Consider the following 54,527-nt stretch of genomic DNA (forward strand, 5'->3'; position numbering starts at 1 on the left):
CGATGTTCTTCTTGTACTGCACCGCTTTCTTGAAGAACTCGGCGTAGTTGCGCTGGCCGCGGATCTCCAGCAGCTCGCGGTCCTGCTCGCTGACCGCCGCGGTGCTTTCCAGGATCTGCTGGAAGAACCCGTCGTCCTGGTACTGCTGCAGGGTCTTGTTGTGCTTGGACGGCAGGCGGATCGTGATCGACACCTTGCCGGCGTCGCAGGCCGGCGGAATCACGAACTGGGCACGCTGGCCGGTCGGGAAGGTCAACGAGACCACCGGATCGGCATCGGTGATGCGCTGGCCGGTATTGCTCTCGTTGACCACCGCGGTGCAGAACTGCCGGGCCCGATCGAACGTCAGGCTCGGCACCTCCAGGCGTTGCCAACCGGCGCGGGTTTCCAGGTACAGCTCGCCCGGGCGGTTGATGCAGATTTCCGTGACGTCCGGCGAACTCATGTACTCGAGGATGCCGAGCACCTGGTACTGGTAGTCCAGGAAGTCGTTGGAAACCTGCGCGATCGGTGAATTATCCGAATCCATTGCCTGTGTTCGTTCTGCTGTGCGTCGCGCTGCGGATCAACGCAGGACCGAGGAGAAGTCCACGTCCTTGGCGACGTAGATGTTCACGATGGTGCCCTGGTTGATGGTGATCGTCGCCGGACGGTTGACGCTCTTGTCCAGGGCCTGGTTGGCGAGACGCTCCATGGCCTTGGCGGTGTTGCTCTCGTACGGCTGGGTGATCACGGTGCCGCCCGGGGTCGCGGTGGTGCTTTCCGGACCGTTCTTCGCGCCGGCGTACTTGAACGCGTCGCTGATCAGGCTGATCAGCAGCGCCGAGGCGATGCGGCTGCCCCAGTGTGCGTCGTACTGGCCGGGGATGCCGGCGCCGCCGAGGTTGTCCACGCCCGGGCTGGCCATGTTGACGTCCAGGCCGGTCGGGGTGGTGATGCGATCCCAGACCACCGCCACGCGCTTGATGTCGCCGTTGTTGTTCTGGTAACGACCGGAGACCTTCGAGCCCTTCGGCAGCAGCAGGCGGCGGCCGTTGACCGAGTAGATCGGCTCGGTGACCACGCAGGAGGTGAAGCCCGGCACGTCGGTGACGATGCGGGTCTCCATCACGCAGCGGATGTAGGTGCCGCGCAGCAACAGGGTGTCGGGGTTGTACAGCGGCTGGGCCGAGGTCGCCTGCTCGCGTTCGGGACGGGCCGGAGCCTGGCCGCCGTTCTGCTGCTGGGTCAGCGCCTGCAGGTACTGCTGGTCGGCCGGGGTCATGCCGTCGGAGGCGCCATTGCCGCCGCCGGACGAACCGTCGCCCGCCATCCGGCGCTCGATCAGGCTCGGGCCGCGATCGCGCATGTCGGCTTCGCCTTCGGCGCGCTGCTGCTGTTGCGGCTGCTGCGGCGCGACCGGGATCGGCTCGACCGGCACCGGCTCCTGCGGCAGCGGCGGCAACGGCGCCGGCGGCTGCTGGGTGGTGACCGGCGCGTCCGGCACGCTGATGACTTCCTCGTCGACCTTCTTCGGCTTGTCGTCGCTGCCGGTGGCGCTCTTGAGCAGGAAGAACGCGACCACCAGCAACAGCAGCACGATGCCGCCGAGGAACAGCAGCGCCTTGCGGTTCAGCCGCTGCACGTCGGTGCTCTTGAGCAGCGGCGCGTTGGCGTCGAGGTTCGGCGCGGCGGCTTCGCCGCCCTGCTGCTGGCCGTAGTAGGGGTTGGCGCCGGCGTAGCCGTAGCTGCCGCCATCCTGGGGATTGCCGTTGTCGGGCTGGCCTGGCTGATTGGGAGGCATGTTCTGGCTCATTTCTGCTTCTTCCTGCGCAGACCGACGACGTTGTTGCCGTGACGGATGATCAAATAGGGATACGTGCCGTGCACGATGATGGTATTGCCCTCGACCGTGGTGTTGACCACGAAGTCCTCGCTGCCTTCGCGCTCGCGCCCGAACACTGCGGGGAAATTGCCGGTCGGCAGATCCTTCAACGCGTTGATCTTGATATAGGTGAACTGACCGTCGTCGTAGACGTTGGTCGGCACCAGCCAGGACTGCTTCTTGCGGCTGGAGAACTGGTAGTCGAAGTTGTACAGCCGGTTCTTGTCCAGCGTGGTGTTCAGCTCGGTCGCCGTCTGCTCGGCGCTTTCCTTGGCGGCGGAGAACTCGGTGCCGTTGGGATACACGAACTTGATCTTGTACTGCACGCCGGCCTGCTTGGCCTGCTCGAGCACGCGCCAGTCGGTCGCGACCACCTTCAGTTCCAGGATGTACGAGTGCGTCGTCGTCCGGATCATCATGTTGGTGTCGACGTCGACGTTCTTCGGCTTCAGATAGAAGATGTTGTCGCGACGGCTGAGATCCCAGCCGCTGCTGAAGCCGGTGCTGTAGTCGAGGATGTTCTCGCTCGGGCTCAACTCGATCTGGGTGGTGATGCCCAGGCCGGTGCGCACCTGGTAGATGCGATTGGCTTCGTATTCGTATTCCTGCACCACCTGCGCCGAGGCAGGCAGGGCCAGACCGGAGATCGCCAGCAGCAACAGGGCGATCAGGCTTTGTTTACGCAAGCAGTTCATCGGGTGCTGACTCCATTCGCAGTACCGGTCGGTGCAGGTGCAGGTGCCGCCGGCGCGCCGGCCGGATAGGCGGGATTCGGGACGCCGGGCTGCGGCGCGACGCCAGGCTGTTGCTGCGGCACCGTTCCCGGCTGCGGCGGCACGGTACCGGGCGGATAGGCGGCCGGCGCCGGAACGGGCTGGCCGGTGGCCGGGTCGATCACCATCGGCGCGGGCGCGGGCGCGGCGGCGGGCGCTGCGGCGTTGGTGCTGGTGGCGCCGACCGGGTAGTCCGGCGGCGGCGGCGGCGCCGGCGCGTAGTCGTTGTCGACGCGGTAGCCGCTGACCTGGAAGCCCAACGGATTGAGGACGCGGCTGGCGTCGTCCATCTTCAGGTTGGACTTGTAGGTGTATTCGATGGCCGCGATCTTGCTGTCCATCAGCTGCTGGCCGCCGTTTTCCTTGTTGAACAGCGAGCGCTGGAAGCGCACGGTCGCGTTCTTGACCTTGGAATCCGGATCGCTGTGCAGCTGGATGCTGAGGATGCGCACGCGGATCGTCTTGGTCTTGCCGAACAAGGTGATCGGGTTCTGCGGGTTGGTCTGCGAGTAGATCGCCTCGTAGGCCTTGTTGACCCCTTCGGCGCCCATCGCGTGCACCGTCGCCCAGTCGCGGTCGCCGATCTGCGAATAGTCGTAGGACTCGCGCGCCATCACGAAGTGCGAGAGGTTGCTCTTGTTGATGGCTTCGTTGGCCGTGATGCTGTTCTTGCTGAAGTCGTCGCGCAGGCGCGCGATGGTCGCCTGGCCGGTGTAGGCGTCGGCCATCACCAGATACGGCACCTTCTCTTTCAACGGCAGGAAGTAGAAGTAACCGCCGGCGAGGATCAGCGCCATGACGATGGACGCGAAGGCGACCATCCACGCGCGTTTCTCGCTGCGGCGCGCGAGGTCGGCGACGGTGACCTCGTAGTTGACCGCCTTGGCGACCGCGTTCTCCACTTGCGGAGTAACGTTCTTGTTCTTTCCGAACATCTGTGCTGCATCCCCTGGGTTTGCGCTATGCGGGAGCCGGAGCGACGCTCCGTCTCCCGCCATGGCCACGATGCGCGGTTACGGCGAGGCCGGAGCCGGCGCGCCCGACGAGCGCACCACGATCTGCTCGCCTTCGCGGCTGATCGACACACCATGGCCCGAGTACGCGCTGTTGAGCTGCGAAATCGCGTCCGGCAGGCTGGTGGTGTTGATCTGGGACACGCCCTGGAACAGGGTGAAATCCGAATAGTGCTGGTAATCCAGCTTCAGATTCGCGTCCTTGGACCAGCGGGTGAGCATGTTCTTCAGCGTACCGTCCATCGGCGACGGGTAGTACACGTAGGACTTGTGCAGCGGAATCTCGTCGGGGACTTCCGCATAGCGGTTCACCGGCTTCCAGCGGCCGCCGAAGTCGGGCGCCGGACGAGTGGCGCAGCCCGCCAGGGCGACCGTCAAGGCGATCGCAGTCCACAGACGCGGGCTGGTTGCAATTGAATTTCTCACGCTATCCCCTGCCATAGGTTGATCTTGTACGCGCACTCGTCCGGTCGGAGCCGCGCCGCTGGCCATTCGGCCATACGCGCGTGGCACCCTCGTTGCGGTTAACGCAATTGCGGCGGCCAGGCCAAGGCCGACCAAACTGAGACATAGGACACACCCTGCAAACAAGGGCGCGCAAGTCGCGCCCCCTTATCGCAAGGCAGCGACTGCATGACCGCGCCGGACGCGCAGCTCACGTAGATCGTTCTGTCCATGAACTCCCCGATAGAAACGAACGGCACTCTTCCGAACACCCTTAACGGCGCTCGTCCTCAAAGAGTAGACCGAACCTGAAGCTTACGACAAGAGCGGGTGAGATATCCATCTCAAGAATGCAATTAAAGTGAGACAAGGCGCTTGATTGCCGCATCCAGAGTGGCCTGGTTCTTGGCGAAGCACAGCCGGGCCAGACGCTGCCCGGCCGGCGGCGACTCGTAGAACGGCGACAGCGGGATCGCCGCGACGCCCTTCTCGACGGTCAGCCAGCGGCAGAACGCGGCATCGTCGAGGTCGCTGACCGCCGAGTAGTCCACCAGCTGGAAGTAGCCGCCCGGCACCGGCAGCGGCTTGAGCTTGGTGGTCGACAGTTGCTCGCGGAAACCATCGCGCTTGTCCTGGTAGAACGCGCCGAGCTGGCGGTAGTGCTCCGGCTCGGCCTGGATCATCTCGGCGAACGCCCACTGGGCCGGGGCGAAGCTGCAGAAGCTGTTGTACTGGTGGACCTTGCGCAATTCGGCCGACAGCGCCGGCGGCGCGATGCAGTAGCCGATCTTCCAGCCGGTGCAGTGGTAGGTCTTGCCGAAGCTCGACACCACGAAGGCGCGCTCGCGCAGCTGCGGGTAGCGCAGCACCGATTCGTGGCGGCGGCCGTCGAAGACGATGTGCTCGTAGACCTCGTCCGACAGCAGCCACACCCCGGTGGACTCGACGATTTCGCTGAGCCGGGCGATGTCGTCGGCGTCGAACATGGCGCCGGACGGGTTGTGCGGCGAGTTGACCATCAGCAGGCGGGTGTTGGGGCCGATCGCCGCGCGCACGCGGTCCCAGTCGACGGCGAAGGTGGCCGGATCCAGCGGCACGTGCACGGCGCGGCCGCCGGCCAGGTCGATCGCCGGCTCGTAGCTGTCGTAGCACGGGTCGAGCACCACCACTTCCTCGCCCGGCCGCACCACCGCCTGGACCGCGTCGAAGATCGCCTCGCTGGCGCCGGAGACCACGGTGATTTCGGCGTCGGCGTCGGGACGGTAGCCGTAGCAGGCTTCGGTCTTGTCGGCGATGGCCTGGCGCAGCGCCGGCACGCCGGTCATCGGCGCGTACTGGTTCTTGCCTTCGGCCATGGCCCGGGCCAGCGCGTCGACCAGGCGCTGGGGCACGTCGAAGTCGGGGAAGCCCTGGCCGAGGTTGACCGCCTGGTGCTCGAGCGCGAGCTGCGACATCACGGTGAAGATGGTGGTGCCGACTTTCGGCAGCTTGGTGGCGAGCGTCATGGGCGCGGCGGGATGGCGTGGAAAGCGCCGAGTGTACGGAAACCGCGTTGCGCTCGGTGAGACAGGGTGAGGCGAAGGCGATGACGCGCCGGCATATGGCTATCGCCGCGCACGACTGGACAGGTCTGCCGCCCAGGCCGCAGGGCCGCGCCGGCGCGGACCGCGGCGGCCTCCGCCCGTCGGTTGGATTTGCGCGCCGCGCGGCGCCCCGCGACACTGCCGGCATGCGCGAACTGCAGGTCGTCAACGCCGCCGAACTGGCGCTCGCCTATGCCGCCGCCGAATACGCGGTGGCGCTGGACGGCGACGCCCTGCCCTTGCGCGTGGGCCGGCCCGCGGACGACCTGGAAGCGTACTGGCCGGCCGCGCGCTATCTGTTCGTGAGCGCGTGGAACCCGGCCTCGCAGCCGCATTCCGACAGCGCCAACCAGGCCGCCGACGAGCGCCTGGTCGCGCGGATCCAGGCCGCCGGGGTGCAGCGCCATGCGGCCTGGGCCCAGGACAGCGCCGGCCAATGGCGCGAGCCGGGCTGGCTGCTGGCCGACCTCGACGACGGAGCCGCCGACGCCCTGGCCCGCGAGTTCGGCCAGGCCGGCGTGCTGGTCTGGCGCCGCGGCGAGCCGGTGCGGCTGCGGATGCTGATCGCGCGGCCGCAGGATGCCGTGGCCAGCGAGCACACCGACTGGGCGGACGGCTGATCGCAGCGGCCGATCGCGGCGCAGCGCCCCGGGCGGGGGCGCGCGCCCATGCTCACTGAACGGGGCGACTCGCATAAACTCCCGGATCCGCGGCCGACCGGCCGTCGGGCCTCCGCCTCCGCCCCGAACCGCCCGGTGACCGCCCTGCCCTCCGCCGCCCCACCGCTACTGCAAGCCCGCGGCCTGCGCTTCGCCCGCAACGACGAGCCCGTGTTCGGGCCGCTGGCGTTCGCGGTCGAGGCCGGCGAGGCCCTGTTGGTGCAGGGCGACAACGGCGCCGGCAAGACCACCTTATTAAGAGTGCTGGCCGGGCTGCTGCGCGCCGACCACGGCGAAGTGGAACTGCAAGGGCAGCCGGCCGACCCGGCCCGGCGCGCCCGCGCGATCGCCTACCTGGGCCACCTGCCCGGGCTCAAGGCCGACCTCAGCGCGCTGGAGAACCTCGATTTCCTGTGCGGCCTGCACGGCCGCCGGCCGAGCCAGGACGCCGCCGGCGCCCTGGCGACCGTCGGCCTGGCCGGGTACGAGGACGCGCTCGCCCGCCAGCTCTCGGCCGGGCAGAAGAAACGCCTGTCGCTGGCGCGGCTGTGGATGTCGCCGGCGCCGCTGTGGCTGCTCGACGAGCCCTACGCCAACCTCGACCTGGAAGGCATCGAATTGGTCAACCGCATGGTCCAGGCGCACCTGCGCGAAGGCGGCGCGGCGCTGGTGACCACCCACGGCGCCTATGCCGCGCCGCCGGTGCGGACCCGCTTGCTGGTCATGGAGAAAGCCGCGTGACCGCCCGCGCCCGCCCGTGGACCGGGGCGCGCAACGCCCGCGCCGCCGCCCGCCTGCGCGCGCGCGCGGCAACCCGCTGCCCGGGCGCAGGCCCGTCGGCCGCGACCCGCGCCGACGAGGCCGCCGCGCCCGCCCGCGCCCGCCGGCCCGCCGCGGAGACGGCCGCATGAGCGGCGCCGCCGACACCGCCGTCGCCCCCGGCCTGCTCGGCGCGGCCCGCGCCCTGGTCGCGCGCGACCTGCGCCTGCTCTGGCGCCGCCGCGGCGACGCGCTGCAGCCGGCGCTGTTCGCCCTGTTGACTGTGATGCTGTTCGCACTGGCGCTGGGCGGCGAGCGCGCGGCGCTGGCCAAGGTCGCCGCCGGGGTGCTGTGGCTGGCCTGCCTGCTGGCCGGGCTGCTGGCGCTGGACAGCCTGTTCCGCGGCGATGCCGAGGACGGCTCGCTGGAGCAATGGATGCTGGCGCCGGTGCCACTGGGCTGGCTGGTCGCGGTGCGCACCCTGGTGCACTGGGCCACCACCTCGCTGCCGCTGCTGCTGGCCGCGCCGGTGCTGGGCGAACTGCTGTACCTGCCGCGCGAACAATTGCCGGTGCTGCTGGCCTCGCTGGCGCTGGGCACGCCGGTGCTGAGCCTGCTCGGCGCGGTGGTCGCCGCGCTGACGGTCGGGATGCGGCGCTCTGGTATCCTCGTGGCCTTGCTGGCCTTGCCGCTGTACGTGCCGGTGCTGGTGTTCGGCGCCGGCAGCGTCGCGCGGGCGTCCCAGGGACTGGACCCGGTCGGCGGCTTGCTGCTGCTGGCCGCGATGCTGGCGGTGGCCCTGCTGTTGGCGCCGCTGGCGGCCGCTGCGGCAATCCGCATCGCGTTGAACTGACGGCGCGGCGGCATAGTCGGAACTCTCGTCCTTAGCCGGCGCGCCGCCCAGCGCGCTCCAACCGTCCAGGCCGCCCCCGCGACCCAGACGCCAGATCGCGAACGAACCGCCGCATGAATCCGCTCGTCCTGTGGTTCCACAAACTCGGCTCGCCGCCCACCTTCGACCGCTTCGCCGCGCGCTGGGCGCGCTGGGGCTACGGATTGGGCCTGCTGGTCATGGCCTGGGGCATCTATGCCGCGCTGTTCGTGGCGCCGCCGCACCGCGAGCAGCTCGACGGCTTCCGCATCTTCTACATCCACGTGCCCAGCGCCTGGATGAGCCTGGCGGTGTTCGCGCTGATGGCGGTCTATGCGGCCATCGCCCTGGTCTGGCGGATCAAGCTGTGCGAGATCCTGGCCATGGCCTGCGCGCCGATCGGCGCCGGCTTCACCCTGATCACCCTGGCCACCGGCTCGATCTGGGGCAAGCCGATGTGGGGCACGTGGTGGGAATGGGACCCGCGCCTGACCACCGAGCTGATCCTGCTGTTCCTGTACCTGGGCGTGATCGGGCTGTACCACGCCATCGACGACCGCCGCGCCGCGGCGCGCGCCGCCGGCCTGCTGGCCATCGTCGGCGTGGCCCTGCTGCCGGTGATCCGCTACTCGGTGGTGTGGTGGAACTCGCTGCACCAGGGCTCGACCATCAACATGTTCGGCCCGTCGCACATGGACCCGAGCATGCTGCCGCCGCTGATCTGGATGCTGGTCGGCACCAAGCTGTGGTTCGTCGGCGCGCTGCTCTCCCGCGCGCGCGCCGACAACCTTCGCCGCGAATCGGGCAAGGCCTGGGTGAGCGAACTCGCGCAAGGCGCGCCGTCCGCGGGAGAACGCGCATGACCCACGTGCCCTACCTGATCGGCGCCTACGCTGTGTTCGTTGTCGTGCTGGGCTGGGACTACGTCTCCAGCGCGCTGCAGATCCGCCGCGAACTGCGCCTGGCCCGCCAGCGCGCCGCGCGCGCGGCCGCCCGCCCCGCCCCTCGCGAGGCCTCCTCCGAGTTGAGCCGATGAATCCGACCCGCCGCCGCCGTCTGTTGTGGGTGCTGGGCCTGGTCGCCGCCGCCGGCGTGGCCACCGCCCTGGTCGCCACCGCCCTGCAGCGCAACATCGCCTACCTGTACACCCCCAGCGAAGTGCTGCGCGGCGAGGCCGGCGGGCACGCCCGCTTCCGCCTCGGCGGCATGGTCGCCGGCGGTTCGTTCCAGCGCGCGCCCGGCTCGCTCGACGCCCATTTCCAGGTCACCGACGGCGACGCGCTGATGCCGGTCAAGTACACCGGGATCCTGCCGGACCTGTTCCGCGAGAAGCAGGCGGTGGTCGCCACCGGCCGGATGCAGGGCGACACCTTCGTGGCCGAGGAGATCCTGGCCAAGCACGACGAGAGCTACATGCCCAAGGAAGTCGCCGACAAGATGGGCCAGGCGCACAAGAAACACGATGTGGCGGCGCCGGGCGGCACGGAGCCGGCGCGTTGATCGCGACGCACGCAGCGACGCACCGCCGCCCCTGCCGCACGCCCCGCCTCCGCGGCGGCGACGGCGCGAATCCGATGGCCCGCACCGCGGCGCGGCTTCGCGCCCGCCATGCGCACCGCGGCTGCGCGCCGTGCCGGCGGCGCGCGTTCGCCGGCCACCCTCCGCATCCCACCAAGGCGCCGTCCCATGCTGCCTGAACTCGGCCAGATCGCCCTCATCCTCGCCCTGCTGATCTCGGCGCTGCAGGCGAGCCTGCCGCTGATCGGCGCGCAGCGCGGCATCGATGCGTGGATGGCGCTGGCGCGGCCGGCCGCGTACTCGCAACTGGTGCTGGTCGCGTTCGCCTTCGCGATCCTCACCGAGGCCTTCGTCACCCAGGACTTCTCGCTGCGCTACGTCGCCGAGAACAGCAACACCCTGCTGCCGATGGCCTACCGCTATTCGGCCGTGTGGGGCGCACACGAAGGCTCGCTGCTGCTGTGGGCGCTGGTGCTGGCGCTGTGGACCGGCGCGGTGGCGCGCTTCTCGCAGGCGCTGCCGGCGCCGGTGATCGCGCGCGTGCTGGCGGTGATGGGCATCGTCAGCGTCGGCTTCCTGGCGTTTTTGATCTTCACCAGCAATCCGTTCGCGCGCCTGCTGCCGGCGGTGGAACAGGGCCGCGACCTCAATCCGCTGCTGCAGGACCCGGGCCTGATCATCCACCCGCCGATGCTGTACATCGGCTACGTCGGCTTCAGCGTGCCGTTCGCCTTCGCCATCGCCGCGCTGCTGGACGGCAAGATCGACGCGCGCTGGCTGCGCTGGACCCGGCCGTGGACCAACGTCGCCTGGGCCTTCCTGACGCTCGGCATCGCCTTGGGCTCGTGGTGGGCGTACTACGAACTGGGCTGGGGCGGCTGGTGGTTCTGGGACCCGGTCGAGAACGCCAGCTTCATGCCGTGGCTGGCCGGCGCGGCGCTGCTGCACTCGCAGGCGGCGACCGAGAAGCGCGGCAGCTTCCGCGGCTGGACCCTGCTGCTGGCGATCGCCGCGTTCTCGCTGTCGCTGCTGGGCACCTTCCTGGTCCGCTCCGGCGTGCTGACCAGCGTGCACGCCTTCGCCGCCGATCCTTCGCGCGGCCTGTTCGTGCTGATCTTCCTCGGCATCGTGATCGGCGGCTCGCTGCTGCTGTACGCGCTGCGCGCGCCGTCGGCGCAGGACGACCCGGGCAAGCCGTTCGAACTGTCCTCGCGCGAAACCCTGCTGCTGGCCAACAACCTGCTGCTGACCACCGCCTGCGCGATGGTGCTGCTGGGCACGCTGTACCCGCTGCTCGCCGATTCGCTGAACCTGGGCAAGATCTCGGTCGGGCCGCCGTACTTCGCGCTGATGTTCGTGCTGCTGATGACGCCGCTGGTGCTGCTGCTGCCGTTCGGCCCGCTGTTCCGCTGGCAGCGCGAGCAGGCCTCGCGGCCGCTGGCGATGCTGGTGCCGTGGGCCGGCGTGGCGGCCGGCGCGGCGATCGCCGCGTTCTTCCTGGCGCCGCAGGGCCCGCTCAAGGTCGCCGCCGGCGTCGGCGGCGCGCTGTGGGTCGCGGGCGGCACCGCGCGCTTCGTGTGGACGCGCCTGCGCGGCGACGGCGCGCGGCCGGGCGCCAAGCGCTTCACCGCCGAGATGCTCGGCATGACCCTGGCCCACTTCGGCGTCGCCGTGTTCCTGGTCGGCGCGCTGCTGGTCGAAGGCCTGAGCGTGCAGCGCGAAGTCGCGCTGGCGCCGGGCAAGAGCCTGGACCTGGGCCGTTATTCGTTCCGCTTCGACAGCGTCCAGCACAGCGTCGGGCCGAACTACGAAGCCGACTACGGCACCGTCACCGTGTTCGACGGCGACAAACAGCTGACCGTGCTGCATCCGGAAAAGCGCGCCTACGTCAGCGGCGGCCAGGTCATGACCGAAGCGGCGATTTCGCGCGGGGCGACCCGCGATCTTTACGTCGCCCTCGGCGAGCCGCTCGGCGACGGCGCCTGGGCGGTGCGCGTGCACATCAAGCCGTTCGTGCGCTGGGTCTGGGCCGGGGCGCTGCTGATGATGCTCGGCGGCTTCATCGCCGCGGCCGACCGGCGCTTCCGGGTTAAGGCCGACGCGCGCGCCGGCGCCGCGCCGCCGCCGCGCGCCGCCGCCGAGCCGCTGCCCGCCGTACGCACCATCGCAGGAGAGCCACAGGCATGAACACCCCCGATTCGCGCTCCGGGTCCGCGCCCGGCGCCAGGCGCGGCGCCACCCGCTGGCTGCCGCTGGCGGTGTTCGCCGCGCTCGCGGTGCTGCTCGCCGCCGGCGTCTGGCTCAGCCGCAATCCCGACCGCGAGAAGCTGCCCTCGCCGCTGATCGGCAAGCCGGCGCCGCAGTTCTCGCTGCCGGTGCTGCACGAAGCCGGGCACCTGATCTCGACCCAGGACCTGCGCGGCGCGCCGTACCTGCTCAACGTCTGGGGCAGCTGGTGCCCGGCCTGCCGCGACGAGCACCCGGTGCTGACCCGCTTCGCCGAGACCAAGCGCGTGCGCGTGGTCGGCTTCAACTGGAAGGACGAACACGCCGACGCCCTGCGCTGGCTGGAGCAGTACGGCAATCCGTACTTCGTCGTCGCCGTCGACTACGAAGGCAAGGCGGCGATCGACTGGGGCATCTACGGCGCGCCGGAAACCTTTCTGGTCGACGCCCAGGGCATCGTGCGCTGGAAGTTCGTCGGCCCGCTGACCGACGCGGTGATCCGCGACCAGTTGATTCCCGAGCTCGACCGGATCGGCGCCAAGGCCGGCGCGCCCGCCGCGGGCGCCTCGCTCGCAGGCGCAGGCGCGCGATGAGCGGCGCCGGCCCGCGCGCCGCCGCGCCCGGCGGCGCCCGCCGCATCGCCGCCGCGCTGCGCACCGCGGCCTGCGCCGCGCTGCTGGCGGCGAGCGCGTGCGCGATCCTGTCGGCGCCGCTGTCGGCGCAGCCGGCCAGCGATCCCGAACCGCTGCGCTACCGCGACCCGGCCGAGGAACGCCGCTTCCACGACCTGGTCGCCGAACTGCGCTGCGTGATGTGCCAGAACCAGTCGCTGGCCGATTCCAACGCCCAGATCGCCCACGACCTGCGCCGCGAAGTGCTGGAGCTGATGCGCCAGGGCAAAAGCGATACCCAGATCAAGGATTTCCTGGTCGCGCGCTATGGCGAGTTCGTGCTCTACCGTCCTCGTGTTGAATCCACCACCTGGCTGCTGTGGTTCGGCCCGGCGCTGGTGCTGTTGGCCGGCGGCTACCTGGTGGCGCGGGTGATCCGCGCGCGCGCCGACGGTACCGGCGCGAACGACGGCACGGCCACCGACCTCGGGCGCGCATCGCGCAGCGGCGAAGACGAACAGGAGTGGTGATGGCGGTGACGATGGGCTCGGGTTCCACCCTCGCGTTCGCCGCGGCGGGCGCGGTACTGGTGCTGTTGGTGCTGGGCTACGCCCTGCATCCGCTGTGGCGCGCGCGGCCGCGCCTGGGCATCGGCCTGGCCGCCTCGCTGGCGCTGGCGACGGCGGCGCTGTATCTGGGCCTGGGCACGCCGCGCGCGCTCAAGCCCGAGCAACGCCGCGCGCCGCAGACCCTGGCCGAGGCGGTGACCCAACTGGAAGCCGAACTCCAGCGCGATCCGAACCAGATCGAAGGCTGGCGCCTGCTGGCCAGCGCCTACACCGCGCAGGGCATGGCGGTGCAGGCGCGCGACGCCTACGCGCGCGCGCTGAAGCTCGCGCCGGACAACCCCGACCTGCTCGCCGAAGCCGCCGAAGCGCGCGCGCTGGCCACGCGCGAACGCCGCTTCGACGAGGAAGCGATGCGGATGCTCGAGCACGCCCTGGAACAACAGCCGATGCACCAGCGCGCGCGCTGGTTCCTCGGCATCGCCCAGCGCCAGGGCGAGCGCCCGGCCGACGCGGCCAAGACTTGGGAGCCGCTGCTGGCCGTGGTCCAGCCCGGCACCGCGGCGGGTTTGCTCGAACAGATCAACGGTGCGCGCAAGGACGCCGGGCTGGAACCGCTGTCGCCGCCGGCGCCTGCCGCCACCGATGCCTCCGCCGCCGGTCCCGGCCTGAAGGTACGGGTCGAACTCGCGCCCGCGCTCAAGGCCAAGTTGCCGGCCGGCGCCAGCGTGTTCGTGCTCGCGCGCCAGGACGGCGGCCCGCCGATGCCGGTGGCGGTGGAGAAACACCCGGCCGGGAGCTTCCCCCTGGAGGTCACCCTGGACGACGGCGACAGCCCGATGCCGACGATGAAGCTCTCGCAACTGCCCAAGGTGCAGGTGCTGGCGCGGGTCTCGGCCTCCGGCAACGCGATCCCGCAAAAGGGCGACCTCGCCTCGGCGCCGCAGACGGTGGCCACCGGCGGCGCAGACACGGTGGTGGTGACGATCGACCGCGTGGTCGAATGATCCGCTGAAGCCGTCGTTGCCGGACGGCGTCGATGCTCGCTCCCAACGCCTGCTCTTGCGGGAGCGACTTCAGCCCCGACGCGTTCCGCTCGGATCGCCCCTACCTGCAACAAGAGCGTCGGGACTGAAGTCCCTCCCACAAGAGCAAGCTCGGCGCTGTCCGGTGCCATATCGCAATAACGCAATCGCCGTTGCCGTCGCACCCGCGCATCGTGGCGATGGTTTAGGCTGCAACGCGACCGCCGCGCCCGCGACGCGCGGCCCGAACACGCCCAGGCGCGTCCACCCCGTTCGCACGAACGCCGGCCCGCGCCGGCCACACGAGCAAGGCATGACCGAATTCATTCCGCCCGGCACCCGCCACATCGACCTGCCCTCGCCGTTCCCGATGAAGCGCGGCGGCGCCCTGACCGGCGCGCGCATCGCCTACGAGACCTGGGGCGCGCTCAACCCGCAGCGCGACAACGCCCTCCTGATCGTCACCGGCCTATCGCCCGACGCGCACGCCGCCGCCAACCCCGGCAATCCCGAGCCGGGCTGGTGGGAGGCCATGCTCGGCCCCGGCAAGCCGATCGACAGCGACCGCTGGTTCGTGATCTGCGTGAATTCGCTGGGCAGTTGCAAGGGCTCGACCGGCCCGGCCTCGCTCGACGCCGCGCGCGGCGAGCCGTACCGCCTGGAGTTCCCCGAACTGTCGGTCGAAGACGGCGCCGACGCCGCCGCGCACGTGGTGCGCGCGCTCGGCATCGAGCGGCTGGCCTGCGTGATCGGCAACTCGATGGGCGGGATGACCGCGCTGGCGCTGTTGATCCGCCACCCCGGCCTGGCCCGCGCCCACATCAACATCTCCGGCGCGGCGCGCGCGCTGCCGTTCTCGATCGCGATCCGCTCGCTGCAGCGCGAGGCGATCCGGCTCGACCCGAAGTGGAACCAGGGCGGCTACGACGAAACCGACTACCCCGAATCGGGCATGCGCATGGCGCGCAAGCTCGGCGTGATCACCTACCGCTCGGCGCTGGAATGGGACGGCCGCTTCGGCCGCGTGCGCCTGGATTCCGACCGCCTCGACGAAGAACCCTTCGGCCTGGAGTTCGAAGTCGAAAGCTACCTGGAAGGCCACGCCCGCCGCTTCGTGCGGCGCTTCGATCCGAACTGCTATCTGTATCTCAGCCGCTCGATGGACTGGTTCGACATCGGCGACTACTGCGACGACGGCGACGGCCTCGACAATGATGAACAGGTGCTGCGCGGCCTGGCCTCGATCCGGATCGAAAAGGCCCTGGCCATCGGCGTGCATACCGACATCCTGTTCCCGTTGCAGCAGCAGCGCGAGATCGCCGACGGCCTGCGCGCCGGCGGCGCCGACGCGCGCTTCCTGCCGCTGGAATCGCCGCAGGGCCACGACGCGTTCCTGGTCGACATCGGCCGCTTCGGCCCGGCCGTGGCCGGATTTCTCGCCGAGCTGCCCACGGGCGTAGAATCGGTGGCATGAACGCCACCGACGCCCTGCCCGACCTGGACTTCCCCGGCCACGACAAGCTGGTCGCCGCCATCGACGCCGCGGTCGCCGCCGGCGACGAGCACGCGGTCACCGCAGCCTTGCGCAACACCCTGTGCAAGATGATCCGCGACCGCGACGTGAACCTGCCCGATTGCGTGTTCGACCCCATCCAAGACCACTACGCCCGGCGCGAGTTGTACCGCAGCCCCGAACTGGGCTACAGCGTGGTGGCGATGACCTGGGGCCCCGGTCAGGGCACGCCGATGCACGACCACAGCGGCCTGTGGTGCGTGGAAGGCGTGTGGGACGGCGAGCTGGAGATCACCCAGTTCGAACTGCTCGAACGCAACGGCGAGAACTTCCGCTTCCGCGCCGCCGGCGGCATGCACGCCGGCCCCGGCAGCGCCGGCAGCCTGATCCCGCCGCACGAGTACCACACCATCCGCAACGCCAGCCAGGACGCGGTGGCGGTGTCGCTGCACATCTACAAGGCGCCGATGGAATGCTGCTCAATGTTCGTCCCGCGCGAGGGCGAGTGGTTCCGGCGCGTGGACAAGGCGCTGGAAACCGACCAAGCGGCCTGATCCGCCCGCGCCGCCGGCCCGCAACCGGCGCGCGCCGCGGTGCGCGGCCCCTCGCTTCGACGCCCGTACCCGGGTTGCCGCTACGCGCGACGCAGCGTTTACGATAGCCGCCGATCGCCGCCCGCCGCACAGGCCAGCCCATGCTCACCGACCTGCTCCTCGCCATCGTCCACCACCTGCTGGTGTTCGCGCTGATCGCGATGCTGGTGGCCGAATCGGTGCTGTTGCGCGGCCCCATCGACGCCGCCGCGCTGCGCCGCCTCGCCGGCCTCGACGCCGGCTACGGCATGAGCGCGGTGTTGCTGCTGATCGCCGGCGCGCTGCGCGTGGCTTACGGGATCAAGGGCCACGCGTTCTACCAACACAACCCGTGGTTCCACGCCAAGCTCGGCCTGTTCGTGCTGGTCGCGCTGCTGTCGATCCTGCCGACCGTGCGTTTCCTGCGCTGGCGGCGCGCGCTCAAGGCCGATCCGGGTTTCCTGCCGGATCCGCGCCAGGTCGGCGCGCTGCGCCTGCTGATCCGGCTGGAACTGGTCGCCGTCGCCGCGATCCTGGTCTGCGCCGCGGCGATGGCGCGCTACGGCGGCTTCTGAGCCGCCGCGCCGCGATGCCGCCCGCCCCCGGCGCGCCGTCGCTCGAATTCGGCGGACACATCCTGCTGCTGTCCGGCCCGCCCGGCGCCGGCAAGACCACGCTGGCGCGCGCGCTGGCGGCGCTGCCGGGCTCGGCCAAGGCGCACCTGCACGGCGACGATTTCTGGCATGCGCTCGGACACGGCGCGATCGCGCCCTACCGGCCCGAGGCGCACGCGCAGAACGCGACGGTGATCGACGCGCTCGCCGCCGCCGCGCAGGGCTACGCCGGCGGCGGCCTGTTCGTGGTGGTCGACGGCGTGATCGGGCCGTGGTTCCTGGCGCCGTTCCGCCGCCTCGCAGCGCCGGTGCACTACCTGGTGCTGCAGCCGCCGCTGCAGGCCGCGATCGAGCGCTGCGGCGCGCGCGGCCATGGCTTGAGCGATGCGCGGACGATCGCCGCGCTGCACCGGCAGTTGTCCGACCTGGGCCGCTGGCAGCCGCACGCCCTGCCGACCGGCGAGGCGGGCGCGGACGAGATCCTGGCGTCGATCTTGCGTGCCCTGTCGGCCGGCGCGCACCGCCTGCCGGCGTGAGCGCGGCCGGCACGCGCCGACCGGATCAGAACACTTCCTGGACCTGGGTCACCTTGCCGTCGCGCAGCGTGATCAGCACGGTCTTGTTGCCGAGGAAGTACTCCAGGCGCTCGCCTTCGTGCGCGCCGAACTTGTTCTCGATCGGCACGGTGCGGCTGGGCTGGCCGGCGACTTCGAACACCCGCCCGACCGGGTCGCCGACGCTGACCAGCTTGTTGCCGAACGCGACCGCCTGGGCGAACGCCGCGGTCGACAGCGCAGCGAAAAACAAGAACGCGAAGATCTGGCGCATAACGGCTCCTCGTGGGGGCGTTGGGGGGATGCGGCGACTTGCGTGCGGATCGTACCCATTAATCGCCGCGGCGCCTGCGCAGGAATCGACATTGTGAAAACGACCGCACGTTCGCCGCAGGCCGGGCAGCTGCGGTTCAATCCGGCGCCGCCTCAACCGCCGCCGAGGTAACCGCTGAGGTGGAAGGCCAGGTTCGCCGCCGAGTGGATCAGCAGCGGGAACAGCAGGCTGCCGCTGCGAAAGCGCAGCCAGCCGCCGGCCAGGCTGCCGACGAAGGGGAACAGCGCCGACATCGGGTCGAACGAATACGCGCCGCGCGAATAGCCGAGCCCGTGCCAGAGCCCGAACGCCACCGCGGTGGCGACGATCGCCGCCCACGGCGTGCGCTCCTGCGCCGCCGGTTCGCGGCCGCCGATCCAGCCCAGCAACAAGGCCGGCGCGATGCCGCGGTAGGCCAGCTCCTCGGCCAGGCCGGGCATGCTGACCTGGAACGCCAGCGTTTCCGCATCCGCCACGCCCGGCTTGAACAACAGCCCCAAGCCCAGCCCCCACAGCACGAAGAACGCCAGCGTCGCCAGGCACGTGCCCAGGTGCCGCTGGCGCAGCGTCAGGCCGAGCGCGGCCGGCTTGATCCCCAACGCCAGCGCGACCAGTGCCGCCAGCGCCAGGCTGTAGAGCTTGCCCGACCAGTTCCAGCCGCCGCCGACCACGGCCAGCGCCGGCACGCTCGACGCCAGGCCGGTGACCAGGTCGTCGAGCCCGAGGTAGAGCGCGAACAGCGCGCCGGCGGCGAACGTCAGCCGGCGATCGAAGGGCTTGCACAACGCGAACACCACGAACGCGGCGGCGGCGAAGCTGAGCGAGAAAACCACCGCATCCATCCGACGGCGCTCCTGAGGCGTGGCACGCCGGCCGCGGCGCGATCGCCGGATGGTCGGAAGAAATCGCGACGACGGTCAACCGAAGAAAGTCAGGGTGCCCAATGGCGGCCTGCGCCGCGAGGCCTCAGCGCGGCAGCCATCGCTCGATCTGTTCGCGCTCCTCCAGCGGACGCTGGAAGCCGGCCGGGTACACCGGCTGGTAACCCTCGCCTTTCGGCGGCGCGCCCTTGAGCAGGAAGATGCCGCGCGAGCCGGCGACCTCGTCCTGCATCGTTCCCAGCCGGTAGTGCCACATCGGCCACAGCGGCACGCGGATGCGCGGCGGCAGCGCGACGGCGCGGGTGAACAGCACCGCTTCGATCTTCAGTTCCAAACTCATGCGGTTGGCCAGCCCCGGGCCGGTGCGCGCCGCGCGGTCGGTCAGCGCGCGGCCGCGGCCGTCGACCATGCCGACGCTGGCGACGGTGGCGACGACGACGTGGTCGGCCTCGCGCACCAGTTCCTCCAGCGGCTTGGGCGCCACCGACGTGGCCCAGACCGGGGCGGCGAACAAGGCGGCCGCGAAAGCGAGAACGTATTTCATCGTGGACTCCGTGACCGGGCGGGTCGGCAAAGCGCGTTGCGCGCGCTCGCAATGCGGCGGCGCGCATGTAGGAACGCAGGCGGGTCCGCTTCGGGGTCGCCCCCGGCACGGCGCCCGCGCGGAGGCAGGCGCAGCCGGGAGTATGCTGCGTCGACCTGGCCGCGCGCCGCAACATCGCCGGCGCGCTCGCAACCAGCGACCCGCCTCGCCCCGACCGGCGCGGCCCTTCCACCCTGCCGACGCCCGCGCCCGCCCCGCATGATCCTGAAAAAATTCGAAATCCCGGCCGGACGGCCGATCCCCGAGGACCAGCGCGGCTATTTCGGCCCCTCGGCCGAACTGGTCCGGTTCAAGCCTGCGCCGGTGCAGGCGACCGACGTCGTCGGCCGCCGGATCGACGAAGTCTGCTCGAACCTGGGCAGCTACGGCATGGGCGGCGCCGGCATGTTCGGCCTGCGCCTGGACGCGCAGTGGCTGGTGTTCGCGCTGTGGAGCGCGGCCGACTGGATGATCGCCGAGGGGCGCCGGGTCGAAGACGCCCACTACCTGCGAAACGGCGCGCCGCAGCCGTGGCGCTCTGACCTGGGCGACGAACTCTCGGCCCGGGTGCTGGGCCGCGCCATCGCCTCACTGGAGGTGCGGCGCCGCGCCATGGACCTGTCGCTCGACGACGGCTTCGCGATCCGCATCGACGAGGACCCGGCGACGCGCCCGCTCTGGGAAGGCAACCGCAAACCGCGCAAGTTCGGCTGGCGCGACGACCTGCGCCGGGCGGTGTTCCTGTGCCCGACCGACCAGATCTGGATCTGACCGCGCCTGGCCCGTTCGCGGCCGGATCGGCGATGGCCGGCGCCGGCGCCTAGATCGGCGTCTGCTGCCCCACCGCATGCGCCAGGTGCGCGATCGCCTGGCTCATGCCTTCGCGGAACAGCAGGTCCGGCGCGTTGGCCAACTGGCGCGGATCGCGCACCAGGCCCAGCGCGTTGGACGAATCCGCGGCCGGCGCGCGCGCGATCAACTGCATCGAGAATTCGCGGTAGGCCGCGCACTCGCCCTTCATCCGGGCCAGGTCCTCGGCCATGAACTGCAGCTGCTGCTGCATGTACTGCATCCCCTCTTTGAGCTCCTGCAGCGCGGCGTGTTCGGTCACGTCGTTCCCCATGTGGCAGGTAGGTTGGCGGCGACAGCCTAACCCAGCCGCGGCCGCGGAACTGGGCCGCATTGCCGCTACGTCAAGCGATCGGGCAACCGGCCAGAGGCGGCGGGCGCTCCGTCGCGGATCGCGCGCGCCGCTGCGCCGCGTGGCCGCGGCGGCGGCAGGCCGGCATCGCCCCGCGTTCCCGGTCCGCCGGCCGCTCGCGCGCGTCCGGACACGGCAGAATGATGCCGTCGCCAGCCCCGTGCCGGCGTTCCCGCCTGCGAGCGCACAGCCCCATGCCTCTCCCGCCTGCCTGCCTGAGCGCCCAGCGCTGCATCGACGAGTTCGTGCGCAGCGGCGGCGATGCCGACCTGATCGCCGCGACCCTGGACGGCCTGCTCGAACTCGACGAAACCCAACTCGGCCCAGCCGAAGCCGCCGCCGAGCTCGCCGCCCGCCACATCGCCGACTGCGCGCATTGCCAGGCCTGGCGCGACGCCCGCGACCCAGCCCGCGCCGCATGGCGCGCGCGCACCGCCCGCTATTGCTGCGCGGCGATGTTCGAAGCGGTCAACGAGCCGCGGGCGCGGCCGACGTTCTCGTTCGCGCTGTTCCGCAACGAAGATCCGTGCTGGCGCATCGACGGGCAATGGAGCTTCGCGCGGTACTGCCCGTGGTGCGGCAAGCCGCTGCCGGAGCAGGCGTTCGAGCCCGGCGCCGTCCGCGATTGATCGCCCGATTCCGTCGGCGACGTCCGACGCCGCGCACGCCCGAGGCCTCTTCGGCGTCGAGAAGCACTGCGGCGAATCGCTCGCTCAAGCGCCGCGGGCAAAGCCCCAGCGCCGTGCGCGGGCGATCAGCCGCGATGCGACCTGGTCACCCGGCGTTCGGCCCAGTTCAACTTCGGCGCCGGCTCCAGCATCTCGGGTTCCGTGTTGGCCGCCAGCGCCTTCAAGCGCACGGCGATGAACTGCCCGTCGCCGAGCAGGTCGAAGCGGCCGGAAGGATTCTTCAAGATCGCGTCGCGGTTGAGGAAGGTCTCGCAACCGGGCTGCGGCGGACGCTGCGCGCTGCACAGCTCGATCGCCAGCTTGAGCTTGCTGGTTCCGCTCCTGTGCCACGGATGACCCGGCACCAGGCGGCTGACCATCGCCGTATCCAGCTCGACGACGACTTCTTTCTCGGTGAGCGACTGGCAGCGCCCAATGGCAATATCGAAGCTCTTGTGCATGCGCGCCTCAGCGGACAACGGCGGTGAGCTTGCTGTTCAGGCGCGCCTCTTGCATCAAACCCCGCAAGCGGGCCTCGATGACCGCAAGCCCGCCAAGACGCGCGGACGCGCGCAGCGAGTACACGGGGGTCCTGCGTCCCAGGATCGTTCGGCTATTGCGCTGGACAGAAACGTTGGTCGATCCGCAGGCGCGCATCCACAATGCGCGCAAGGCCTCCGGACCTATCGTCTGATCGATCGGGAGAGTGAACTGGAACCACTCGACATGATGTTCCACGGCGCTCCACTCTTTGCGATTGAGCGCCAGTATGCGCGCCCCGGTGCGAAATCGCCTGAAAAACCGCTAAAAATAAAAAAGCTGGTACGGCGCGGATATTGAGCGTAGGGTGAGCGAGCAAACCTGTGTTTTGCGCCGCGGCGCCCGCGAACAGCGCACCCGCTCCGCCTTTTCCATAATGCGCCGCGCAGCGCTTCGACATTAATCGCCGCGAATGTCCCGCTCGATCTGAACGATTTAGCCCTGAACCGGGATCGATCAGACGTTACGCCCGAATTGTTGCGGTGTTGTTCTCGAACAGTGATCGCCCGCGTGCGAAAACGCGATGCCTCGTTAACCGCTCCACGCGCAGCTTCGACTGATCCGAGTCGCTTCGACCCGGATCAAACGTGAGGTGAGCGAATGAGCAACCACCAGCAAGGCCAACCCGGTCAGCCGGGCCAGCAGGGCGATCCCGGCAAGCGCGACCAGCAGGGCCAACCGGGGCAGGAGAAGGATCGCGAACGTCCCGGCCAGAATCAGGGCGAGGACGACCAGGACAAGCAGCAGCGCGGCGGACAAAACCCGCAGCGTTGATCCGCGTCTGATCGGAAGAAGGCCCCGTTCGGGGCCTTCTTTCTTTGCAGCGCCGTGACGAAGACGCGCCGAAACGCTGCGGATGCGGCCGTTTTGGCGAAGCGTCGCACCAAGTCGGTCGCGACGAATCGATTGGCGCACAACCGCCGAATTCATCCGCCGGGTTTGAATCTGCGGCGTCGCGGTTGTGGCCCGAAAGTATCGCTCGGTGCGGATCGCTCTTCGGCCATCGAACATCGGCCGGATTCGAGCGCAAGCCGACTCATCCGAAACTGGACTGGCGATCGCGCCTGGTTGCGTGGCCGGCCGATACGACGCGAACATCGCGGACGAGTAAATCCAAAGTTTGCAGACGCCCACGGACAGGGTCGCACGTGCACTACTGCCCGCTCCATGCGCCAAGGCAGGCAATGACGAGGGCAACGTCGGCGGACGCCATCGGGCATATGCGGATGCCAGCGGCGACCCGAAGGCAGCTACGGCAGAGGGCTTGGAGGATGCGGCGCCGGCGCGGCGCCGAGATCGCGACGATGGAGCGCGTCGCGCAGCGGGGGCTGAAAATTACGCCGGATCCGCTGAAACCGCTGAGCCACGAGGGGCTTTGGTGCCGGAGGTGGGACTCGAACCCACACGCTTTTAAGGGCGGCGGATTTTGAGTCCGCTGCGTCTACCGATTCCGCCACTCCGGCAGCGGGTCGCGCATCATAGCAAGGCCGGGGGCCGGCGTCTGCCCCGGCCCGCTCAGCTGGGGCGGCGCGGTTCGAGCGGCTCGGCCGCGGCCGCGGCCTCGTCCTGGGGGTCGCGCTGCGGCGGCGCCTCGCCGTCGCCGCAGTCGCCCACCGTCGCGGCCGCGGCTGCGCCCGGCCACAGCGCGACGGTGCAACGGATGGCGGCGGCGGTGAGCATGGTCAGGTCTCCGGTTGGGGGCGTCGGCATCCCAGGCAGTGGCGTCGGCGGCCGTGGCGGCTGTGCTGCGGCCGCGACAACAGGCCGCCGCAGGGACATTGCGGCTCCCTGCCGCGCTCCCAGCGCCACAGGCGCCAGAACGAATGGACGAGCATCGCCGCGGCGGTGCCGAGGCCGCCGAACTGCAGGCACTGCGCCAGCCGCGCGTAAGAACCCGCCGTCGAGGCGGCCTGGGCGGCGTCCGCCAGCAGGCCTCCGGCGGCGAACGCACCCGCCGCGACCACCGCGGCCGGCGCGAACAATTGCAACAACATCCTGGCGCCACGATTCATCGATTGCCCTCCCCTTCGAGCCGGCCGAACTGCGAGCCGGATAGCAAAGCGGGGCGCGATCTCAATCGATGCGACGGTGGCCAGAATATGGCCAGCGCGCCGGCGCGGCATCTGCCATAGGTCCCGCCCGCACTGCGCCTGCGGTCGGTTGCCGCACGCGCGCGGCTGTGAGCAACTATGCGGCGATGGCGGGACTAGAATGCGGCCATGTGCCTGATCGCCCTCGCCTGGCAACACCATCCCCGCTATCGCCTGGCGTTGATCGCCAACCGCGATGAAGCCCACGCCCGCCCGACCTCGCCGGCCGGACCCGATCCCGACGATGCGCACGTCTTCGGCGGCCGCGATCTCTCCGCCGGCGGCAGTTGGCTGATGGTCTGCGCGCGCGGCCGCCTGGCCGCCGTCACCAACGTGCGCGACGGCCGCCAGCCCGAGACCGCGGCGCGCTCGCGCGGCGCGCTGGTGCGCGACTTCGCGCGCGGCGCGATGAGCGCGCAGCAGTACCTGGACGCATTGCGCGCGGACGCCGCGCAGTTCGGCCGCTTCAACCTGCTGCTGTGGGACGGCGAAGCGCTGCGCTTCGGCAGCAACCACCCGCCCGCCGGCGCCGGCGGCTATCAGACCTTCGCCGTCGCTCCCGGCGTGCACGCGATGACCAACGGCGCCTTCGACGCCGCCTGGCCCAAGAGCGGCCTGGCCACGCGCGCGTTGTCGGCATGGCTGGATTCGCCGGCCTCGCTGCAGGCGCCGCTGCGCCGCGACGGCGACGCGCCGTCGAGCGCCGATCCGGGCCTGGCGATGCTGTTGGCGGCGATGGCCGACACCACCCTCGCGCCCGACGAGGCGCTGCCCGATACCGGCGTCGGCCTGGAACTCGAACGCCTGCTGTCGCCGCCGTTCGTGCTCGGCGAACGCTACGGCACGCGTTGCAGCACCATCGTGCTGGTCGGCGCCGACGGCATCGACTTCATCGAGCGGCGCTACGGCCCGAACGGCGCCGACGCCGGCGAAAGCGCGGCGCGGCTGCCGCTGCGCTGAGGCGCGCGAGCGCGCGCGGGAAAACGCCGCGGGGATGCGATCCCCGCGGCGTCGCAACCGCGCTCGATCAGATCAGAAGAAGCACTTGCCGACGTACGGCGGGCTGAAGTCCGGCGAATAGCCGCGCACGACGAAGTAGCCGATGCCGCCCGGCTCGCGGTAGCTGGGCTCGCCCTTGCAGCCGATCAGGCCGTAGGTCGCGCGCCGCGACGGCGTGGTGTAGGCGCGATAGAGCTGGTTGTCCAGGTAGATGTCGCTGTCGGCCAGGGCCGGGCGGGTGCCGTTGAGGGTGTCGATCTGGTCGATCAGCCAGTCCTCGCGCGAGAACGCATCGAGGTGGTGGCCGCAGCGGGTGCGCACGTCCTGGGTCTGCTTGCAGCGGTAGTACTTGACGATCAGCGCCGGGCCGAAGCCGGTCGGACGCTGGTAGACCTTGCGGCCGTTGTAGAAGACCTGGGTGATCGCGCCGCTGGTGTTGTTGGCGTTCCACCAGTTCACCACCGCCTGCTCGTCGGCGAACGGGCCGTTGGGGATGGTGAACTGGGCATGCGCGGGTTGCAGCGCGGCCAGCCCGAGCAGGCCGGCCAGCGCGATTGCGACGATTTTCATGAAAGCTCCTTTTCGATGGAAGAGCGGCGGCTTCGGTGGAAGCGCGGCGATCGCGCATCGGCCGCTGCGCGAATCCGGGAGCGCGCGCACGCCGACGGCGCGGCGCATCCTGCGCTCGCGCGGTCGTCGTGTTGAAGGGGCGTCCCGAACGCGCTTATTAGAGCGCAGCGGCGTTGCGCCGACTGCGACGGCGTGCCGCGCGGCGTGCGCGAATGAATAGGCTGGAAGCGCCATTTTTCCGCGCCAGCGTGCGATTCGCGCGGCCGGCGGGGCAACACGCGCACGACGCCGCGCCAAGCGCGCGCCGAACCGACGCGCAAATGAGAAGGCCCAGGCCTCGAGGAGATTCCTCGGGTGTCCGGGCCTTCCGTTGTCGGAGCGGTTCCAACGGACTGGCGTCCACTGGTTGTTCTCCGACGCGCGCAGGTTAGCGCCGGCTGCGTTAGCCGGCGATCAAATCCGCGTTAGCGCGGCGCGGGGGCGGCAGCGACTTCGGTCGCGACGCGGTTCGGCCGGATCTCCGCGCGCGGGAACGAAAGCGTCGGGACTGAAGGCCTTCCCATAACCGTGGCTGCGCGACCGCCAGCGTGCGGATCGAAGAACGCTAGTGTGTCCGGCCGTCGCGGGACGGAATTAATGCCTGGGAACCGCCGCGCTCAACCCGGCCACGGCCACCAGCCGCGCCCGGTCTGGGCGTAGCGGTCGGCCGCGCGCTCGAAGCGGTTGCGTACGCTGATGCCGCCGCAAGCCAGGTACAGCGGCAGGAACAGCGGCCCCAGCACCATGTACTGGTAGACATGAGCGCGCTCGTGGTCGGCCAGGCAGATCGGCGGCTCTTCGCCGTGGCCGGCGTCGTGGGCGTAGGTGTGGCAGAGCGAATCGAGATCGTGGCCGGTGTGCAGGATCACGTTGCCGAGCGTGATCGCCCCGCCCGGCCCCCACGGCCAATGCTGGAACACCAGCGCCAGGTCGCGCCGGCGCCAGCGCGCGCGCGCGCCGAACGGCATCGCCAGCAGGCCGGCGAGCAGGCCGAGCGCGCTGATCGGCGAAGTCCACGCCACGCCGAGCGCGGTACCGGCCGCGCGCGCGCAGGTTCGCAACGCCGCGCCCAGTCAGCAGCCCTCTTCCGGGATCAACAACCACAGCACCAGATAGGCCAGCGCGACCGGCAGCACGAAGGTCGCCAGGGCCAGCACGACGAACCCGGCGCGCACCAGCACCGGATTCCAGCGCAGACGCAACGCGAGGCCGCCGCAGACGCCGGCCAACATCCGGTCGTGGCGCGAACGGCACAGGGATCGGGTGGCGCTGCTCATCGTCCGCGGGCGCTCCGGGCGCAAGGTCCGCGGCCAGTCTAGCGCGTCACGGCGACGGCGGTGTCGGCGGCGGCGGCGCTTTCGCGTTGCGTAGCTGAACGAGCCTGGCGCGCAACCACGCGGCCGCCGGCGTGGCCGCATCGCCGCCGCAGCGCACGTGGTACGGCTTGCCGCTCAGACTGCTTTGGCTGGCCGCGCGCTCGATGAACAGCTCGGCGCTGTCGGCCAGGCCGCGCTTGCGCAGGTAGGCCAATTTCTTGCGCAGGTGCGCCTGCGCCTGGGCCGCGTCGTACCAGCTGCCGTTGCGCTCGAACTGGCAGCCCGAGCGCGCCAGGGCCTGGATCAATTGTTCGGTCTCGCGCTCGGCCTGGGCCGAGGGCGCGGCCTGCGCGGACGCGGCGGCGGCCAGCGCCAGGACCAGGGCGAGGCCGAAACGGGGGGCCATTGCATTCATGCCGGCGAGGGTAGCTTGGCCAGCCACGGGCCGACCACGCCGATCCAGATTTCGTAGCCGGCGCGGTTCATGTGCAGGCGGTCGGCGAGGAACAGCTCCTCGCGCGGTGCGCCGCCGGCGTCGAGCATCGGCGTGTACACGTCGAGATAGTCGACGTTGCGCACGCCGCGGGCGAAGTCGCGGACCAGGGCGTTGGCCTCGCGCACCTGCGGCAGCAGCGCCGCGCGCGACGGGCTGGGCTTGATCGAAACGAAGGCGATGCGCGCCTTCGGCGCGGCCGCCTGCACCTTGCGCACGAACGCGGCGAAATCGTCGCGCACCTGGCGCGGGGTGCGGCCGTCGCTGAGATCGTTGTCGCCGGCGTAGAACACCACCGCGCGCGGCTGGTAGGGAACGACGATGCGCTCGGCGTAATAGACCGAGTCGTACACGCGCGAGCCGCCGTAGCCGCGGTTGATCAGGGCGACGCCGGGGAAGTCGTCGGCCAGCGTGGTCCACATCCGGATCGAGGAACTGCCGACGAAGACCACGCTGCCGGGCATGCGCCGCACGCGCGCGTCCTGCTCCTCGAAGGCGCGGATCGCCGACGCCCATTCGGCCGAATCGCGCGGCGCGGTGCCGGCGGGTGCGGGCGCCTGGGTGGCGGCGCTGCCCGCGTGCTGCGCGCTGGCGCAGGCGGCGAGCAAGGCGAACAACAGCGGCAGCAGGAAACGGCGCATGCGGGGCTCCGCGATGGGGACCGTGGGAGACTAACCCGTGTGGCGTTAAGGCGCGTGGGCGCGCAGCGATCCGGGCGAAAGACGGCGGGCTTGGCTGCGGCGTTGCACGCGGCTGCGAGCATGTGGGGCGCAATGATCGGAGCAGAAAGCGTCGGGCCTGAAGGCCCTGCCACAACGGCCCTTCACTGAGGCCCTTTCACAAGGGCATCCCACGATGCGTCGGCATCGCGGGAGGCGCCGGCGCGCTCAGCGCGAGCGCTGGCTCAGCCAGTCGTGGATCGCGCCGGGCACTTCGCGCTGGGCGCGGCCGGAGACGTAGATGCCGATGTGGCCGCCCTTGAACGACAGTTCGCTGTAGTCCTCGCTGCCGACCAGTCCCTTGAGCGCCTTCGACGCGGCCGGCGGCACCAGGTGGTCCTGCTCGGCGTAGATGTTGAGCACCGGCATGTCGACATAGCCCAGGTCGACCGCGCGGCCGCCGATGTCGATGCCGCCGTTGACGAAGCCGTTGCCCTGGTAGAACTGCTTGATGAACTGGCGGAACGCTTCGCCGGCCTGGTCGGGCGAGTCGAAGATCCACTTTTCCATGCGCAGGAAGTCTTCCAGCGCGCGCTTGTCGTCGAGGATGTCGACCAGGCCGACGTACTTCTGCACGAACAGCCGCCACGGCTTGAGGGTCAGGTAGCACCAGTTCATGACGTCGGCCGGCACGTTGCCGAGGGTGTCGACGAACTGGTCCACGTCCAGGCCGCGGGTCCAGTTCGACAGCATGTTGTCGCGGGTGTGGAAGTCGACCGGCGTGACCATGGTGATCAGGTTGCGCACCTTGGCCGGGTTCAAGGCCGAGTAGCACAGCGAGAACGCGCCGCCCTGGCAGATGCCGAGCAGGTTGATCGCGTCCTGGCGGTACTCGCGGCGCAGATGATCGACGGCGCCGCCGAGGAAGCGCTGGATGTAATCCTCCAGCTCCAGGTAGCGGTCGGAGCGGTCGGGATAGCCCCAGTCGAGGATGTACACGTCCTGGCCGCGTTCCAGCAGGCCGCGCACGATCGACTTGTCGGCCTGCAGGTCGACCATGTACGGGCGGTTGACCAGGGCGTAGGCGATCAGCAGCGGGGTCTTGGCGGTCGGCGCCTGCTCGCCGCGGAAGCGGTACAGCGCGACCTTGCCGTCGCGCCAGACTTCCTCGCGCGCGGTCGCGCCGTAGTCGATGTCGTCGACCTCGTGCAGGGTGTCGAGCCCGGCGCTGAGCTTGCGCTGGGCGGTGAGCGCTTCCTGCGCCAGCGACTCGGCGGTGAAGTTGATCGGTGCGGTCATCTCAGCGCGCTCCCTGCTTGGCGGACTTCACGGACTTCGCGGCCGGGGCCGGCTTGGCGGCGCGCCGGGACGGCGCGGCGGCCTTGGCCGCGGCCGGCCGGGCCGGCGGCTGCGGACGGGCGATCGCGGTTTTCTTCGCCGCGCGCTTGCCCGCGGGCTTGGAAGCGGCCGGTTTCGGCGCAGCCTGCCTGGATGCGGCTTGCTTGGGAGCGGCTTGCTTGGGAGCGGCTTGCTTGGAAGCGGCCGGCCTGGACGCCGGCTTCGCGGCAGCGGGCTTGACCGCCACCGGCGCGGCTTCGGCCGGCGCAGCCTGCGCGGCGCGGCTCGGCGCGGCCGCGGCGGCCTGGGCCGCGCGCGGCTTCGGCTTGGCGCCGGCGCTCTTGTTCGCCGCCGGCGCGGACTTGGCCTCGGGCTCGCCGCCGTCGCCGCCGCGCAGCTGCTGCACTTCGTCGCGCAGCCGGCGCAGTTCGCGCTCGAGCTGGACGATCTTGCGGTGCGCGGCGTCGATCTCGGTGCGGGTCGGGATGCCGTACTGGCCGCTGGCCTGCTCGACCTCCTTCTGCACGCCGGCGCGCAGGCGCATCTGCGAATTGACCAGCGCCGCGTAGGCGTCGCGGAAGCGCGGCGACAGCGCGATCTCGGCGTAGGCGTCCTCGGCCGCGTCGATCCACAGGTCGAACAGCGCGCGCGCGCTGCCGATCTGGCGGCCCGGCTCGCTGCGTTCGGCCAGCTTGTCTTCGAAGCGCTTGAACGCGTCCTGCCCGGCCTCGGCCATCAGCGCGTTGTAGGCCTGGCTTTGCTGCTGGTAGTTCAGGTAGGACTGGGCCAGGTGCTGCACGCGCTCCTGGTGCTCGCGCGCGAAACCGAACGCGGGCAGGCCCAGCAGGCTGCTGCCGCCGTCCTGCAGGCGTTCCAGGAACGGCCTGGCCTGCTCGACCCAGCGTGCGAAATCCTGCTGGCCGGGGCCGCGCATCGCGCCGAACACGTCGGCGAACGGATTGGCGCCCTGCCCGCCCATCGCCTGTTTCCAGGCGCCGGCGATGTCGGCGGCGGAGGCGTCGCGGCCGGCGAACTGCGCGGCCAGTTTCTGGATCTCGCCGAACCAGCCGCGCGCCTGGCTGTTGAAGCGGTCGAGCGTGTCCTGGACCTGCGGCTGGGCGCCGCCCTTGGCCAGTTGCGACCACCAGTTCAGCGCCTCGTTCCAGCCCGGCATCGACGGTTGCGGCGGCGGCTGCGGCTGCGCGCCGCGCATCATCTCGCCCCATGCGCCCCAGTACTGTCGCGCCAGGCGCTCGAAATCCTGCGGGTTGAAACCGGCGCCGAAATCGCCGGGATTGTTCGAGCCGAAACCGAAATTCGCCATCGCGCCGCCTCCAGGGTTTGCCCGGATGATAGCAATCGCGCGTTGCCGGGCGCTGCCTGTGTCGTGGGGCACACAACGGCGTGAATGCGCTGGCGCGGATTTACGGCAGCTACCTGTAGGAGCGGCGCGAGCCGCGACCGCGGGGCCGCAATCTTGCGCCGCACGCCGCGATTCGCGGTCGCGGCGTGCGCCGCTCCTACAAAAAACGGTCGAGACCGCGCCGCAAATCAGGGCTTGGGAATGCGCAGGGTCTTGCTGATCATCAGCGAGCCCGACAGCGCGAACATCAGCACCAGCGGATGGAACAGCCACGGGCCGATGCGCACGCCGCCGAACCACAGGTCGGCGCCGATCGCGCCCTGCCACGCCGCCACCGCCAGCACGATCACCAGCAGCAGGCTGGTCGGGATCGGCGTGCCTTCGAAGTGCTTGACCTTGCCCTCGTCGCCGGCGAGCGCCTCGGCGGTGACGTTGTAGCGCGCCAGCCGGCTGACGCCGCAGCCGACGAAGTAACTCAGCACCACCCAGTCCCAGCCGCCCTGCAGGCCGCAGGCGTAGGCCAGCGCGGCCGGGGCGACGCCGAAGGAGATCACGTCGGCGAGCGAATCCAGCTCGCGCCCGAGCGTGGAGGACGACTTGCGCCAGCGCGCGACGCGGCCGTCGAGCGCATCGAACACGAACGCCAGCGGGATCAGCGCCATGCCGATCATCAGGTTGCGCACGTCGCCGTCCTGCAGGAAGCGCATCGCGGCGAAGATCGCGCCGGTGCCGCAGAAGGCGTTGGCGAGGGTGAACCAGTCCGCGAGGTGGAACTCGCGGAGCATCGAGAAATGACGCGGCATGCGGCGCAGCTCCGTGGCGGGCGGCCGCGCGGCCGCCGGGGGGCGTTCAGCCTGCCAAAGCCGGCGCGTGCGCCGCAAGGGGCCAAGGTCGCAGGCCCGGCGCGCGGGCGGCGCGGCGCGCGGCGGCGGAACCCCGCGCGAGCGCCGCCGCGGCGGCGCTTACTTCGGCACCGCCAGGTTGTCGGCCTTCAGGCCCTGGCCCTGCGCGCGCGGCACGGTCTCGACCACCGCATCGCCCGGCAGCGCCGCGCCGCCGGCCAGGTGCGCCTCGACCCGGTCCAGCGCCGCGTACACGTACGGCAGCAGCGGCAGGTAGCGCGCGCCCAGCGCCGGCAGGCCGAGGAAGGCGTCGAAGTGCTGGACGTTGCTGACCTGCCAATAACTCACCTGCGCGCCGGCCTTGCGCGCCATCGCCACGTACGGCGCGCTGCTGAACGCCGGCGGGATCAGGCCGTCGTCCAGGCCGTGCACCACCACCATCGGCAGGCCCTTGCGCGGCGCGCCGGCGCGGGTCTGCTCCACGCCCTTGCGCACGCGCTCGCCGGCGCGGCGCAACGCGGCCTTGTCCACGCCCTCGCGCAGCGGCTGGCCGGTCCACAGTTCGCGCAGGCCGGCCATGCCGTCCAGGCGCGGCGCCGCGCCCGCGGCCGGCGGGCCGAACAACTGCACGCCCGCGCCCGGCGGAATGCCGCTGGCGTCGGCCCACCACGCCGCGCGTTCGCCTTCGCTGGCCGCGCGCGCCAGCGGCGGCGCGTCGGGGCCGGCCGGCGTCGCCGCGGAATAGACGTAGCGCACCCACGGCTGTTCGGCCGCCGCGCCTTCGCCCAGCGCCGGCGCGTAGCGGCCGTAGGCCGAGGCGTAGGTGGCCGCGACCGCGCGCCACAGATCGAAGTTGACCGACAGCGCGCCGGCGCGCAGCGCCGCGTCGCTCCAGCCGTCGGCGCGCATGCGCTCGTAGGCCGCCTGCGCGCGCGCGGCGGTGTCGCCCGCGCGCGCGGCTTCGCCGAGCAGGCCGCGTTCGGCGGCGAAGTCGCAGAACGATTGCGCGCTGTCGCCGGTCAGCGGCGCCACCGGCATCGCGCCGAGCGGCTTGTGCAGCAGCGCGCACGGCATCAGCAATGCGGCCTGGGTGGTGTAGTCGTACAGCGGCCGCGCGCCGGCGGCGTAGACGTTGGGTTCGCCGGCCACCACCGCGTCGAGCCAGGGCTCGTCGTTCAATTCGGCCGCGCGCAACACCGCGCCGCCGCCGTTGGAGATGCCGACCGCGATCACCCGGGTGTTGGCCCAGGTGAACGGCGCCGCGTCGGGAAACGCGCGATCCAGCGCGCGCAGCGCGAACTGCGCCGCCTGGCGCACGTGCCGGCCCCAGTCGGCCTCGGGATTGTCCTGCGAATGCGCATGCTTGAACGCGACGCCGCCGGCCTTGCGCGCCTGCGCATCGGGCTCGAACGCCAGTTCGCCCTCGCCCGGCTTGCCGACGGTGCCGTCGGCGCGCACGCCCAGGCCGGCGTCGAGATCGAAGTAATCGGTGCCCGCGCCCTTGTCGGTGTAGGCCACCGCGCAGCCCTTGGGCAAGCCCCAGGCGCCGGCCACGGCGATCGAGCCGTAGATGCCGCGCGAACCCGACGACGCGCTGACCACGATGCAGCGCTTGTCGCGATCGAAACCGTCGGGCACCTGCACCAGCACGCGATGCGGCTGCCTGGCGCCGGGCAGGCGCGCGAACGCGCTGTACTCGCGGCCCGGCACCGGCGCCACGCTGCCGTAGAGCTCGCCGTAGCCGCCGCCGGGCGCGAGGTCGGCGATGCCGCGCCAGTTCGACCACAGCGCGCGCCGGCGCAGTTCGGCCGCGGTCGGATGGGCTGCGTCGGCGAACGCCGGCGGCGCCATCGCGCGCAGGCCGTCCAGGCCGAGTCCGGCGCTGAGCAGGTCGTCGCGGTCGCGATGGTCGGTCTGGCGTTCGGAGCTGAACATCGCGGCGGAGTCCTGTGCGGTGGCCTTGCCGGCCGGCTTGGCCGCGGACGTGCGCGCCGGCGCGGCGCTGGCGGCGCCGGCCGTGCAGGCCAGCAGCAGGGAGGCGGCCAGGGCCGCGGTGCGTAGGGTGTGGGCGCTCATGGGCGCAGGCTAGCAAGCCGCCGGCTCGCGCTCATCGTACTTTGGTACACCTGCGCGCCGCGAGCGCGCGGCGCCGCTGCCGCGGCCTGCTACGCTTGCGGCGATGCCGACCCTGCTGATCGCCGACGACCACCCCCTGTTCCGCGCGGCGCTGCGCCAGGCCGCCGCCGACGCCGTGCCCGAGACCGTGGTGCGCGAGGCCGGCACGCTCGACGACGCGCTGGCCGCGCTGGAAGCCGAACCCGGCATCGACCTGGTCCTGCTCGACCTGCACATGCCCGGCAACCACGGCCTCGCCGGCCTGGCCGCGATCCGCGCGCAGTTCCCCGGCACCGCGGTGGCGGTGGTGTCGGCCAACGACGATCCGCGCGTGGTCCGGCGCGCGCTCGACCACGGCGCCGCCGGTTATCTGCCCAAGAGTTCGGGCCTGGACGAATTGCGCGATGCGATCCGCGCGGTGCTGGCGTGCGAGCAATGGCTGCCGGCGACGCTGCGCGCGGCGGTCGCGCGCACCCACAGCGAGCGCGGCGACGCCGACCTCGCCGCGCGCCTGGCGAGCCTGTCGCCGCAGCAGTTCCGGGTGCTGAGCCTGGTCGCGCAGGGCCTGCTCAACAAGCAGATCGCCGATCGCCTGGACGTCCAGGAGCGCACGGTCAAGGCGCACCTGTCGGCGATCTTCGACCGCCTCGGCGTGCGCAACCGCACCCAGGCCGGGGTGGTGCTGCGGGAACTGGAACTGGCCGATCCGGCGCGACGGCTCGATTGAGCCAGCGGGACCGGGAACAAGCCGAACGAGCGAACGGCGCAAGGCAAGAACGCCGACTCGCGGTCGCTTCGGCCGCCGCCACCGATCGCCGCTCCCGTTGCGCCCCCGATTCCCTGCGCCCTAACCACTCACCCACCCTCACGTCAAGCTCTCCCGGGCTCACCGCGAGGCCCGATGTTGTCCACACAGCCTGTGGACAAACCTGCGGACAGCCGGGGTGGGAGGGGGCGCAATCCTTTGTTACATAAGCATTGCAACAGATTTGGCTAAAAAATCGCCAGTGGATTTCTCGACGTCGGTCGCGGAACCGCTGGTCGCTCGCCGGGACCGCTCCGGGCCGCCCCCGCCCCTGCCCTGCGCCCGTTCAGCCGGCCGTCGCGGCGGCCGCGAGCAGGCGGTCGAGCACCGACTTCAGCGCCAGCGGCTTGACCGGCTTGGCCAGCAGCGTGCGGCCCGCGGCCTGCACCGCGGCGCGCACCGACGCGCTGCCGTCGGCGCTGAGCAGCAGGCACGGGCGCGCGCCGAACTCGGCCTCCAGGCGCGCGGCCAAGGCCACGCCGGTGTCGTCGCGGTCGAGGTGGAAGTCGAACAGCCACAGCTGCGCCGGCGCCGCGCGCAGCGCCGCGCGCGCGCCGGCGTCGTCGGCGGCGGTGGCCACCTCGCAGCCCCAGCGCCGTAGCGTTTCGGCCAGCGCCGCCAGCGCCTGCGCGTCGTTGTCGACCGCGAGCACGCGCAAGCCCGCCAGCGCGCCGCGCGCGCCCGCCGGCAGCGGCGCCTGCGCCGCGCGCACCGCCGCCACGCGCACGCCGAACGCGGTGCCGCGGCCGACCTCGCTGCGCAGGCTCAGCGGCGCCTGCAGCAATTGCGCGATGCGGTCGGCGATCGACAGGCCCAGGCCCAGGCCCTGCCCCGGCGCGTCCGGGCCGCGGCGGAATTCTTCGAAGATCGCCTCGCGCTGGGCCGGCTCGATGCCCGGCCCGGTGTCGTGCACCTCGATGCGCAGGCCGCCGCCGGCGCGGCGCACGCCCAGCAGCACGCGGCCGCGCGCGGTGTAGCGCACCGCGTTGGCGAGGAAGTTCTGCAGCACCCGCCGCAGCAGTTGCGGGTCGCTGCGCGTCCACGCGCGCGTGGGCACGTAGCGAAAGCGCAGGCCGCGCGCGGCGGCGATCGCGGCGAACTGCGCGGCCAGCGGGTCGAGCACTTCGGCCAGCGGGAACTCGCGCGGCTGCGGCACCAGGCCGCCGGCCTGCAGCCGCGACATGTCCAGCAGCCCGGTCAGCAGATCGCCGGTGGATTCCAGCGCGCCGCCGATGCGCGCGACGGTGTCGCGCTGGGCCGGATCGTCGACCTGCTGGCTCAGCGCATCGGCGAACAATTGCGCGGCGTGCAGCGGTTGCATCAGGTCGTGGCCGACCGCGGCGAGGAAGCGGCTCTTGGCCTCGTTGGCGCGCTGCGCCTCCTGGGTGGCCACTTCCAGGTCGGCGGTGCGCTCGGCCACGCGCTGCTCCAGGGTCTCGTTGGCCTGGATCAATCCGGCTTCGGCGCGGCGGAACGCGGTGACGTCGGTGAAGGTGGCGACGAAGCCGCCGCCGGGCATCGGATTGCCGCGGATTTCCAGGATGCTGCCGTCGGCGAGCACGCGCTCGGACAGGTGCGCGGTGCCGGCGCGCATGTAGGCCAGGCGCCGCTGCAGGGCGCGCTCGAGATCGCCCTGGAACGGCAGCCGGTGCATCGCCCAGCGCGCGAGGTCGGCGATCGGGCGGCCGACCTGCAGCAGCTCCGGCGGAAACGCGAACAGCTCGGCATAGCGCCGGTTCCACGCCACCAGCCGCAGTTGCGCGTCGACCACGCTGATGCCCTGGCTCATGTTCTGCAGCGCCGCTTCCAGCACCCGCTGGTTGAAGCGCAGGTCGGCCGAGGCTTCGCCGACGATCGCCGCGACCGTGTCGAGATCGCGCCCGGCCTCGCGCCGCGCCGCGTCGAGCAACACCCGCGCCGACGACGAGCCCAGCACCGCGGCCAGTTCGCGCTCCACCCCGGCTTCCACCGCCGCCGCCACCGGCGCGCCGGTCGGCACGCCGTCGAGCAGCTGCGCCACGCGTTCGCGCGGCAAAAAGCGCAGGCCGGCGTTGCGCAGGGTCTGCGCGTCGAGGCCGCGGCGCGCGTGGCGGGCCGGCTCGCGCCGCCACAACGCGGCCAGGATCGTGACCAGGGTGCCGGCGAACAGGCTGGCGCCGACCGCGCGACCGAGCCGGCTCCAGCCGGTCAGGCCGAACAACCGCTCCGGCGCCAGCCATTCCAGGCCGAACGGGCCGTGCGCGAACCACGCCGGCGCGGCGCCGCGCACCTCGAACAGCATCGGCAGCAACAGCGTCCAGCACCACACCGCGAAGCCCGCGGCGATGCCGGCGATGGCCGCGCGCGCCGGCGTCTGCGGCCGCCACACCGCGAACGCCAGCGCCGGCGCCAGCGTCGCCAGCGCCGAGAACGAGACCGCGCCGACGTCGGCCAGCGCCTCGCTGCCGGCGATCAGGCGGCTGTAGCCCCAGGCCAGCAGCATGATCGCGAAGATGCCGGCGCGGCGCAGCGCCAGCACCCGCCCGCGCAGGTCGCGGTTGCGCGACCACGCGCCGCGCAGCAGGTTCGGCGCGAACCAGTGGTTGCCGATCATCAGGCTCAGCGTGAGCGTGCTGACCACGACCATGCCGGTGGCGGCGCTGAGCCCGCCGAGGAAGGCGAACAGCGCCAGCGCCTGCTGCCCCTGCGCCAGCGGCAGCGCCAGCACGTACAGGTCCGAGGGCACCTGCGCACCGAGCAGGCGCTGGCCGAGCATCGCCACCGGCAGCACCGGCGCTGCGATCAGCAGCAGGTACAGCGGGAACTGCCAGCGCGCGGTGCGCACGTCGCGCTCGTCGCGGCATTCCACCACCGCGACATGGAACTGGTGCGGCAGGATGAACATCGCCAGCGCGCCGAGCAGCACCAGCGGCGCGAACCCGCCGGCCGGGGCGCCGGCCGGCGCCGGCGCGGCCGGCGCCGGCGGCAGCGCATCCAGGCCGAACCACACGAACGCGCCCAGCGCCAGCATCGCCGCCAGCTTGAACACCGACTCGAACGCCATCGCCAGCACCAGGCCGCGGTTGTGCTCGGCGGCGCTGGCGCGGCGGGTGCCGAACAGCATCGCGAACAGCGCCATCGCCAGCGCCACGTACAGCGCGCTGTCGCGCCAGGCCGGCAGCGCGGCGCCGTCGGTGGCGCGGGTGGTGAGCATGGCGAAGCTCATCGCCACCGCTTTCAACTGCAGCGCGATGTAGGGAATCAGGCCGAGCGCGGCGACCAGGGTCACCAGCGCGGCCAGCCACGCGTCCTTGCCCAGGCGGGTGGCGATCAGGTCGGCCAGCGAGGTGGCGTTGGTCTCGCGCGCCAGCCGCACCAGCTTGACCATGAAGCCCACGGCCAGCGCATAGAACAGGATCGAGCCGAGGAAGGTCGGCGGCAGCGGCCAGCCGTAGCGCGCGGCCTGGGTGACGGTGCCGTAGAAGGTCCACGAGGTGCAGTGCACCGCCAGCGACAGCGCGTAGATGTGATGCCAGTGGCGCGCCAGCACGCCCGGCCGGCGCTCGGCGAACAGCGCGGTGCCGAACATCAGCGCCAGCCAGGCCAGGCTGGCCAGGGCGACGGTGGTAAGGCTCAGCATGGGCATGAGGCGCGGCGCATCGGCGCAGGATAGCGGTGGGGAGCACCCTGGAACAGCGCGCCTGCGGTGGCTACCTGTAGGAGCGGCGCGAGCCGCGACTGCGACGGCGCAACTACGCCGAAACTTTCTCCGCGACCTGCAACCCCGCAGTCGCGGCTCGCGCCGCTCCTACAGTCGCTGCGCCGGGCATCGTCGCGACCCGCGGCCACGAAAGCGAACGGGGCGTCCCTGCCCCGCCCTCAAAAAAACACGGGCCTGCGTCCCCCGGACGCAGGCCCGACGCGGCGTCCCGGCCGCACTCCCCATTCGACGCTTGGAACGAAATCAGAAGTCGTACTTGACCGTCAGCGAGTACTGGCGCGGCGCGCCGTAGAACCCGGTGTACACGCCCAGCGCGGAGTTCAGGCTGTAGCCGGTGGTGCGGTATTCCTTGTCGGCCAGGTTGCTGCCCTGCAGCGACACCGTCCACGGGCCCTGGCTCTTCCAGGTGACGCCGGCGTTGATCAGGCCGTAGCCGTCCTGGGTGATCGGCACCGCGCCGGTGCGCACGATCTCGGTAGTGGCGACCACCTCGCTCTGGTAGCTGTAGCCCACCCGCGCCGACAGGTTGCTGCCGTCGGACAGGTCGGTGCGGTACTCCACGTTGAGCGCGCCGGAGAACTCGGGCGCGTTGGTGAACTCCTGCTCCTTGGCGATGTTGACGCCGGCGTACATGAACTCGTCGTACTTGGCGTCGAGCCAGGCCAGGTTGCCCGAGATCAGCCAGTTCTGGCTCGGCAGCCACTGGTACTCGACTTCCAGGCCCTGCACCGTGCCCTTGCCGGCATTGGTGAAGTCGCCGAAGAACGCGTCCTCGGTGCCGTCGCCGTTGCTGTCGTAGGCGGTGAACACCGACAGCTGGATGTCCTTGTACTTGTTGTGGAAGTACGACAGGTTCAGGAACATGCGCTGGTCGAAGAAGGCCATCTTGGTGCCCAGCTCGTAGCTGTCGACGACCTCGTCGTCGAACGGCTCGGCCGAGCGCGGCACCGCCGCGGCCTGGGCGCGGATGTTGTAGCCGCCGGACTTGAAGCCGCGCGTGGCCAGGCCGTAGACCATGACGTCCGGCGTAACCTGGTAGTCGAGCGAGACCTTCGGCGAAGTGTTCTTGAAATTGATCTTGCGGTCGAAGTTGGCCAGGATCGCGCCGCTGGGCACGGTGAAGCTGGCGTCGCGGTAGCCCTGGTTCAACACCTTGGCGCGCTTGTCCTCGTCGGTGTAGCGCGCGCCGACGTCGAGCTTGAGCTTGTCGGTCAGGTCGAACGTCCAGTCGGCGTAGAACGCCAGCGACTCGGTGTAGACCGTGCCCTGGGTGTCGCCGAAGCTGGCGTTGAAGAAGTTGTTGAGCACCTGGCCGCCGGCCGAGCCGTCGAAGGCGTACACGCCCATCACGCCGCGCGCGCGGCCGCCGCCGTCGTAGTTGGCCTGCAGCTCGTGGCTGACCTGCTCGTCGCTGTAGAACGCCTTCACGTCGGCGATCTTGTTCGGCAGGGTGTCGAAGTCGATGTTGGTCTCGGTGTCGGACTCGCGCTTGGCGATGACGTACTTGAACGCCCAGTCCTCGTTGGCGCGCCAGTTGACCACCGCCGACACGCCCTTGATCGTGGTGTCGTTGACGTTGGGCATGCCGCTGCGGATGTCGTAGCGGTCGTCCAGCGGCGCCAGGCCCGGGGCGAAGCGGTTGGGCGCCAGCATCCTGGCGCCGCGCACGCCGGACTGGTCGTCCATCCAGTCGAACGCGAACTGGATGTCGAGCGCGTCGCTGACGTAGGCGCCGAGGCTGCCGCGCAGGGCCAGGATTTCCTTGTCGCTGACGTCCTGGCCGGTGAGCCGGTTCTCGCCGAAGCCGTCGCGGTTGAGGCTGGCCACCGACAGGCGCCCGCGCAGGGTGGCGTCGCCGCCCTGGGTCGGGCCGCCGATCGGGCCGGCGACCGCGGCCTTGACGTCGAGCTGGCCGTAGTTGCCGACGGTGACCGCGGCGAAGCCGTCGAACTGGGTCGGCAGGCCGCGCGAGATGTACTTGATCGCGCCGCCGATGGTGTTCTTGCCGTACAGCGTGCCCTGCGGGCCGCGCAGCACTTCGATGCGCTCGACGTCGAACACGTCCAGCAGCGCGCCCTGCGGACGGGCGATGTAGACATCGTCCATGTAGATGCCCACGCCCGGATCCACGCCCCACAGCGGATCGGACTGGCCGACGCCGCGGATGTAGGCGGTGATGGTGCTGGAGGAACCGCGCGCGGCGTAGATGGTCAGGTTCGGCACCTGCGCGTCGAGGTCGCTGAGGTCCTCGACGTTGAGCCGGTCCAGCGCCTCGGGCGTGAACGCGGTGATCGCCACCGGCACTTCCTGCAGGGTTTCCTCGCGCTTGCGCGCGGTGACGGTGATCGCGCCGAGGTTCTTGGCTTCGGCCGCGGCCGGCGCGGCGTCCTGCGCCCAGGCCGCCGGCGCCAGCAGCGCGGAGGCGACGGCGCACGCGAGCGCGGCGCGGCGGGCGCCGCCATGACGGCCTTGGGAGTGTCGGTTGATGCGGATCACGATGGCTGTCCCTCCCCCGGGAGCTGGATGCGAATGGTTGCCGGTGGCTGTGCGCAAGCGGCGCGCAGCGCCCCGCGCCGCGCAGTCCCCCGTCATGGCGCACAGCCTAGGAGGCGGCCGCCGCGCCCGGCAGCTGTACCTTCGGACAATGCCGCCGGCGCGGCCGCATTGCCGACACTGCGCGCAGCCGGGCCCGCCGCCCGCGCCGCAATGAGGGGAATCCGAACCGATGGCGTTCTTGATCGTGCTGGCCGCGCTGTGCTTCCTGATGTACGTCGCCTACCGCGGCCACAGCGTGATCCTGTTCGCGCCGGTGGCGGCGCTGGGCGCGGTGCTGCTGACCGACCCGGCGCTGGTCGCGCCGATGTTCACCGGCCTGTTCATGGACAAGATGGTCGGCTTCCTCAAGCTGTATTTCCCGGTGTTCCTGCTCGGCGCGATCTTCGGCAAGGTCATCGAGACCTCGGGCTTCTCCAAGTCGATCGTGGCCGCGACCATCCGCCTGGTCGGACGCGAACGCGCGATGCTCGCCATCGTCGCGGTGTGCGCGCTGCTGACCTACGGCGGCGTGTCGCTGTTCGTGGTGGTGTTCGCGGTCTATCCCTTCGCCGCCGAGCTGTTCCGCCAGAGCGACATCCCCAAGCGGCTGATCCCCGGCACCATCGCCCTGGGCGCGTTCACCTTCACCATGGACGCGCTGCCGGGCACCCCGCAGATCCAGAACATCATCCCGACCGCGTTCTTCGGCACCAACACCTGGGCCGCGCCGTGGCTGGGCACGCTCGGCGGCGTGTTCATCCTGATCGTCGGCCTGGTCTACCTGAACTGGCGCCGGCGCAGCGCGTTCAAGGCCGGCGAAGGCTACGGCACGCAGCTGCTCAACGAACCGGCGCCGTTCGCCGGCGGCAAGCTCGCCCACCCGCTGGTGGCGATCGCGCCGCTGCTGATCGTCGGCGTCGCCAACAAGCTCTTCAGCGAATGGCTGCCGCAGTTCTACGGCAAGCAGCACAGCTTCGTCCCGGCGGTGATCGGCGACGCCGCGCCGGTGGTGCAGGAGGTGTCCAAGGTCGCCGCGATCTGGGCGGTGGAAGGCGCGTTGCTGCTCGGCATCGCCGCGGTGCTGGCGTTCGCCTGGAAGCCGGTCGCGGCGAGCTTCGCCGAAGGCAGCAAGGCGGCGATCGGCGGCGCCCTGCTGGCGGCGATGAACACCGCCAGCGAGTACGGCTTCGGCGCGGTGATCGCCGCGCTGCCGGGCTTTTTGGTGGTCGCCAACGCGCTCGGCGCGATTCCCAACCCGCTGGTCAACGAGGCCATCACGGTAACCGCGCTGGCCGGCATCACCGGTTCGGCCTCCGGCGGCATGAGCATCGCCCTGGCGGCGATGTCGGAGACCTTCATCGCCAACGCCCAGGCCGCCGACATCCCGATGGAGGTGCTGCACCGGGTCGCGTCGATGGCCTCCGGCGGCATGGACACCCTGCCCCACAACGGCGCGGTCATCACCCTGTTGGCGGTCACCGGCCTGACCCATCGCCAGGCCTACAAGGACGTGTTCGCGATCACCCTGATCAAGACCGCGGCGGTGTTCGTGGTGATCGCGACGTTCTACGCCACCGGGTTGGTCTGAGCGGTCGCGCTTTTGCGGGAGGGGCTTCGGCCCCGATGCTGTTCGTTCCGCTCGCGGCGATCCGGCACAAGAGCATCGGGGCCGAAGCCCCTCCCACAACAGCCGCCCGCAGGCGATGGTTACAACAGTCCCCGCTCCTTAGGTATGCTTCGCCCTCGTTTACCAACGCAGGCAAGGAGCCCCACGTGACCATCGGCGAATACTCGCAGATCTACCGCGGCAAACGCGTCGTCGAATTCCGCATGGGCGCCACGCCCGCCGGCGGCGACGTGGTCTACCGGCTGACCCAGGACTACGACAGCGAAGAGAGGCAGCGCGACCTGCTCGACGACTTCCTGTCCAAGGTCGATCCGGCCGAACTGGAAACCCTGATCGTCGGCGCCTGGAGCGAGGCCCACGACGAAGGCCCGCAGGGCTACATCGACGCGCTGATCGAATACCGCGCCAAGCTGCCCAAGCTCACCGCGCTGTTCTTCGGCGACATGACCTACGAGGATTGCGAGATCTCGTGGATCACCCAAAGCGCCTACAACCCGCTGCTGGCCGCGTTCCCGCAGCTGCAGTCGCTGCGCATCCGCGGCTCGACCAACCTGGAGCTGCAGGCGTTCTCGCACGACGCGCTGGAAGAGCTGGCGATCGAATGCGGCGGCCTGCCGAGCAAGATCGTCGACGCCGTCGCCGGTTCCACCCTGCCCGCGCTCAAGCACCTGGAGCTGTGGCTGGGCAGCGACAACTACGGTTTCGACGGCGGCATCGCCGCGTACCAGAACCTGCTCGCCAAGATCGGCCCCGAGCGCCTGCGCTACCTGGGCCTGCGCGATTCGGAAATCAGCGACGAGCTGGCCGTGTGGCTGGCGCAGCAGCCGTGGCTGGGCTCGCTGCAGAGCCTGGACCTGTCGCTGGGCACCATCGGCGACGTCGGCGCGCAGGCGCTGGCCGAAAGCCCGAACCTCGGCGCGCTGGAGCGCATCGACCTGAGCCACCACTACATTTCGGAACAGTGGCAGGCCAAGCTGCGCGCGCTGCCGTGCCAGGTGGTGCTCGACGATCCCGAGGAAGAGGACGACGGCGACCGCTACGTGGCGGTATCCGAGTAAACAGCGCATGGCCCCGCCCGGCTGGCTGTTGATCGGCCCGCGCGACAGCCGTCGGCTGCGCGGGCTGCAGCTGGCCCTGCGCGAGCGCGGCCTGGCCGCGGCCGAGGAGCTGCACTACGAGGACCTGCTCGCCGCGCCGCAGCGCGCGGCCGAGCGCATCGCCGCCCGGCCGGGCGCGCTGGTCAAGATCGAATCGCCGGGCGAAGCCCCGGCCCTGCATGCGGCCCTGGTCGAGCGCGGCTGGCGCGCGCTCGGCGCGCCCGGCGCGCCGCCGCAGCCGCTGCGCCACGGCGAACTGGCGCACCAGCATTACTGGTACGCCGGTTTTCGCCAGTTGCTCGACGCCCTGCCCGCGCGCGCCGGGTATCTGAACCCGCCCGATGACATCGCCGGCATGAGCGACAAGCTCGCCTGCCAGCTGCGTTTGCGCGCGCAGGGCATCGCGATCCCGCCGCTGCTCGGCGAACTGCACGGCTACGAACACCTGCGCGCGCTGCTGCGCGAGCACGGTACCGGCCAGGTGTTCGTCAAGGCCCGCTACGGGTCCTCCGGCGCCGGCGTGCTGGCCTATCGCGCCAATCGCGGCGGGCGCGAGGCGGCCTACGGCTCGGCCGAGCTGGACGCCGACGGCAACGGCGCGCGCGTGTTCAACTCGCTCAAGCCGCGGCGCTACGACGCCGCCGCGCAGATCGCCGCGCTGGTCGACGCGATCGCCGCGCAGGGCGCCTATGTCGAGCGCTGGATTCCCAAGCCGCGCGCGCCCGACGGCGACGGCGGCCACTACGACATCCGCGCGGTCGCCCTGGACGGCTTCCTGCGCCACCGCGTCGCCCGCGTCGGCCGCGGCCCGCTGACCAACCTGCACCTGGGCAACCGCCGCGGCGCGCTGGCGCACTGGCTCGACGACGCCGCCATGCACGCGCTGGAGATCGCCACCCAGCAGGCGGCGATGGCGTTCCCGCGCAGCCGCATGATCGGCTTCGACCTGATCCTGCGCGAGGGCCGCAGCTGGGTGCTGGAAGCCAACGCCTTCGGCGACCTGTTGCTCGACCTGCCGTGGCAGGGCCTGAGCACCTACCAGGACCAGGCGCTGCTGCGCCCGGTGCCGGCGTCCAACGCCCCGCAAGCGCCGCACGCGCCGGAGCCGGCGCATGCCTGACGCCGGCGCCCGCTACGACAACCCCGACATGCGCGCCGTGGTCGGCCGGCGCGACCTGTTGCTGGTCACCCTCGACACCCTGCGCTTCGACGCGGCGCAGGAATGCTTCGCGCGCGGCGAGCTGCCGGTGCTGGCGCGGCACCTGCACGCGCAAGGCTGGGAACGCCGGCACACGCCCGGCAGCTTCACCTACGCCGCGCACGCCGCGTTCTTCGCCGGCTTCCTGCCGACGCCGGCGCGGCCCGGGCCGCACCCGCGCCTGTTCGCGCTGGAGTTCGAAGGCAGCGAGACCACCGCCGCCGGCACCCACGTGTTCCGCGACCGCGCCGACATCGTCTCGGGCCTGCGCGACGCCGGCTACCACACGATCTGCATCGGCGGCGTCGGCTTCTTCAACAAGCGCAATCCGCTGGGCTCGCAGCTCCCCGGCCTGTTCGACGAAAGCCACTGGCACCCCGGCCTGGGCGTGACCGCGGCGGATTCGACCGAGCGCCAGGTCGCGCTGGCCTGCGAACGCCTGGGCAGCCAAGCGCTGCGCGACCAGCGCTGCTTCGTGTTCGTCAACGTCAGCGCCCTGCACCAGCCCAACCGCCACTACCTGCCCGGCGCGGACGCCGACGGCTACGCCAGCCACTGCGCCGCGCTGCGCTACGTCGACGCCGCGCTGGCGCCGCTGCTGGACGCGCTGCGCGCGCGCGGCGGCGCCTTCGCCATCGTCTGTTCCGACCACGGCACCGCCTACGGCGAGGACGGCTTCCACGGCCATCGCCTCGCCCACGATACGGTGATGACCGTGCCCTACGCGCATTTCTTCCTCGATCCATGAACGCCGTCGCCGACCCAACCGCTGCCCCGAGCCTGGCCGAACTGCTGCGCCTGCCGCCGTACCAGGCCTATTCGTATTCCTATCCGCACAAGACCGCCTACCGCCCGCTGCAGCCGCCGCGCGGCCTGCGCGAACTGTGGGCCGGCGAACCGCGCGACTCGCTGTTCCTGTACCTGCACGTGCCGTTCTGCAGCTACCGCTGCGGCTTCTGCAACCTGTTCGCGCTGGCGCGGCCGGAGCCGGCCAAGGTCGAGCGCTACCTCGACCAGATGGAGCGCCAGTTGCGCGCCACCTGCGAGGCGCTGGACGAGCACCGCTTCGTCCGCTTCGCCATCGGCGGCGGCACCCCGAGCTATCTCGACGCGGCGCAGCTGCGGCGCCTGTTCGCGATGGTCGAGCGCCACGCCCGCATCGACCTGCACGCGATCCCCGCCGGCATCGAGGTCTCGCCGGAAACCGTCGACGCCGAAAAGATGCGGCTGTGCCGCGAGCGCGGCATCGACCGGGTCAGCATGGGCATCCAGAGCTTCAGCGAGGCCGAGGTGCGCGCGCTGGTGCGGCCGCAGCAGCGCGCGGTGGTCGAGCAGGCCATCGCCGAGATCGGCGCCGCCGGCATGCCTACGCTAAATCTCGACCTGATCTACGGCATCGCCGGGCAGACCGTCGCCAGCTTCCTGGCCTCGATCGACAGCGCGCTCGAACACCGCCCCGAAGAGCTCTACCTGTATCCGCTGTACGTGCGCCCGCTGACCGGCCTGGGCCGGATCGAGGCCAAGTTCGAAGCCAAGGCCGGTGCGCGCCTGCCGCTGCAGGCCGAGCCGATGGACGAACGCCTGGCCCTGTACCAGGCCGGCCGCGACCGCCTGCTCGCCGCCGGCTACCAGCAGGTGTCGATGCGCATGTTCCGCGCGCCGCACGCGCCCGACATCGCCGCGCCGGTGTACTGCTGCCAGAGCGACGGCATGGTCGGCGTCGGCTGCGGCGCGCGCTCGTACACCTCGAGCCTGCACTACTCCAGCGAGTACGGCGTGGCCCGGCGCAGCGTCGCCGAGATCCTCGACCATTACCTGGAACGCGACCAAGCCTCCTTCGCCGCCGCCGACTACGGCATCGCCCTGGGCGAGGAAGAGCGCCGGCGCCGGCACGCGATCCAGTCGCTGCTGATCCGCCCCGGCCTGGACCGCGCCGACTACCGCCGCCGCTTCGGCGCCGACTGCCTGGAGCAATTGCCGCAGCTGCGCGAACTGTTCGAGCATGGCCTGGCCAGCGCGGGCGCCGAGCTGATCGAGCTGACCGACGCCGGCCTCGCCCGCGCCGACACCATCGGCCCGTGGCTGGCCTCGGCGGCCATCGTCGAACGCATGCGCGACTACCGCCTGGGCTGAGCGCATGCACCTGTCCGTGCTCTATCGCGGTCGCCTGAGCAGTTGCAACTACGACTGCGGCTACTGCCCGTTCGCCAAGACCTACGACAGCCGCGAGGCGCTGCGCCGCGACGCCGCCGACCTCGCCCGCTTCGTCGAATGGGCCGGGCAGCAGCGCATGGATCTGTCGATCCTGTTCACCCCCTGGGGCGAAGGCCTGGTCCGCCGCCACTACCGCGAGGCCCTGGTCGCGCTGAGCCGGATGGCGCACGTGCGCCGCGCCGCGATCCAGACCAACCTGTGCGTCGGCCTGCGCTGGCTCGACGACGCCGACCTGGGCAAGCTCGCGCTGTGGTGCACCTACCACCCGACCCAGGTCGGCCGCGCCGCGTTCCTGGCCCGCTGCCGCGAACTGAGCCGGCGCGGCGTGCGCCACAGCGTCGGCATGGTCGGCTTGATCGAGGACCTCGACGAGATCGAGGCGGTGCGGCGCGAACTGCCCGCGGCGACGCCGATGTGGGTCAACGCCTTCGACCCGCGCCCGCCGGACTACTACGACGCCGCCCAGATCGCGCGGATCGAAGCCATCGACCCGCACTTCCGCTACAACCTCGCGCCGTCGCCGAGCCTGGGCGCGCCGTGCCTGACCGGCGAGAGCGTGGTCTCGGTCGACGGCAACGGCGACGTGCGCCGCTGCCACTTCGTCGACCAGCCGCTGGGCAACCTCTACGACGGCAGCTTCGCCGCCCAGCTGCGCCAGCGCGCCTGCCCGAACGCGCGCTGCGACTGCTACATCGGCTACGCCCACCGCCCCGACCTGCCGTTCCAGCGCGATTACGCCGGCGGCGTACTGGAACGGGTGCCCTCGTTCGTCTAGCTGTAGCGACGGCCGTTGCGGCCGCGCCCCCCTCCCAGGCCGCCGCATCGAGCGGCCCCGCCTCCTACTTTCCGCAAAGGACCGCCACCATGGCCTCCACCACCCTGCGCAACGCGCTTCTCGCCGCCATCTTGATCCCGGCCGCGCTGGCGCCGGCGTTCGTTCCGGCCCACGCCGCCAAGCCGTCGAAGTCCAAGGCCGCCAAGGCGGCCAAGGCCGCGGCGCCGAAGAACACGCTCAAGCCCGAACTGGTCGCCGAACTCTACGCCCGGGTCTCGCTGCGCCAGGACGCCGAAGCGACCGCCCAGCTCAACGACTACCTCAAGCCGCTGCACGCCAGCGGCGAGAACGCGATCGTCCTGACCGACCCGGCCGGCATGGACGCGCAGTACGACGGCTTCGCCGACGCGATGCTCGAGGACATGCCCAAGGTCGACAAGAAGAAGGCCAAGCCGGCCGTCGCCGCGGCGATCAAGCGGGTCAACCTGCTCGCCTCCGGCGCCGAATGCCGCAGCGTGTCGAGCCGCGAATACGCCAACGAGTACGTCAAGAACGGCCGCATCGCCGAGGTCGAGATGCAATGCACCGTGCCGGCCCTGGGCGCGCGCCTGCAGGAAGTGCTGGCAAGCAAGGGCGCCCCGGCCAAGCTCAAGACCAAGAAACTGCTCGAAGGCGTCGCCGAGTTCGACCGCGCGCTCGGCCAGGCCGGCAGCCGCACCATCCCGGCCAAGCTGACCCTGTACGCCTCGGCCAAGGGCCAGCCCTGGAACACCGGCAGCGCCGACGACATCGTCGAGACGGTGCACAACGGGATGTACGGCGCCGCCGCCGAGTAAGCCCGCGCCCGCGGCCGCAGCGCGCGGCGCGATGAAGCAAAACCCCCGGTCGCGCCGGGGGTTTTGCTTGGAGGCTCATGGCAACCCCGCCCTTGCCGCCGCGACGGCGACCGCACCGCACTCGCAATCGGCGCCCGGCACCGACGATTCGCGCGGCGCGAGCCGCTAGACGCGCCCGTCGAGCAGCAGATCGGTCAGCGCGCGCGCCCAGCCGCTATGCACGGCGGCGGCCACGGCGGCCAGGTTGAGCAGCGCCGTGACCCAGAATTTGGCCTGGAACGACGCCTTCGCCGTCTTGTGGCGGAACTGCTGCTGCGCGATCAACGCACCCGGCCAGCCGCCGAACAGATCCAGCAGATGCAACGTGCTCTCCGGCGTACGGCGCCGGTTCGCGCCCGCCGCATTCTTGTCCCACCGATAGGCGATGTAGGACGCGAAGCTGAAAAACCCCTGGACCAAGGGCATCGCGGCCGGCACCGATCCCAGCGCGCCCAGCGCCGCGACCAGCAGCAACGCCGACACCCCGATGGCCCGCCGCGGCATACGGCGCGACAGCGCAGGCTGCGCGGACGACGATGAAGACCGCCGCTCGGCCCGCTGCCCGGCGAAGCGCGCATCGACCGCGTTCGTGCGGCCCCTGGCGTCCTTTACGGCCCGATAGGAAATGAGGTCGCCGACCGCCGGCCGGCGCGAACCGGGCTGGAACGCCTTGACGTGCACGAACGCACGCGCCCCACCGTCGTGCGCGGCGACGAAACCGAAACCCTTGTCGTCGTTCCACTCGCAGATCCGGCCGGCCAGTCGCATTGCATCGTTCCTTTCGCAGGGTTCGCGGGTTCCGGCGGCGGGCGACGCCTCAAGCGCCGCCTGTGGCGAGACGCGCCAACCGGGACGACGCGGCCACGGCCCGCAACGGCAAGTCGTCGCTGCCCACGTCGATGCACACCACACGCAGCAGCGGCTGTCTCGCACCGGCGCCCGGCAGGCGGAACGCAGTCGGATGCGCGCCTTCCAGGCCGCGATGCCAGGGATAGATCAGCGCGACCTCCTCGCAGGGATACACGCTGGCGTAGGCGTTGAGCTGATACACGTGCGCGTCGCCCGGCACCAGTCGGCCCACTCGGTCCATCTCCAGCCGGCTCCACTTGGTGTCGGCGACCGCCAGCACCTGCGTCCCCTCGCGCAAAACCAGATCGGGGCGCAGCCGGAAGAACGGACGATCCGGCTCGGACTCCAGGGTCGCCAGGCTGAAGCCTCCGTCCTGCGCGCTCAGGTGCCAGCCGGCGGCGAAGGCGCGGCCACGCAGGCGGGTCGCCACCGCGGCCTCGAACAAGCGGTTCATGTCGAACAGCAACTCCGGCGCCTGGCTCGCGCCTGCGCGCAGGTCGGGCGAAAGCAGCCTCAGGATCCATCCGGCCCACTGCAGCGCGGCCGCATAGTGATGCACCTGGCGGTCCGAGGCCAACGTCGCCTGCAACGCCAGCGCATCGTGCCGGACCGACACCTCGTCCAAAGCCGCCGCCATCTCCAGCCACAGCCGGCCCGACTCCAGTCCGCGCGCCCATGGCCGCACCGCCAGCAGCGCGGCCTTCAGCACCTGATTCCAGGGATTGTCGAGGGTCAGTTCGTCGAACCGGCAGGCGAGCCGGTCCACCCGCATCGCATGCACCGCGGCCTGGCGCTGCAGCAACATGCGTCCGCGCACCACGCCGAGGTCGTCTTCCCGGGTCCGGTAACGCCGCAGCAGACCGGCCCGCACCAGTTGCAGCAAAGCCCGCAGGTAGGCCAGGACGAACACGTCCAGCAGCTCGCACTGGCGCAGCCCATGGCCGACTCCGCCCTGCTCGAACGCGGGCAGGTCGTAGGCCAGGCGCAGCATCCGCAGCAGCGTGCCGCGCCCCTGCGCGGGATCGGCGTCCTCGCCGATCTTCGGCAGCACTTCGAGCACGCGCCCGCCCAGGTTCACCAGCCCCACATACTGCGCGAGCCGCAGCGAACGGTGGCCGAGCGAACAGAACCCGCGGCGTTGCTGGGCCACGCGCGCGAGCAGCGCGGCTTCCGCCGGGGTCAGGTCGGCGCCTTCGCCGACCGAAAGCGTCTGGTGTTCGCTGGCGGTAAGCGCGGGCGCGGCCACCGCGTCAGTCCACGCCGGCCGCGGTTTCGTACAACGCTCGGAACGCCTGCGCCGTCCATCGCGACGGATCGGTGGTTTCATGGCGGGCGCGCTCCATCGCGCCCACGTCCTGATGGCCGAACAGTTCGGCCGCGCGCACCACCCGCGTTTCCACGAACGGCGAGCGGCCGTCGCGGCCCGACAAGACCTGCGCGATGCGGCTCCAATCGTCGAAGAAGTACTCCTGCAGCAGCGGAATCACCTGCAATCGGAACGCCGCGCGCAAGTCGTCCAGGCTCGCCACCCGGCTGAAGTAGGCGTGGCCGATGCGACGATCGCGGTCGAGCAGGAATTCCAGCCGGTCGTTGACCGCCTGGAGCAGCCGCCCCAGGTGAACGTCCTCGATTCGGCGCTCCAGCACCTGGTAATTAGGCGGCACCTCCTCGAATTCGAAGCGCCGGCGCAGCGCGATGTCGAGCAACGCGATGGAGCGGTCGGCGGTGTTCATCGTGCCGTAGAGGTCCAGGTTCTCCGGCACGCCGAAGCGCTCGTCGTCGCCGTCCTCGCCGCCGGTCCCTGGCAGTTGCACCTCCATGCCACGCGCCAGCGCGCCGCCGGCGTCGTAGCGCGCGCGCTTGTCCGGCTCGATCAGGGTGATGAGTTCCCCGAACACCTTGGCGATGTTGGCACGGTTGATTTCATCGATGAACAGCGCGTACGGCTTGCTCGGATTGGCCCGCGCTTCGGCGCAGATCTGCTTGAACACGCCATCGACCATGCGAAAACCGGTCGAGACCGCCCCGTCGCCGCCTTCGGCGGCCACCGGGCGCAGCCCGATCACGAAGTCCTCGTACGAATACGACGGATGGAACGTCACCACGCGATAGCGCAGGATCGGCCGCCCGGCCGAACCCGGCCCAGCCTTCCAGGCATCGGCCAGTTCCGCCGCCTCGGCATCGACCTCGCGCCAGTCTCCGACCACCGACCAGTCGGAGCTTTCGCTCTTGACGAACACGTAGGGCGCGCGCCGGTCCGCGACGTTGACCGTGGCGACCTCAAGCGGGGTATGGCTCTGCATGTACCCCCATAAGGTTGCGCGGACGCCGTTTCGCTTGCGCTGCGCTGCCTTTGCCTTGATCAGTTCGTGCTGTTCCAGCGCGGTGACCTTGACCGGCTTGCCGAGGTCGGCCAGCGCCGCGGCGATCACCGCGCGCCAGCCGAACCGCGACACCAGGCCCAACGCCCAGGTCGGCCGATCCACGTCGGCCGGCTGGTCGGTGTACTGCTTGAACAGTTGCTGCAGGCGCCAGGTCTTGCCGGTGCCGGGCGGTCCGTACAGGATCAGGTTGCGCGCGGCCGGCCGCAGCGCGTAGGCGACGTCCGGCTCCCTCACCGCAAGCGCCTCCTCGTCCTCCTCGGCGCTGTCGTCGGTTTCGTTGGGCTCCTTCCAGCTCTCGCGCAGCGGTTCCAGGTAGAAATCCAGGTCGGTGGTGGCGTAGCGCTGCTCCTGCTGCCCGCGCAAGGCCAGCAACGCCTCGTCCAGATCGCGGTCGCTCCAACGCCGGGTCTGCTTCATCGACGCCACGCCGAATCCCGCCAGCACCTTGCGCCGGTCGCCGTTGGTCGACATGCGCTCGACCCGCTCCGGAAACAGGAAATAACGCAGCATGTGACGGAACTGGCGGTCGCCGTCGCGCGGCACCGTAGCCATCCAGTCCATGAATCGGTCGTAGTCGGCGAACGCCGCGGCGCGGTCCTGCGGCGGCAGCGCCTTGATCGCCCGCCCCAGCGCAATGATGTAGATCACTTCGCGCCAACGGTTGGTGTTGACCCCCATGCCCGCGGAACCAATGCCGCCCAGCAGCGCGTCTGCCAGCATCGGATGGCTCGGGTCCAGCGCCTCGCCGGACCAGTCCCACACCCGCACCACGCCTTCGCGCTTGGTCTGCGCGGTGATGTTGCTGGGGAACAGGAACAGCGCCCACAGCACCTCGGCCATCAACTTTCGCGCGTCCGGCGGCGCATCCGCCAATTGGATGCGCAGCTTGTCGTAGAACCCCCCGTCTCCCGCCTCGGGCCGCTGCACGAAATAAAGGTCCAGGGCATCGAAGTTCGCAGCCGTGCCGGTTGCGTCGGCGCCGAACACGCTGCCGTCGCCGACCAAGCTGGCCTGCACCCAACGGCGGCCGGCGGCGACGACGGCCGGCGCATCGTGGTGATAAGTGTAAAGCGACATCCGATACCTCCCTGTGGACCGGCAGACGACGGCGACTGCCGACCCGATGCCATCGGCGACTGCGCCGAGCGGCAAAGCTACCGCGAAACCGGAGCTAACGATGCGGGCGCGAACAAAAATCGACGACGAAGCCGCATGGAGTTTGCCTGCGCCCCCCCGCGGGCGGCGGGGCTCGACTGAGTCGGGCAAGATGCGGCGAGAGGCCGATAGCGTCCTGCGACGCCCGGCCCGCCACGAGGGGCGGAAAACCACGAAAACAAACAGGGCCGCCTTTCGGCAGCCCTGATTGCTCGATTCGATATCGATTTGGCGTCCCCACGGGGATTCGAACCCCGGTCGCTACCGTGAAAGGGTAATGTCCTAGGCCTCTAGACGATGGGGACAAAACTGGTCGAGTTTTCCGGAAAACCCTGCGGCCCCTTTCATTCCGAGGATTGGTGGAGCCAGCCGGGATCGAACCGGCGACCTCCTGCATGCCATGCAGGCGCTCTCCCAGCTGAGCTATGGCCCCACGCGCTGGAAACTCTCTGTGTCGCATCGAAACCCCGAAAACGCAGGGCTTCAATATAAAACCCCCTGGACAGGGGGTTTTGGTGTGGCGTCCCCACGGGGATTCGAACCCCGGTCGCTACCGTGAAAGGGTAATGTCCTAGGCCTCTAGACGATGGGGACAAACCTTTGAAACTTCATTCCCTTCGAAACCCTTTCACCAGTTCGAAGAGTGGTGGAGCCAGCCGGGATCGAACCGGCGACCTCCTGCATGCCATGCAGGCGCTCTCCCAGCTGAGCTATGGCCCCACGGGCTGGAAAGACGAACATCTTAGCGGGCGTTCAGCGAAGTCGTCAAGCGTTCATCGCTGAATTTTTTGCCGCTCCATCGTGCCCTGCTTCGCGAGGATCGTCCTCGTTCGGATCGGGCGGCGACGGGTCGAGTTCGACGGGGCGCAATCTTGTCATGCCATGCCCGCGTTCGGCTAGATACTCGAGCCACTTTCCTAAAAAAGTATTCATGCGCATGCGATGGCCGAGCACCTGCGCCGGCGGCGGGTACATGCCGATCGCGTCCTGCCAGCGCCGCCCCACATAACAGTGGGTGGCCTCGACCTGGTGCGCATCGTGGTACAGCCGCACGTAGGCCGAAGGATCGGGCTCGCCGGTCAGCGGGTCCTGCATGGCGTAGGTCAGGCGCAGCTCGGTGGTGTAGCGATGCTGCTCGAGCACGTCCAGGCGCAGGTCCAGGCCGTCGCCGACCTGCGACAGGTACACGCCGCGCGCGAGACCGGCCGGCTCGAACATGCGGGTGAGGCGTTCGTGGTTCTCCGCGTACAGGCCCATCAACCAGCCGAAACGGCTGAGTTTGGGGATGCGCGCGAAACGGGAGGCGGCTTGCGTCATGCACGCGATGCTACACGCTGGAAGGCGTTCGCGGCAGGATTGACGAAATCGCGAAAAACCCTTAAATTATAGGCTCTTTCGCGATGCCGGCGGGCACGAAGAAGGGCCTCGCGCAATGCGATCGCCGCCCGCCTCCATTCAGCATCGCGCTTCCCCGCCACGCCCTGCTCCGCTGCCGGCCGCTTCGCCCGCGCGCATCGCCGCGGCGCGCACGCGCACAAAGAGCCCGGCGCACCTGCGCGCGCCGGACGGTTGCGTATCGCTGCGGCGCAGCCTGCGCCTGAATCGTTCAGAACATCTCGCGATGGATCCCCAGCGTGGTCATGACCTTGCTGGAAATCTCCTCGATCGAGGTGTGGGTGGTGCTCAGCGTCGGGATGCGTTCGGCGCGGAACATGGCCTCGGCCGCGGCGACCTCGCGCTTGCAGGTCTCGAACTTGGCGTAGCGCGAATTCGGCCGGCGCTCCTGGCGGATCTGCTGCAGCCGCACCGGATCGATGGTCAGGCCGAACAGTTTCTGCCGGAACGGCCGCAGCCGCGGCGGCAGCCGGTCGTGCTCGAGGTCTTCCTCGGTCAGCGGGTAGTTGGCCGCGCGCACGCCGTAGTGCAGGGCCAGGTACACGCAGGTCGGGGTTTTGCCGGCGCGCGAGACCGCCACCAGGATCAAGTCGGCCTCGTTGTAGTCCACGCTCTGCCCGTCGTCGTGGGTCAGGGCGTAGTTCATGGCGTTGATGCGGCGGTGGTAAGTGTCGAAGTCGACGATGCCGTGGGCCTGGTTGACTCGGCGCTGGCGGGTCTCGTGCAGCTCGCGCTCCAGCGGT

Annotated in this window: 56 protein-coding genes and 5 tRNA genes (2 of these 61 only partly in view); 25 read left to right on the forward strand and 36 right to left on the reverse strand. The window is 70.8% G+C overall.

Annotation, left to right across the window (positions count from 1 at the left end; translation table 11 throughout):
* The 6 genes from virB11 to BLV01_RS01065 form a co-directional block, all read right to left on the reverse strand.
* Nucleotides 1-529 carry the 5' portion of a P-type DNA transfer ATPase VirB11 gene (gene virB11 / locus BLV01_RS01040; protein WP_091793276.1) on the reverse strand. 512 nt of this gene lie to the left of the window's left edge, so the window shows 529 of its 1,041 coding nt (coding positions 1-529); the start codon lies at nt 527-529; the stop codon falls past the left edge of the window.
* 36 nt (nt 530-565) lie between these two features.
* Nucleotides 566-1,783, reverse strand: coding sequence for a TrbI/VirB10 family protein (locus BLV01_RS01045; protein WP_343124234.1), 1,218 nt, complete (start codon nt 1,781-1,783; stop codon nt 566-568).
* A gap of 8 nt (nt 1,784-1,791) precedes the next feature.
* The gene (locus tag BLV01_RS01050; RefSeq protein WP_091793282.1) at nt 1,792-2,559 is read right to left on the reverse strand and encodes a TrbG/VirB9 family P-type conjugative transfer protein; all 768 of its coding nucleotides are present in this window, start codon (nt 2,557-2,559) and stop codon (nt 1,792-1,794) included.
* Entirely contained in the window at nt 2,556-3,572 is a 1,017-nt protein-coding gene (locus BLV01_RS01055; protein WP_091793284.1) for a VirB8 family type IV secretion system protein, read from the reverse strand. The genes BLV01_RS01050 and BLV01_RS01055 overlap by 4 nt, the downstream gene beginning before the upstream one ends.
* Nucleotides 3,573-3,650: 78 nt before the next feature.
* A complete protein-coding gene (locus BLV01_RS01060) occupies nt 3,651-4,091 on the reverse strand; it encodes a hypothetical protein (protein WP_231736084.1) in 441 nt (146 codons plus the stop codon).
* A 359-nt stretch (nt 4,092-4,450) separates the two neighbouring features.
* A complete protein-coding gene (locus BLV01_RS01065) occupies nt 4,451-5,599 on the reverse strand; it encodes a pyridoxal phosphate-dependent aminotransferase (RefSeq protein ID WP_091793286.1) in 1,149 nt (382 codons plus the stop codon).
* A 224-nt stretch (nt 5,600-5,823) separates the two neighbouring features.
* Between BLV01_RS01065 and BLV01_RS01070 the strand changes: the two genes are divergently transcribed.
* The 14 genes from BLV01_RS01070 (at nt 5,824) to BLV01_RS01130 (ending at nt 17,147) form a co-directional block, all read left to right on the forward strand.
* A complete protein-coding gene (locus tag BLV01_RS01070) occupies nt 5,824-6,297 on the forward strand; it encodes a DUF3293 domain-containing protein (RefSeq protein WP_175485724.1) in 474 nt (157 codons plus the stop codon).
* Nucleotides 6,298-6,432: 135 nt separating this feature from the next.
* Nucleotides 6,433-7,077, forward strand: a complete 645-nt coding sequence (ccmA, locus tag BLV01_RS01075; RefSeq protein WP_254782469.1) for a heme ABC exporter ATP-binding protein CcmA — start codon at nt 6,433-6,435, stop codon at nt 7,075-7,077.
* A 166-nt stretch (nt 7,078-7,243) separates the two neighbouring features.
* Complete coding sequence (gene ccmB, locus BLV01_RS01080) at nt 7,244-7,948, forward strand: heme exporter protein CcmB (RefSeq protein ID WP_091793293.1); 705 nt, start codon at nt 7,244-7,246, stop codon at nt 7,946-7,948.
* 113 nt (nt 7,949-8,061) lie between these two features.
* Nucleotides 8,062-8,829 (forward strand): heme ABC transporter permease CcmC, encoded by a 768-nt coding sequence (ccmC, locus tag BLV01_RS01085; protein WP_091793295.1) that lies wholly within the window; start codon nt 8,062-8,064, stop codon nt 8,827-8,829.
* Nucleotides 8,826-9,002, forward strand: coding sequence for a heme exporter protein CcmD (ccmD, locus tag BLV01_RS25085; protein WP_139178369.1), 177 nt, complete (start codon nt 8,826-8,828; stop codon nt 9,000-9,002). The genes ccmC and ccmD overlap by 4 nt, the downstream gene beginning before the upstream one ends.
* Nucleotides 8,999-9,466, forward strand: a complete 468-nt coding sequence (ccmE, locus tag BLV01_RS01090) for a cytochrome c maturation protein CcmE (RefSeq protein WP_091793296.1) — start codon at nt 8,999-9,001, stop codon at nt 9,464-9,466. Before ccmD ends, ccmE begins: the two co-directional genes overlap by 4 nt.
* A gap of 186 nt (nt 9,467-9,652) precedes the next feature.
* The gene (locus tag BLV01_RS01095; RefSeq protein ID WP_091793298.1) at nt 9,653-11,671 is read left to right on the forward strand and encodes a heme lyase CcmF/NrfE family subunit; all 2,019 of its coding nucleotides are present in this window, start codon (nt 9,653-9,655) and stop codon (nt 11,669-11,671) included.
* Entirely contained in the window at nt 11,668-12,303 is a 636-nt protein-coding gene (locus BLV01_RS01100; RefSeq protein WP_091793300.1) for a DsbE family thiol:disulfide interchange protein, read from the forward strand. Before BLV01_RS01095 ends, BLV01_RS01100 begins: the two co-directional genes overlap by 4 nt.
* Nucleotides 12,300-12,851, forward strand: coding sequence for a cytochrome c-type biogenesis protein (locus tag BLV01_RS01105; RefSeq protein WP_091793302.1), 552 nt, complete (start codon nt 12,300-12,302; stop codon nt 12,849-12,851). Before BLV01_RS01100 ends, BLV01_RS01105 begins: the two co-directional genes overlap by 4 nt.
* Entirely contained in the window at nt 12,851-13,894 is a 1,044-nt protein-coding gene (locus BLV01_RS01110) for a tetratricopeptide repeat protein (RefSeq protein WP_254782470.1), read from the forward strand. Before BLV01_RS01105 ends, BLV01_RS01110 begins: the two co-directional genes overlap by 1 nt.
* 331 nt (nt 13,895-14,225) lie before the next feature.
* Nucleotides 14,226-15,386 (forward strand): homoserine O-acetyltransferase MetX, encoded by a 1,161-nt coding sequence (locus BLV01_RS01115; protein WP_091793304.1) that lies wholly within the window; start codon nt 14,226-14,228, stop codon nt 15,384-15,386.
* Nucleotides 15,383-15,979 (forward strand): cysteine dioxygenase family protein, encoded by a 597-nt coding sequence (locus tag BLV01_RS01120; protein WP_254782471.1) that lies wholly within the window; start codon nt 15,383-15,385, stop codon nt 15,977-15,979. The genes BLV01_RS01115 and BLV01_RS01120 overlap by 4 nt, the downstream gene beginning before the upstream one ends.
* Before the next feature lie 140 nt (nt 15,980-16,119).
* A complete protein-coding gene (locus BLV01_RS01125; protein WP_091793306.1) occupies nt 16,120-16,572 on the forward strand; it encodes a DUF2214 family protein in 453 nt (150 codons plus the stop codon).
* A 14-nt stretch (nt 16,573-16,586) separates the two neighbouring features.
* Nucleotides 16,587-17,147 carry an AAA family ATPase gene (locus tag BLV01_RS01130; protein WP_091793308.1) on the forward strand — a complete coding sequence of 187 codons (561 nt, stop codon included), beginning with the start codon at nt 16,587-16,589 and terminating at the stop codon, nt 17,145-17,147.
* A 25-nt stretch (nt 17,148-17,172) separates the two neighbouring features.
* Here BLV01_RS01130 and BLV01_RS01135 read toward each other — a convergent pair whose 3' ends face one another.
* From BLV01_RS01135 to BLV01_RS01145, 3 genes are all read right to left on the reverse strand, one after another.
* Nucleotides 17,173-17,439 carry a hypothetical protein gene (locus tag BLV01_RS01135; protein WP_091793310.1) on the reverse strand — a complete coding sequence of 89 codons (267 nt, stop codon included), beginning with the start codon at nt 17,437-17,439 and terminating at the stop codon, nt 17,173-17,175.
* Between the two features lie 152 nt (nt 17,440-17,591).
* On the reverse strand, nt 17,592-18,320 hold the full coding sequence (locus BLV01_RS01140) for a CPBP family intramembrane glutamic endopeptidase (RefSeq protein WP_091793312.1): 729 nt from the start codon (nt 18,318-18,320) through the stop codon (nt 17,592-17,594).
* A 124-nt stretch (nt 18,321-18,444) separates the two neighbouring features.
* Entirely contained in the window at nt 18,445-18,903 is a 459-nt protein-coding gene (locus BLV01_RS01145; RefSeq protein ID WP_091793314.1) for a hypothetical protein, read from the reverse strand.
* Nucleotides 18,904-19,161: 258 nt separating this feature from the next.
* Here BLV01_RS01145 and BLV01_RS01150 point away from each other — a divergent pair, with 258 nt between their 5' ends.
* Nucleotides 19,162-19,713, forward strand: a complete 552-nt coding sequence (locus tag BLV01_RS01150; RefSeq protein ID WP_091793316.1) for a hypothetical protein — start codon at nt 19,162-19,164, stop codon at nt 19,711-19,713.
* A 49-nt stretch (nt 19,714-19,762) separates the two neighbouring features.
* Here BLV01_RS01150 and BLV01_RS01155 read toward each other — a convergent pair whose 3' ends face one another.
* Complete coding sequence (locus BLV01_RS01155; protein WP_139178371.1) at nt 19,763-20,053, reverse strand: hypothetical protein; 291 nt, start codon at nt 20,051-20,053, stop codon at nt 19,763-19,765.
* A gap of 284 nt (nt 20,054-20,337) precedes the next feature.
* On the opposite strand from BLV01_RS01155, the gene BLV01_RS01160 reads away from it, so the two are divergent.
* Entirely contained in the window at nt 20,338-20,772 is a 435-nt protein-coding gene (locus BLV01_RS01160) for a hypothetical protein (RefSeq protein WP_091793320.1), read from the forward strand.
* 125 nt (nt 20,773-20,897) lie between these two features.
* Here the strand turns inward: BLV01_RS01160 and BLV01_RS01165 are convergent, their stop codons facing one another.
* The 6 genes from BLV01_RS01165 to BLV01_RS01185 form a co-directional block, all read right to left on the reverse strand.
* A complete protein-coding gene (locus tag BLV01_RS01165; RefSeq protein WP_091793322.1) occupies nt 20,898-21,272 on the reverse strand; it encodes a hypothetical protein in 375 nt (124 codons plus the stop codon).
* A gap of 7 nt (nt 21,273-21,279) precedes the next feature.
* On the reverse strand, nt 21,280-21,549 hold the full coding sequence (locus BLV01_RS01170) for a hypothetical protein (RefSeq protein ID WP_091793324.1): 270 nt from the start codon (nt 21,547-21,549) through the stop codon (nt 21,280-21,282).
* A 333-nt stretch (nt 21,550-21,882) separates the two neighbouring features.
* A complete protein-coding gene (locus BLV01_RS25090) occupies nt 21,883-22,362 on the reverse strand; it encodes a hypothetical protein (RefSeq protein WP_139178373.1) in 480 nt (159 codons plus the stop codon).
* Between the two features lie 365 nt (nt 22,363-22,727).
* Nucleotides 22,728-22,814, reverse strand: a tRNA-Leu gene (locus BLV01_RS01180).
* A gap of 52 nt (nt 22,815-22,866) precedes the next feature.
* Nucleotides 22,867-23,031 carry a hypothetical protein gene (locus BLV01_RS26005; RefSeq protein ID WP_175485725.1) on the reverse strand — a complete coding sequence of 55 codons (165 nt, stop codon included), beginning with the start codon at nt 23,029-23,031 and terminating at the stop codon, nt 22,867-22,869.
* A 2-nt stretch (nt 23,032-23,033) separates the two neighbouring features.
* Nucleotides 23,034-23,345, reverse strand: a complete 312-nt coding sequence (locus BLV01_RS01185; RefSeq protein ID WP_091793328.1) for a hypothetical protein — start codon at nt 23,343-23,345, stop codon at nt 23,034-23,036.
* A gap of 225 nt (nt 23,346-23,570) precedes the next feature.
* On the opposite strand from BLV01_RS01185, the gene BLV01_RS01190 reads away from it, so the two are divergent.
* Nucleotides 23,571-24,401, forward strand: coding sequence for an NRDE family protein (locus BLV01_RS01190; protein WP_091793330.1), 831 nt, complete (start codon nt 23,571-23,573; stop codon nt 24,399-24,401).
* A gap of 72 nt (nt 24,402-24,473) precedes the next feature.
* On the opposite strand, the gene BLV01_RS01195 is transcribed toward BLV01_RS01190, so the two are convergent.
* The 9 genes from BLV01_RS01195 to BLV01_RS01235 all read right to left on the reverse strand — a co-directional run bounded on the left by BLV01_RS01195 (nt 24,474) and on the right by BLV01_RS01235 (nt 33,136).
* A complete protein-coding gene (locus BLV01_RS01195; RefSeq protein ID WP_091793332.1) occupies nt 24,474-25,010 on the reverse strand; it encodes a hypothetical protein in 537 nt (178 codons plus the stop codon).
* A gap of 656 nt (nt 25,011-25,666) precedes the next feature.
* Entirely contained in the window at nt 25,667-26,017 is a 351-nt protein-coding gene (locus tag BLV01_RS01200; RefSeq protein WP_254782504.1) for a hypothetical protein, read from the reverse strand.
* A 105-nt stretch (nt 26,018-26,122) separates the two neighbouring features.
* On the reverse strand, nt 26,123-26,326 hold the full coding sequence (locus BLV01_RS01205) for a PspC domain-containing protein (RefSeq protein ID WP_057947864.1): 204 nt from the start codon (nt 26,324-26,326) through the stop codon (nt 26,123-26,125).
* A 46-nt stretch (nt 26,327-26,372) separates the two neighbouring features.
* Entirely contained in the window at nt 26,373-26,771 is a 399-nt protein-coding gene (locus BLV01_RS01210; protein ID WP_091793337.1) for a DUF5329 family protein, read from the reverse strand.
* Between the two features lie 5 nt (nt 26,772-26,776).
* Nucleotides 26,777-27,499 (reverse strand): SGNH/GDSL hydrolase family protein, encoded by a 723-nt coding sequence (locus BLV01_RS01215; RefSeq protein WP_091793339.1) that lies wholly within the window; start codon nt 27,497-27,499, stop codon nt 26,777-26,779.
* A gap of 246 nt (nt 27,500-27,745) precedes the next feature.
* A complete protein-coding gene (locus BLV01_RS01220) occupies nt 27,746-28,816 on the reverse strand; it encodes a class III poly(R)-hydroxyalkanoic acid synthase subunit PhaC (RefSeq protein WP_091793341.1) in 1,071 nt (356 codons plus the stop codon).
* Between the two features lies 1 nt (nt 28,817).
* Complete coding sequence (gene phaE / locus BLV01_RS01225; RefSeq protein WP_091793343.1) at nt 28,818-30,179, reverse strand: class III poly(R)-hydroxyalkanoic acid synthase subunit PhaE; 1,362 nt, start codon at nt 30,177-30,179, stop codon at nt 28,818-28,820.
* Between the two features lie 227 nt (nt 30,180-30,406).
* Entirely contained in the window at nt 30,407-31,021 is a 615-nt protein-coding gene (locus BLV01_RS01230; RefSeq protein WP_091793345.1) for a CDP-alcohol phosphatidyltransferase family protein, read from the reverse strand.
* A gap of 159 nt (nt 31,022-31,180) precedes the next feature.
* Nucleotides 31,181-33,136, reverse strand: a complete 1,956-nt coding sequence (locus tag BLV01_RS01235) for a D-(-)-3-hydroxybutyrate oligomer hydrolase (RefSeq protein ID WP_254782472.1) — start codon at nt 33,134-33,136, stop codon at nt 31,181-31,183.
* 103 nt (nt 33,137-33,239) lie between these two features.
* Between BLV01_RS01235 and BLV01_RS01240 the strand changes: the two genes are divergently transcribed.
* A complete protein-coding gene (locus tag BLV01_RS01240) occupies nt 33,240-33,902 on the forward strand; it encodes a response regulator transcription factor (protein ID WP_091793347.1) in 663 nt (220 codons plus the stop codon).
* Nucleotides 33,903-34,266: 364 nt separating this feature from the next.
* Here the strand turns inward: BLV01_RS01240 and BLV01_RS01245 are convergent, their stop codons facing one another.
* Nucleotides 34,267-37,599 (reverse strand): hybrid sensor histidine kinase/response regulator, encoded by a 3,333-nt coding sequence (locus BLV01_RS01245; RefSeq protein ID WP_091793349.1) that lies wholly within the window; start codon nt 37,597-37,599, stop codon nt 34,267-34,269.
* 324 nt (nt 37,600-37,923) lie between these two features.
* Nucleotides 37,924-40,095 carry a TonB-dependent receptor gene (locus BLV01_RS01250; protein ID WP_254782505.1) on the reverse strand — a complete coding sequence of 724 codons (2,172 nt, stop codon included), beginning with the start codon at nt 40,093-40,095 and terminating at the stop codon, nt 37,924-37,926.
* 310 nt (nt 40,096-40,405) lie between these two features.
* Between BLV01_RS01250 and BLV01_RS01255 the strand changes: the two genes are divergently transcribed.
* From BLV01_RS01255 to BLV01_RS01285, 7 genes are all read left to right on the forward strand, one after another.
* A complete protein-coding gene (locus BLV01_RS01255) occupies nt 40,406-41,803 on the forward strand; it encodes a GntP family permease (protein ID WP_091793353.1) in 1,398 nt (465 codons plus the stop codon).
* A gap of 185 nt (nt 41,804-41,988) precedes the next feature.
* Nucleotides 41,989-42,900, forward strand: coding sequence for an STM4015 family protein (locus BLV01_RS01260; RefSeq protein ID WP_091793355.1), 912 nt, complete (start codon nt 41,989-41,991; stop codon nt 42,898-42,900).
* Between the two features lie 28 nt (nt 42,901-42,928).
* On the forward strand, nt 42,929-44,059 hold the full coding sequence (locus BLV01_RS01265) for an STM4014 family protein (RefSeq protein ID WP_175485775.1): 1,131 nt from the start codon (nt 42,929-42,931) through the stop codon (nt 44,057-44,059).
* Nucleotides 44,052-44,885, forward strand: a complete 834-nt coding sequence (locus BLV01_RS01270) for an STM4013/SEN3800 family hydrolase (protein ID WP_091793357.1) — start codon at nt 44,052-44,054, stop codon at nt 44,883-44,885. Before BLV01_RS01265 ends, BLV01_RS01270 begins: the two co-directional genes overlap by 8 nt.
* Complete coding sequence (locus BLV01_RS01275; protein ID WP_091793359.1) at nt 44,882-46,270, forward strand: STM4012 family radical SAM protein; 1,389 nt, start codon at nt 44,882-44,884, stop codon at nt 46,268-46,270. The genes BLV01_RS01270 and BLV01_RS01275 overlap by 4 nt, the downstream gene beginning before the upstream one ends.
* A 4-nt stretch (nt 46,271-46,274) precedes the next feature.
* Nucleotides 46,275-47,126, forward strand: a complete 852-nt coding sequence (locus BLV01_RS01280; RefSeq protein WP_091793361.1) for an STM4011 family radical SAM protein — start codon at nt 46,275-46,277, stop codon at nt 47,124-47,126.
* 89 nt (nt 47,127-47,215) lie between these two features.
* Nucleotides 47,216-47,962, forward strand: coding sequence for a hypothetical protein (locus tag BLV01_RS01285; RefSeq protein WP_091793363.1), 747 nt, complete (start codon nt 47,216-47,218; stop codon nt 47,960-47,962).
* A gap of 165 nt (nt 47,963-48,127) precedes the next feature.
* Here the strand turns inward: BLV01_RS01285 and BLV01_RS26700 are convergent, their stop codons facing one another.
* The 9 genes from BLV01_RS26700 to BLV01_RS01330 all read right to left on the reverse strand — a co-directional run.
* A complete protein-coding gene (locus BLV01_RS26700; RefSeq protein WP_091793365.1) occupies nt 48,128-48,769 on the reverse strand; it encodes a DUF1294 domain-containing protein in 642 nt (213 codons plus the stop codon).
* A 49-nt stretch (nt 48,770-48,818) separates the two neighbouring features.
* Nucleotides 48,819-50,096 (reverse strand): McrC family protein, encoded by a 1,278-nt coding sequence (locus tag BLV01_RS01295; RefSeq protein ID WP_175485726.1) that lies wholly within the window; start codon nt 50,094-50,096, stop codon nt 48,819-48,821.
* Between the two features lie 4 nt (nt 50,097-50,100).
* Nucleotides 50,101-52,563, reverse strand: coding sequence for an AAA family ATPase (locus tag BLV01_RS01300; RefSeq protein ID WP_139178377.1), 2,463 nt, complete (start codon nt 52,561-52,563; stop codon nt 50,101-50,103).
* 55 nt (nt 52,564-52,618) lie between these two features.
* A tRNA-Glu gene (locus BLV01_RS01305) sits at nt 52,619-52,694 on the reverse strand.
* Nucleotides 52,695-52,746: 52 nt separating this feature from the next.
* Nucleotides 52,747-52,822, reverse strand: a tRNA-Ala gene (locus BLV01_RS01310).
* A gap of 85 nt (nt 52,823-52,907) precedes the next feature.
* Nucleotides 52,908-52,983 (reverse strand) — tRNA-Glu (locus tag BLV01_RS01315).
* Nucleotides 52,984-53,033: 50 nt separating this feature from the next.
* A tRNA-Ala gene (locus tag BLV01_RS01320) sits at nt 53,034-53,109 on the reverse strand.
* A gap of 45 nt (nt 53,110-53,154) precedes the next feature.
* Nucleotides 53,155-53,706 (reverse strand): DUF1249 domain-containing protein, encoded by a 552-nt coding sequence (locus BLV01_RS01325; RefSeq protein ID WP_091793371.1) that lies wholly within the window; start codon nt 53,704-53,706, stop codon nt 53,155-53,157.
* A gap of 289 nt (nt 53,707-53,995) precedes the next feature.
* Nucleotides 53,996-54,527 carry the 3' portion of a posphoenolpyruvate synthetase regulatory kinase/phosphorylase PpsR gene (locus BLV01_RS01330; RefSeq protein ID WP_091793373.1) on the reverse strand. It continues 290 nt past the right edge of the window, so the window shows 532 of its 822 coding nt (coding positions 291-822); its start codon lies off the right edge, out of view; its stop codon occupies nt 53,996-53,998.

This window comes from Lysobacter sp. yr284, from assembly GCF_900107375.1.
Taxonomy (GTDB): Bacteria; Pseudomonadota; Gammaproteobacteria; order Xanthomonadales; family Xanthomonadaceae; genus Lysobacter.

Bases quoted from the DNA above. Each gene is read 5' to 3' on its own strand.
- BLV01_RS01195 (WP_091793332.1), bottom strand. From the start codon at position 25,010: ATGAAAATCGTCGCAATCGCGCTGGCCGGCCTGCTCGGGCTGGCCGCG.
- BLV01_RS01210 (WP_091793337.1), bottom strand. From the start codon at position 26,771: ATGGCCCCCCGTTTCGGCCTCGCCCTGGTCCTGGCGCTGGCCGCCGCC.
- BLV01_RS01105 (WP_091793302.1), top strand. From the start codon at position 12,300: ATGAGCGGCGCCGGCCCGCGCGCCGCCGCGCCCGGCGGCGCCCGCCGC.
- BLV01_RS01135 (WP_091793310.1), bottom strand. From the start codon at position 17,439: ATGCGCCAGATCTTCGCGTTCTTGTTTTTCGCTGCGCTGTCGACCGCG.
- phaE (WP_091793343.1), bottom strand. From the start codon at position 30,179: ATGGCGAATTTCGGTTTCGGCTCGAACAATCCCGGCGATTTCGGCGCC.
- BLV01_RS01185 (WP_091793328.1), bottom strand. From the start codon at position 23,345: ATGTTGTTGCAATTGTTCGCGCCGGCCGCGGTGGTCGCGGCGGGTGCG.
- BLV01_RS01100 (WP_091793300.1), top strand. From the start codon at position 11,668: ATGAACACCCCCGATTCGCGCTCCGGGTCCGCGCCCGGCGCCAGGCGC.
- BLV01_RS26005 (WP_175485725.1), bottom strand. From the start codon at position 23,031: ATGCTCACCGCCGCCGCCATCCGTTGCACCGTCGCGCTGTGGCCGGGC.
- BLV01_RS01325 (WP_091793371.1), bottom strand. From the start codon at position 53,706: ATGACGCAAGCCGCCTCCCGTTTCGCGCGCATCCCCAAACTCAGCCGT.
- BLV01_RS01095 (WP_091793298.1), top strand. From the start codon at position 9,653: ATGCTGCCTGAACTCGGCCAGATCGCCCTCATCCTCGCCCTGCTGATC.
- BLV01_RS01165 (WP_091793322.1), bottom strand. From the start codon at position 21,272: ATGCACAAGAGCTTCGATATTGCCATTGGGCGCTGCCAGTCGCTCACC.
- BLV01_RS01245 (WP_091793349.1), bottom strand. From the start codon at position 37,599: ATGCTGAGCCTTACCACCGTCGCCCTGGCCAGCCTGGCCTGGCTGGCG.
- BLV01_RS01275 (WP_091793359.1), top strand. From the start codon at position 44,882: ATGAACGCCGTCGCCGACCCAACCGCTGCCCCGAGCCTGGCCGAACTG.
- ccmC (WP_091793295.1), top strand. From the start codon at position 8,062: ATGAATCCGCTCGTCCTGTGGTTCCACAAACTCGGCTCGCCGCCCACC.
- BLV01_RS01240 (WP_091793347.1), top strand. From the start codon at position 33,240: ATGCCGACCCTGCTGATCGCCGACGACCACCCCCTGTTCCGCGCGGCG.
- BLV01_RS01110 (WP_254782470.1), top strand. From the start codon at position 12,851: ATGGCGGTGACGATGGGCTCGGGTTCCACCCTCGCGTTCGCCGCGGCG.
- BLV01_RS26700 (WP_091793365.1), bottom strand. From the start codon at position 48,769: ATGCGACTGGCCGGCCGGATCTGCGAGTGGAACGACGACAAGGGTTTC.
- BLV01_RS01205 (WP_057947864.1), bottom strand. From the start codon at position 26,326: ATGAGCAGCGCCACCCGATCCCTGTGCCGTTCGCGCCACGACCGGATG.
- BLV01_RS01270 (WP_091793357.1), top strand. From the start codon at position 44,052: ATGCCTGACGCCGGCGCCCGCTACGACAACCCCGACATGCGCGCCGTG.
- ccmD (WP_139178369.1), top strand. From the start codon at position 8,826: ATGACCCACGTGCCCTACCTGATCGGCGCCTACGCTGTGTTCGTTGTC.
- BLV01_RS01200 (WP_254782504.1), bottom strand. From the start codon at position 26,017: ATGCCGTTCGGCGCGCGCGCGCGCTGGCGCCGGCGCGACCTGGCGCTG.
- ccmE (WP_091793296.1), top strand. From the start codon at position 8,999: ATGAATCCGACCCGCCGCCGCCGTCTGTTGTGGGTGCTGGGCCTGGTC.
- BLV01_RS01120 (WP_254782471.1), top strand. From the start codon at position 15,383: ATGAACGCCACCGACGCCCTGCCCGACCTGGACTTCCCCGGCCACGAC.
- BLV01_RS01215 (WP_091793339.1), bottom strand. From the start codon at position 27,499: ATGCGCCGTTTCCTGCTGCCGCTGTTGTTCGCCTTGCTCGCCGCCTGC.
- BLV01_RS01145 (WP_091793314.1), bottom strand. From the start codon at position 18,903: ATGAAATACGTTCTCGCTTTCGCGGCCGCCTTGTTCGCCGCCCCGGTC.
- BLV01_RS25090 (WP_139178373.1), bottom strand. From the start codon at position 22,362: ATGTTCGATGGCCGAAGAGCGATCCGCACCGAGCGATACTTTCGGGCC.
- BLV01_RS01065 (WP_091793286.1), bottom strand. From the start codon at position 5,599: ATGACGCTCGCCACCAAGCTGCCGAAAGTCGGCACCACCATCTTCACC.
- BLV01_RS01280 (WP_091793361.1), top strand. From the start codon at position 46,275: ATGCACCTGTCCGTGCTCTATCGCGGTCGCCTGAGCAGTTGCAACTAC.
- BLV01_RS01235 (WP_254782472.1), bottom strand. From the start codon at position 33,136: ATGAGCGCCCACACCCTACGCACCGCGGCCCTGGCCGCCTCCCTGCTG.
- BLV01_RS01130 (WP_091793308.1), top strand. From the start codon at position 16,587: ATGCCGCCCGCCCCCGGCGCGCCGTCGCTCGAATTCGGCGGACACATC.
- BLV01_RS01055 (WP_091793284.1), bottom strand. From the start codon at position 3,572: ATGTTCGGAAAGAACAAGAACGTTACTCCGCAAGTGGAGAACGCGGTC.
- BLV01_RS01125 (WP_091793306.1), top strand. From the start codon at position 16,120: ATGCTCACCGACCTGCTCCTCGCCATCGTCCACCACCTGCTGGTGTTC.
- BLV01_RS01220 (WP_091793341.1), bottom strand. From the start codon at position 28,816: ATGACCGCACCGATCAACTTCACCGCCGAGTCGCTGGCGCAGGAAGCG.
- BLV01_RS01140 (WP_091793312.1), bottom strand. From the start codon at position 18,320: ATGGATGCGGTGGTTTTCTCGCTCAGCTTCGCCGCCGCCGCGTTCGTG.
- BLV01_RS01285 (WP_091793363.1), top strand. From the start codon at position 47,216: ATGGCCTCCACCACCCTGCGCAACGCGCTTCTCGCCGCCATCTTGATC.
- BLV01_RS01050 (WP_091793282.1), bottom strand. From the start codon at position 2,559: ATGAACTGCTTGCGTAAACAAAGCCTGATCGCCCTGTTGCTGCTGGCG.
- BLV01_RS01150 (WP_091793316.1), top strand. From the start codon at position 19,162: ATGATCCTGAAAAAATTCGAAATCCCGGCCGGACGGCCGATCCCCGAG.
- BLV01_RS01255 (WP_091793353.1), top strand. From the start codon at position 40,406: ATGGCGTTCTTGATCGTGCTGGCCGCGCTGTGCTTCCTGATGTACGTC.
- BLV01_RS01045 (WP_343124234.1), bottom strand. From the start codon at position 1,783: ATGCCTCCCAATCAGCCAGGCCAGCCCGACAACGGCAATCCCCAGGAT.
- BLV01_RS01160 (WP_091793320.1), top strand. From the start codon at position 20,338: ATGCCTCTCCCGCCTGCCTGCCTGAGCGCCCAGCGCTGCATCGACGAG.
- BLV01_RS01070 (WP_175485724.1), top strand. From the start codon at position 5,824: ATGCGCGAACTGCAGGTCGTCAACGCCGCCGAACTGGCGCTCGCCTAT.
- ccmB (WP_091793293.1), top strand. From the start codon at position 7,244: ATGAGCGGCGCCGCCGACACCGCCGTCGCCCCCGGCCTGCTCGGCGCG.
- BLV01_RS01060 (WP_231736084.1), bottom strand. From the start codon at position 4,091: ATGGCAGGGGATAGCGTGAGAAATTCAATTGCAACCAGCCCGCGTCTG.
- BLV01_RS01230 (WP_091793345.1), bottom strand. From the start codon at position 31,021: ATGCCGCGTCATTTCTCGATGCTCCGCGAGTTCCACCTCGCGGACTGG.
- BLV01_RS01115 (WP_091793304.1), top strand. From the start codon at position 14,226: ATGACCGAATTCATTCCGCCCGGCACCCGCCACATCGACCTGCCCTCG.
- BLV01_RS01190 (WP_091793330.1), top strand. From the start codon at position 23,571: ATGTGCCTGATCGCCCTCGCCTGGCAACACCATCCCCGCTATCGCCTG.